At 52.0% G+C, this 41,519-nt stretch carries 39 protein-coding genes (1 of these 39 only partly in view); 29 read left to right on the top strand and 10 right to left on the bottom strand.

Annotated features, from left to right (window positions below; genetic code table 11):
* Nucleotides 1-166: 166 nt before the first annotated feature.
* A complete protein-coding gene (locus IE076_RS21990) occupies nt 167-1,309 on the bottom strand; it encodes a hypothetical protein (RefSeq protein WP_189438938.1) in 1,143 nt (380 codons plus the stop codon).
* 344 nt (nt 1,310-1,653) lie between these two features.
* Nucleotides 1,654-1,974 carry a hypothetical protein gene (locus IE076_RS21985; RefSeq protein WP_189438937.1) on the bottom strand — a complete coding sequence of 107 codons (321 nt, stop codon included), beginning with the start codon at nt 1,972-1,974 and terminating at the stop codon, nt 1,654-1,656.
* Between the two features lie 388 nt (nt 1,975-2,362).
* Here IE076_RS21985 and IE076_RS21980 point away from each other — a divergent pair, with 388 nt between their 5' ends.
* Genes IE076_RS21980 through IE076_RS21970 form a run of 3 tightly spaced genes read left to right on the top strand, consistent with a single transcriptional unit; the run spans nt 2,363 to nt 7,628 of the window.
* Nucleotides 2,363-3,559 carry an efflux RND transporter periplasmic adaptor subunit gene (locus IE076_RS21980; protein WP_189438936.1) on the top strand — a complete coding sequence of 399 codons (1,197 nt, stop codon included), beginning with the start codon at nt 2,363-2,365 and terminating at the stop codon, nt 3,557-3,559.
* Between the two features lie 20 nt (nt 3,560-3,579).
* The gene (locus IE076_RS21975; protein ID WP_189438935.1) at nt 3,580-6,669 is read left to right on the top strand and encodes an efflux RND transporter permease subunit; all 3,090 of its coding nucleotides are present in this window, start codon (nt 3,580-3,582) and stop codon (nt 6,667-6,669) included.
* Entirely contained in the window at nt 6,666-7,628 is a 963-nt protein-coding gene (locus IE076_RS21970; protein WP_189438934.1) for a glycosyltransferase family protein, read from the top strand. The genes IE076_RS21975 and IE076_RS21970 overlap by 4 nt, the downstream gene beginning before the upstream one ends.
* Before the next feature lie 267 nt (nt 7,629-7,895).
* On the opposite strand, the gene IE076_RS21965 is transcribed toward IE076_RS21970, so the two are convergent.
* Nucleotides 7,896-8,519 carry a sugar transferase gene (locus tag IE076_RS21965; protein WP_189438933.1) on the bottom strand — a complete coding sequence of 208 codons (624 nt, stop codon included), beginning with the start codon at nt 8,517-8,519 and terminating at the stop codon, nt 7,896-7,898.
* Between the two features lie 612 nt (nt 8,520-9,131).
* Here IE076_RS21965 and IE076_RS21960 point away from each other — a divergent pair.
* From IE076_RS21960 to IE076_RS21935, 6 genes are read left to right on the top strand one after another with little or no spacing between them, the layout of a single operon-like run.
* Nucleotides 9,132-9,707: a hypothetical protein gene (locus IE076_RS21960; protein WP_189438932.1), complete on the top strand. Its 576-nt coding sequence runs from the start codon at nt 9,132-9,134 to the stop codon at nt 9,705-9,707.
* Between the two features lie 47 nt (nt 9,708-9,754).
* Nucleotides 9,755-11,026, top strand: a complete 1,272-nt coding sequence (locus IE076_RS21955) for an outer membrane beta-barrel protein (protein WP_189438931.1) — start codon at nt 9,755-9,757, stop codon at nt 11,024-11,026.
* Nucleotides 11,027-11,034: 8 nt separating this feature from the next.
* Nucleotides 11,035-13,311 carry a GumC family protein gene (locus tag IE076_RS21950; protein WP_189438930.1) on the top strand — a complete coding sequence of 759 codons (2,277 nt, stop codon included), beginning with the start codon at nt 11,035-11,037 and terminating at the stop codon, nt 13,309-13,311.
* A 5-nt stretch (nt 13,312-13,316) separates the two neighbouring features.
* Nucleotides 13,317-14,081: a metallophosphoesterase family protein gene (locus IE076_RS21945; protein ID WP_189438929.1), complete on the top strand. Its 765-nt coding sequence runs from the start codon at nt 13,317-13,319 to the stop codon at nt 14,079-14,081.
* Between the two features lie 38 nt (nt 14,082-14,119).
* Nucleotides 14,120-15,526 carry an O-antigen ligase family protein gene (locus IE076_RS21940; protein WP_189438928.1) on the top strand — a complete coding sequence of 469 codons (1,407 nt, stop codon included), beginning with the start codon at nt 14,120-14,122 and terminating at the stop codon, nt 15,524-15,526.
* A gap of 34 nt (nt 15,527-15,560) precedes the next feature.
* Complete coding sequence (locus IE076_RS21935) at nt 15,561-16,145, top strand: polysaccharide biosynthesis/export family protein (protein WP_189438947.1); 585 nt, start codon at nt 15,561-15,563, stop codon at nt 16,143-16,145.
* A 179-nt stretch (nt 16,146-16,324) separates the two neighbouring features.
* On the opposite strand, the gene soxR is transcribed toward IE076_RS21935, so the two are convergent.
* On the bottom strand, nt 16,325-16,786 hold the full coding sequence (gene soxR, locus IE076_RS21930) for a redox-sensitive transcriptional activator SoxR (RefSeq protein ID WP_189438927.1): 462 nt from the start codon (nt 16,784-16,786) through the stop codon (nt 16,325-16,327).
* An 89-nt stretch (nt 16,787-16,875) separates the two neighbouring features.
* On the opposite strand from soxR, the gene IE076_RS21925 reads away from it, so the two are divergent.
* Nucleotides 16,876-17,259: a VOC family protein gene (locus tag IE076_RS21925; protein ID WP_189438926.1), complete on the top strand. Its 384-nt coding sequence runs from the start codon at nt 16,876-16,878 to the stop codon at nt 17,257-17,259.
* A gap of 57 nt (nt 17,260-17,316) precedes the next feature.
* Here IE076_RS21925 and IE076_RS21920 read toward each other — a convergent pair whose 3' ends face one another.
* Nucleotides 17,317-18,252 carry a phytanoyl-CoA dioxygenase family protein gene (locus IE076_RS21920; protein ID WP_189438925.1) on the bottom strand — a complete coding sequence of 312 codons (936 nt, stop codon included), beginning with the start codon at nt 18,250-18,252 and terminating at the stop codon, nt 17,317-17,319.
* A 117-nt stretch (nt 18,253-18,369) separates the two neighbouring features.
* Here IE076_RS21920 and IE076_RS21915 point away from each other — a divergent pair, with 117 nt between their 5' ends.
* Entirely contained in the window at nt 18,370-19,230 is an 861-nt protein-coding gene (locus tag IE076_RS21915; protein WP_189438924.1) for a helix-turn-helix domain-containing protein, read from the top strand.
* Nucleotides 19,231-19,259: 29 nt separating this feature from the next.
* Here IE076_RS21915 and IE076_RS21910 read toward each other — a convergent pair whose 3' ends face one another.
* Entirely contained in the window at nt 19,260-20,105 is an 846-nt protein-coding gene (locus IE076_RS21910; RefSeq protein ID WP_189438923.1) for an amidohydrolase family protein, read from the bottom strand.
* 322 nt (nt 20,106-20,427) lie between these two features.
* Between IE076_RS21910 and IE076_RS21905 the strand changes: the two genes are divergently transcribed.
* Both IE076_RS21905 and IE076_RS21900 read left to right on the top strand, forming a co-directional pair.
* Nucleotides 20,428-21,273 carry a fumarylacetoacetate hydrolase family protein gene (locus IE076_RS21905; protein ID WP_189438922.1) on the top strand — a complete coding sequence of 282 codons (846 nt, stop codon included), beginning with the start codon at nt 20,428-20,430 and terminating at the stop codon, nt 21,271-21,273.
* 108 nt (nt 21,274-21,381) lie between these two features.
* The gene (locus IE076_RS21900; protein WP_280514309.1) at nt 21,382-21,915 is read left to right on the top strand and encodes a methylated-DNA--[protein]-cysteine S-methyltransferase; all 534 of its coding nucleotides are present in this window, start codon (nt 21,382-21,384) and stop codon (nt 21,913-21,915) included.
* A gap of 48 nt (nt 21,916-21,963) precedes the next feature.
* Here IE076_RS21900 and IE076_RS21895 read toward each other — a convergent pair whose 3' ends face one another.
* Nucleotides 21,964-22,995, bottom strand: a complete 1,032-nt coding sequence (locus IE076_RS21895) for a Vgb family protein (RefSeq protein ID WP_189438921.1) — start codon at nt 22,993-22,995, stop codon at nt 21,964-21,966.
* A gap of 942 nt (nt 22,996-23,937) precedes the next feature.
* On the opposite strand from IE076_RS21895, the gene IE076_RS21890 reads away from it, so the two are divergent.
* The 9 genes from IE076_RS21890 (at nt 23,938) to IE076_RS21850 (ending at nt 33,246) form a co-directional block, all read left to right on the top strand.
* Nucleotides 23,938-25,035 carry an ABC transporter ATP-binding protein gene (locus tag IE076_RS21890; protein ID WP_189438920.1) on the top strand — a complete coding sequence of 366 codons (1,098 nt, stop codon included), beginning with the start codon at nt 23,938-23,940 and terminating at the stop codon, nt 25,033-25,035.
* Nucleotides 25,036-25,045: 10 nt separating this feature from the next.
* Nucleotides 25,046-26,125: an ABC transporter ATP-binding protein gene (locus IE076_RS21885; RefSeq protein ID WP_189438919.1), complete on the top strand. Its 1,080-nt coding sequence runs from the start codon at nt 25,046-25,048 to the stop codon at nt 26,123-26,125.
* Nucleotides 26,126-26,128: 3 nt separating this feature from the next.
* Nucleotides 26,129-27,016, top strand: coding sequence for a carbohydrate ABC transporter permease (locus IE076_RS21880; RefSeq protein WP_189438918.1), 888 nt, complete (start codon nt 26,129-26,131; stop codon nt 27,014-27,016).
* A gap of 5 nt (nt 27,017-27,021) precedes the next feature.
* Complete coding sequence (locus tag IE076_RS21875) at nt 27,022-27,918, top strand: carbohydrate ABC transporter permease (RefSeq protein ID WP_244649751.1); 897 nt, start codon at nt 27,022-27,024, stop codon at nt 27,916-27,918.
* 14 nt (nt 27,919-27,932) lie between these two features.
* The gene (locus tag IE076_RS21870; RefSeq protein ID WP_189438917.1) at nt 27,933-28,214 is read left to right on the top strand and encodes a DUF2160 domain-containing protein; all 282 of its coding nucleotides are present in this window, start codon (nt 27,933-27,935) and stop codon (nt 28,212-28,214) included.
* Nucleotides 28,215-28,287: 73 nt separating this feature from the next.
* Nucleotides 28,288-30,006, top strand: a complete 1,719-nt coding sequence (locus IE076_RS21865; protein ID WP_189438916.1) for an ABC transporter substrate-binding protein — start codon at nt 28,288-28,290, stop codon at nt 30,004-30,006.
* Between the two features lie 193 nt (nt 30,007-30,199).
* Nucleotides 30,200-30,586 (top strand): cupin domain-containing protein, encoded by a 387-nt coding sequence (locus tag IE076_RS21860; RefSeq protein WP_189438915.1) that lies wholly within the window; start codon nt 30,200-30,202, stop codon nt 30,584-30,586.
* Nucleotides 30,587-30,721: 135 nt separating this feature from the next.
* Nucleotides 30,722-32,875: a 3-hydroxyacyl-CoA dehydrogenase NAD-binding domain-containing protein gene (locus IE076_RS21855; protein ID WP_189438914.1), complete on the top strand. Its 2,154-nt coding sequence runs from the start codon at nt 30,722-30,724 to the stop codon at nt 32,873-32,875.
* Nucleotides 32,876-33,039: 164 nt separating this feature from the next.
* Nucleotides 33,040-33,246: a hypothetical protein gene (locus IE076_RS21850; protein WP_189438913.1), complete on the top strand. Its 207-nt coding sequence runs from the start codon at nt 33,040-33,042 to the stop codon at nt 33,244-33,246.
* On the opposite strand, the gene IE076_RS21845 is transcribed toward IE076_RS21850, so the two are convergent.
* Nucleotides 33,243-33,602: a winged helix-turn-helix transcriptional regulator gene (locus IE076_RS21845; RefSeq protein WP_189438912.1), complete on the bottom strand. Its 360-nt coding sequence runs from the start codon at nt 33,600-33,602 to the stop codon at nt 33,243-33,245. The two genes, IE076_RS21850 and IE076_RS21845, sit on opposite strands and share 4 nt — an antisense overlap.
* 109 nt (nt 33,603-33,711) lie before the next feature.
* Here IE076_RS21845 and IE076_RS21840 point away from each other — a divergent pair, with 109 nt between their 5' ends.
* Nucleotides 33,712-34,185 (top strand): ester cyclase, encoded by a 474-nt coding sequence (locus IE076_RS21840; RefSeq protein ID WP_189438911.1) that lies wholly within the window; start codon nt 33,712-33,714, stop codon nt 34,183-34,185.
* 67 nt (nt 34,186-34,252) lie between these two features.
* Here IE076_RS21840 and IE076_RS21835 read toward each other — a convergent pair whose 3' ends face one another.
* Nucleotides 34,253-35,011, bottom strand: a complete 759-nt coding sequence (locus IE076_RS21835) for a helix-turn-helix transcriptional regulator (protein WP_189438910.1) — start codon at nt 35,009-35,011, stop codon at nt 34,253-34,255.
* A 72-nt stretch (nt 35,012-35,083) separates the two neighbouring features.
* Here IE076_RS21835 and IE076_RS21830 point away from each other — a divergent pair, with 72 nt between their 5' ends.
* Both IE076_RS21830 and IE076_RS21825 read left to right on the top strand, forming a co-directional pair.
* Complete coding sequence (locus tag IE076_RS21830; protein WP_189438909.1) at nt 35,084-35,413, top strand: hypothetical protein; 330 nt, start codon at nt 35,084-35,086, stop codon at nt 35,411-35,413.
* On the top strand, nt 35,406-36,554 hold the full coding sequence (locus IE076_RS21825) for a DNA alkylation repair protein (protein WP_189438908.1): 1,149 nt from the start codon (nt 35,406-35,408) through the stop codon (nt 36,552-36,554). The genes IE076_RS21830 and IE076_RS21825 overlap by 8 nt, the downstream gene beginning before the upstream one ends.
* A 107-nt stretch (nt 36,555-36,661) precedes the next feature.
* Here IE076_RS21825 and IE076_RS21820 read toward each other — a convergent pair whose 3' ends face one another.
* Complete coding sequence (locus tag IE076_RS21820) at nt 36,662-37,321, bottom strand: Crp/Fnr family transcriptional regulator (protein ID WP_189438907.1); 660 nt, start codon at nt 37,319-37,321, stop codon at nt 36,662-36,664.
* Between the two features lie 382 nt (nt 37,322-37,703).
* On the opposite strand from IE076_RS21820, the gene IE076_RS21815 reads away from it, so the two are divergent.
* The 4 genes in view from IE076_RS21815 to IE076_RS21800 are tightly spaced (at most 12 nt apart) and all read left to right on the top strand, a layout consistent with a single transcriptional unit that may run on beyond the window.
* On the top strand, nt 37,704-38,777 hold the full coding sequence (locus IE076_RS21815; protein ID WP_189438906.1) for a cytochrome-c peroxidase: 1,074 nt from the start codon (nt 37,704-37,706) through the stop codon (nt 38,775-38,777).
* 12 nt (nt 38,778-38,789) lie between these two features.
* Entirely contained in the window at nt 38,790-39,932 is a 1,143-nt protein-coding gene (locus IE076_RS21810; RefSeq protein WP_189438905.1) for a cytochrome-c peroxidase, read from the top strand.
* Between the two features lie 12 nt (nt 39,933-39,944).
* Entirely contained in the window at nt 39,945-40,541 is a 597-nt protein-coding gene (locus IE076_RS21805; RefSeq protein WP_209009398.1) for an arsenate reductase (azurin) small subunit, read from the top strand.
* Between the two features lie 10 nt (nt 40,542-40,551).
* Nucleotides 40,552-41,519 carry the beginning of an arsenate reductase (azurin) large subunit gene (locus IE076_RS21800; protein ID WP_189438904.1) on the top strand. 1,708 nt of this gene lie beyond the right edge of the window, so 968 of the gene's 2,676 nt are visible here — the first part of the coding sequence; the start codon lies at nt 40,552-40,554; the stop codon falls past the right edge of the window.

The following is a 41,519-nucleotide window of genomic DNA, read 5'->3' as shown; positions in this document are numbered from 1 at the left end:
GCTCGTCAGGCTCATAACCTGAAGGTCGTAGGTTCAAATCCTACCCCCGCAACCAAATATCAAAACCCGCTAAGCTCTCGGCTTGGCGGGTTTTTTCGTGGTGCGGACTTGGCGTGCCCAGTGAGCTGAGGGAAGCAGATTCCAAATTGCATGCAATCACTGCTGGTTACCGACTCCCGAGTTTATCCAGCAGGTACTTCCGCGGATTCTGCTTCAGCTTTGCAAGGCTCTTGTTGAACTTGTATCTTGTCGAATGACGTGTGCTCAGATCAGTCGCATCTTCAAGCTTGGTTGCATCTGCCAGTTCGGAGTAGAGCGTCAATATGCGCTTTATCGCCTCATTCGCTCTGTTTTCATCCCAAAGATCCGTTCTGTGTTCTGGGTAGCTACTGAAATCCTCCCCAAAAAGTGAAGGATGGTCGGTGATCTGAAAACGGCGATTTAGTGTGATATTGCTTCCGCGGAAGTGGCTGTAATAGGTTTCTGCCTGCTTACGGTTGGGTAGCATTTTGTCTCCATAGTCGAGCGCTTTGGCAAGGTCCGACCTGACCCAATGATTTGTGATGGATAGTTCATTTAATAGATGGCCTATCTTTACAGCGGCAAAGGGTCTGGAGATATTGGACTCGACCACATGGTGGATTTTTGCTCCAACTACATGAAAGAAGTCTATGACCGCATCGCCGTCAATCAGGTGTTTTCTATCAAAGACGCGGATCTTAATATTTTTATCGCCAAAAACATCGGCCCAGTATCCAAGCCTCACGTTGTAATCAAGGTAGCGATCGTGGTGTTTCTGGTAGTCAGGAAGGGCAACTGGGTCTGATCCGAAGAACTTCAATCGAGACGGCAACGACATATTTTTTGAGTTTTGTTGCTGGTAGGAGATGGCTTGCTGATCCTGACGACGAATATAAGCGACAATTGATATGTCATCAAAATAGTAAGCGAGTGCATCTCTGAGTTCTTGCAGTTCTTCTATAGAGCAGCTCCAGGAAAAATTTTCAGCAGACACGATTGTATTGCGACCCGAACTTGCAACAGCTGCTGCGAATTTCTCTTTATCTGCGATGCAGCTCGATATGTCCCCCGGATAAGCGGGTTCCTTGAATACTAGCCAATTATTAGCATTCGTGGGAATTTTCCAGTTGTTGGAATTCGCATGCTCAAGCAACTTTTCATCTGATAGCTTATTAAAAGCACTGTACCCTTGATCACTTAGGTACTGTCTATTTCGATGGAGGCTCTCCTGTATAGAAGTCGTACCGGTCTTGTGGTTGCCGATATGTAGGAAAAGCTTTCGTGACATAGGCCTGTCTAACTTCAATGAGGAGATTAGTGTTGCGAGAGGCAATCACGTAGAAGAGTGGATCTGCCGGATATTAGCCCGAAACACGGGTCCTATCTTCACTCAATCCTAGCCCATAGATAAGCATAGATGCCTTAGGCGTAGCGGTTCAGCTTTGATCTGTCAGATTATTGTCGTCCGGCAGCGTCAATATTTTTGGTTGCAGGTTCTTATGGGGGCACCCGAGGACTGTTGCTCCTAATCCTGAAGCAGTGATTATCGGGACTCGGTTATAATCTGGGGGCGTACGCACAGATACATGGTGAGATGCGGTTCGGCTCCCGTGACCTTCTCAGTCACAGCGTTCAGTCGTTAAAGTTGAAGGCCTGGCCGGATTGTTTTAGGTCGTCGAAGGTTTTACCGGAGCAGCTGGGGATGCGGGTTTCCAGGGTTCCGTCGGAGTTTACGGAGAGCTGAACCGGGGTGTTGCCGAGAGGTTTGTAGAAGGGGGTGTCATCCTCGGTGCCATCGATGTAGAACACGACGTTTCCGCTTTGCCGCGTTGCGTTGCCCTCTAAAGGACATACCACGATATCGGGTGCGTCGCCGAAGATGCCGGCGTTGGCACTGAGTGACATGAAAAGGGCGCCGGCGAAGATTGCGGGGCCATATCGTTTCTCAGACATCAATCTCTCCGATTGTTTCTAACCGAGAATTTCTCCGGGAAACTATGCTGGCAATTGATCTCCCAATCGCTAATTGACTAAGGGAATTGCAACTTTGATTAATAATGCCCTAAGAGACGGAAAATAAAGTCAATAGCTTGTACTTGTGTGTGTTTTAGATTGCTTTAGGGCTTAGCTTGTTTTGCTTGTGAAGTTGTTGTCGTGGTGGTTTGTAGACATCTCTTGACTTACATGATTTAATCGAAATTGCGCTTCAGCTTGATGACAACTGCGCTTGCCTTATCGCAGTCAAAGCAAGAAATAACAAAGAAGCTGTAGCGCTATGAAAAGGCATAGATAGCAACCAAATCAATCGTGCTCCGTAACCCTCGATGACTGGTGTTCGCCGATGTTAAGACTTGGAGTCTATGCAGTTTCCGCAGGCGTGCTTCTTTTTGGGCTGACTTCATGTGGTGGAGAGCCTCAGACGGAAGCTCCCGAGGTCATCCGGCCAGTAAAAACCTTTGAAGTTCTAACGCCGGAAACCAGCGGAAAACGTTCTTTCCCTGCGCGAATTGAATCTCAACGACGCGCGGAAGTGTCCTTCCGTGTACCCGGTACAATTGTTGATTTGCCGGTGAAGGAAGGGGAGGCAATTGAGCAAGGGGAGGTGATTGCGCAGCTGGATCCTACAGATTTTAAGTTGGTTGTACAGGAACGAGAAGCAGAGCTTTTTCGAGCCAAACGGGATTTTGAGCGCATTAAACCTTTGGCGGAGCGAGGATTTTCTACGGTCAGAGAGAGGGACCGCAGGGAATATAATCTGAAGAGTGCGCAGGCATCGCTGGATTTGGCCATGCAAGATTTGGCTTACACAACGCTAACTGCGCCATTTAAAGGACGGATCGCTAGACGGCTTGTTGAGAACTTTGAAGAGGTTCAGGCGAAAGAGGTTATTGTTGAGCTTAGGGACCTAAAGGCGCTGGAGGTAAAATTCGATCTTCCCGAACAGGTGATGCTTTTGGTCAAAGAAGCCTCCGCAGAGCTGGAAGAAACAAGTATTGAGCCGGATGTCTTCGTGTTCTTTGATGCGGCACCCAAGAATGAATATGCGTTGGAATTTAAAGAGGTTGCCGCCAGTGCGGACCCTGCGACCCGTACATTCGAAGCGACCTATATTATGCCTACACCGGAAGACATCAACGTGTTGCCCGGCATGACAGCAAACGTTGTCATTGACCTCACAAAATACCTCCGTGCGGTCAACGTTACCTTCATTCCGTCCGAAGCCGTGGTGTCTACAAACGATCTCACACCGCATGTCTGGGTAGTGAATCCCGAGAGCCAATCATTGGAGAAACGTCACATTAAGGTTGGTGATCTTCGTGGCAGCCAGATTGCTGTGACGGAAGGCCTTGAGCCCGGTGATCGAATTGTGACCGCAGGTGTCCCGTTCTTGGTTGAGGGGATGAAGGTCAGTTTGATGAGGACGCCTGAGCAGGCTGTCGAGAGACCGGAGGATGTGAGCATTCGCAAGACTGCAGAACAGGACGCCCAATCCTCGCAAGCTCCTGCAGCAAGTGGTGAAGACGAGAAGCCAGACTAGAAGAGACCAAGGATACTCCTATGGATATTGGTGGTTACTCGGTAAAAAACAAAGTTGTTTCCTGGCTTCTGGTCATTGTTCTGGTGGGCGGCGGTATCCTTGGCTTTGACGAAATGGGGAAGCTGGAGGACCCTAACTTCACGATTAAGGAAGCAAAGATAATCACGACTTATCCGGGAGCGACTGCGCAGCAAACGCAAGAGGAAGTCACCTACCACATAGAAGAAGCAGTCCAGAAACTTCCTCAGCTCAAGCGCATCAAGATGTCGATTTCCCGGCCCGGGTACTCCGATATTCAGATCCAGTTTAAAGACAAATATACGACCGAAGAGTTTCCCAATATCTATGATGAACTGCGTCGGAAGATTGCCGATGTACGGCACAAGCTTCCTCCCGGAGTGGGGGAGCCGGTGATCGTGGATGACTTTGCGGATGTCTACGGTATCTATCTGGCTATCTCTGGGGTGGGTTATACCTATCGTGACCTGAAGGATGTAGCCGAAGCTCTGCAGCGGCAGCTGGTTCTGGTGCCCGGTGTGCGAAAGATCGTGATTGGGGGGGAGCAGCAGGAGGTGGTCTATATTGAGATCTCCCGCGCCCGCCTTGGGGAGCTTGGCCTTTCTGCTGAGCGGATGTCGGAGTTGCTCACCTCGCAGAACGTTGTTGCAGATGCGGGGAGCGTTAGGGTTGGAGATGAGTACATTCGCATCTCACCCACGGGGGAGTTTAATTCTGCCTCAGAGATCAGTGGGCTACTCATCAGTTCGGAGGATGAAGGGGCCGATAAAAAGGCAATCTATCTGGGTGATATCGCAACAATCACACGTGCCTATGAAGAGCAGCCGACCAAGATGGTCTACTTCAATGGGTTGCCCTCACTGACCCTTGGCATTTCGATGTTACCCGGGCAGAATGTGGTCAATACAGGCAAGGCGATCCAGCAGAGATTTGAGGAGCTGGTTGAAACGATACCTGTCGGTATTCAGGGTCATATTATCTACAACCAGCCAGAGGCGGTGGACCAGTCTGTCAGTGGCTTCATCATTAATGTGGCTGAGGCCATTATCATTGTGATTGTGGTTTTGCTTCTCTTTATGGGGTTGAGGACGGGCCTGATTATTGGCGCGGTGCTGCTGATTACGGTGGCTGGGACGCTGTGGTTCATGCAGTTGTTCGGGATTGAGCTTCAGAGGGTTTCGCTGGGAGCCTTGGTCATTGCTCTGGGCATGCTTGTCGATAATGCGATTGTTATTGCAGAGGGCATGCTCATTCGCATCAAGGCGGGGATGAAGGCGGCAAAAGCTGCCAGCGAGGTGGTCTCCAGTAATGCGATGGCTCTTTTGGGCGGTACGGTGATTGGCATTCTCGCGTTTTCCGCCATTGGCCTTTCTCAGACCAGTACCGGTGAGTTTGCCCGCTCCCTGTTCTACGTCATTCTCATCTCGCTTTCGCTGAGCTGGATCACTGCCGTCAGCACAACGCCATTGCTCTGTGCGCTGCTCTTAAAGCCTGACAAAAAGACCGATGACAGCGAAGCAGCAGATCCATACGACGGTAAGATCTACAGGGGGTACAGAAGCGCGCTGGAAACGGCCATACGGTTCCGCTGGATTACGGTTTCTGCGGCGGTCAGCTTGTTTGTGGCTGCGGTGTACGGGTTTGGCTACGTGCCACAGGCGTTCTTTCCCAACTCCAATACTCCGATGTTCTTTGTTGATATCTGGGAGGTAGAAGGAACCGATATTCGCAAGACCCGCGATGACACGCTCAAGGTCTCACAGTTCTTGCGAAGCCAGGACGGGGTGACACAAACCACGTCGCTGATTGGCGGTGGTGATGCGCGGTTCTCGCTGGTTTACGAGCCAAAGGAGAACAGTCCGGCCTATGCGCAGATCATTGTTCAGACTGAGACCCGTGATCAGATACCAGCGGTCTGGGAGGCTGTTCAGAAATACATGTATGAGGAAATGCCGCAGCTTGATCCGATCATCAAGCCGCTACGGATTGGTCCGGGACGGGATGGGAAAATCGAGGCGCGCTTCCACGGATCAGACCCTGTTGTGCTGCGTCAGCTCGCCGACAAGGCAATGAAGATCCTGAGGGCGGATGACGAATCCAAAGATGTGCGAACCGATTGGCGCCAACCACAGAAGCTGATCAGGCCCGTATTTAATGAGAAGGTTGCACGCCAGCTGGGTATTAACCGACAGGACCTGTCAACGGCGCTATTGCAGGCCTTTGAGGGAAGCCAGGTGGGTATCTACAGGGACGGAACGCGCCTGCTTCCAATTGTGGTTCGCCCACCGGAAGTAGAGCGCAAAGATGTTACCCACATTCAGGACATTGAAGTTTGGAGCCCGGTTCTGCAACGATCCGTCCCTGTGCAGCAGGTGGTTACGCACTTTGAAACCGTTTGGGAAGAAACCGTCATTCGCGGCAGAAACCGTATGCAGACCATCATTGCCTCCGCCAATCCAAAAGGGGAGCTGGCAACGCCGCTGTTCAACCGTATCCGAGGGGAGGTTGAAGCGATCGAATTGCCGCCGAGCTATTCGTTCAGTTGGGGTGGGGAGTATGAGGATTCCTCAGAAGCACAGGAGGGGATCTATGGCGCGCTGCCAGTTGGGTTTGTCCTGATGATTATTACATCAATCCTGCTATTTGGCTCTGTTCGACAGCCGCTCATCATCTGGCTGACTGTTCCTCTCGCGATCATAGGGATAACAGCTGGTCTGCTTGTTATGAAAGGCAGCTTTGACTTCATGTCGCTTCTGGGGGCACTCAGCCTGATTGGTTTGCTGATCAAGAACGCTATTGTGCTTATTGAGGAGATAGATCAGCAAGCGGAGAGGAAAGAACTTTACCTTGCTATTGTAGATTCTTGTGTCAGCAGAATGCGGCCCGTCGCAATGGCAGCTGCAACCACGGTCCTTGGTCTTATTCCGCTCTTACAGGATGCTTTCTTCGTCAACATGGCCATGACCATCATGGGCGGCCTGACCTTTGCAACAGTGCTCACACTGATCGTGGTGCCCGTTCTTTACGCAATCCTGTTCAATGTGAAAAGCCCGGCTCCGGAAACGCCTGAGCTTTCCGGAGCGAGCGTATGAGTAAGTTCAAAGTCAATTACTATTGGTGTGACATCGACAATTTCGGCGATGAGCTCAATGTGGCACTGATGCATGTTCTTTGTAAATGGAGGCTAAAGCATACGCCTCCGGCCATGGCTAGGGTGCTTGGTATCGGTTCAATTCTTGACAGAGCTGTTGCAACGCAGAACGATGATCTTCCTTTTTTGCTCACTAGGCCTCCGCTCCACGTCTTCACCTCCGGGATGCCGGGGGACCAATGGGGATCCTATCGCAGTGTCGCACCTTTCGAGCCACACAGCTTTCGTCGTGTATTGAAGCCCTGGGCGGTAAGAGGGTTCGGAACACGCAATATGCTTCAGGAGGTCATGGGACAGGATATGTCCCATGTGACTTTAGGTGATGGCGGATTGTTGGCCCACCATCTGCTGGAAGGGCGCACCATTGAGAAGAAGTACAAGGTCGGTATTGTTCCGCATTTTGCGGAAGCGCACTTATCTTTGTTTTCCGAGATGCAGCGCGAGATTCCGCAGAGCACTATCCTTGATATCACAAAAGGTGCCTTACCATTCCTTGAGGACCTTGCAAGGTGTGAAGCAGTCGTATCTACCGCCATGCATCCACTGATTGTGTGCGATGCGTTGGGCATTCCCAATCTGTGGGGCAGGATCAGCGAAGCACGAACAACGATCTTCAAGTTCCATGACTACTACTCCGCACTAGACACGCAGCAGGAACCGGTTCAGATCGAGAAGCAAGGGGTTACCTATGAGGATATTGTTGGCCGCTATTCTGTGGAATCGGCGAAAGTGAAGGTCGTGCAGGAAAAATTGCTCAAGACCCTCAGGAAGATGCAATCCGTAGTTGAAGCCCAAGTGACTCGTGAACCGGATTTTATCAGACATATCGCCAGACCACTCGCAAAATGCATGCCCTTGCAATCCCTCAAGGACAAGGTTCGCTCGCGTTATGTTTGGTAGGGTGACCCAGCCTTGTAGGGCTTCTGCGGTACGAGGATATTTGAGAGATTTGTGCGCTTGGGCGACGGGATCGCTTGATACGGAGGCTGAGGTCTGGTGGGGCTGAGCATGGCGGCGTTTTTTACTCATGATATCGATGATAACAATGGGAAGTGAGTTAGAACACATCCTGTTGGTCGGCCGTTACGACAGGTAATCTATCCACATACGCCGAGACTCGTTTGTATCTCAGTGTTTTCTGGTAGCATGGGTTGGTTGCAGGGGGTTTTAGGAAGCTGACTTTTGGATTGATAAAGGAGCGTTGTCAGATCCTTTAAACTCGGGCATCGTGGCATGACCCTTTGCGGAAATTCCTCTGCGTAGAAGGACTGTGATTACTGTCATGTAGATGATCTTGAGGTCCAGCCACAGACCTTTGTTATCTACATACCAAACATCAAGCTCGAACCGCTCTTCCCAGCTGATATTATTACGGCCGTTTACCTGCGCCCAACCAGTGATACCTGGCTTTACCTCGTGACGGCGTAGCTGACAGGGGGTGCACTTCTTCATGAACTCAACATCCTGTGGCCGCGGTCCCACGACGGACATGTCGCCTGTCAGAACGTTGAGAAAGCCAGGAATTTCGTCCAAGCTCCAGGTGCGTAAAAAACGACCAAAGCGGGTAAGGCGCCACTGATCCGGCAGTAGCTCACCATCGGCGTTTTTCTCATCGGTCATTGACCGAAATTTGTAAATGGTGAAGGTTCGACCATCTTTTCCCATCCGTGTTTGCTTGAAAAGAATAGGACTTCCCAGCTTAAAGCGGACAAGTATCGCTACAACCAATAAGATTGGGAGCATTGCAACCAGAATAGAGGCACTAAAAACGATATCGAAAAAACGCCGCATGAAACCCACCAGAAACTCAGAATTAATAGGTAATTTCTCGCCCGTAATTACCTATGGTAGTTAATTCCACCAACTCAATTTTGGAGCACTAACACAATTTGGAACCTGCTGGCAAATATTTACAGCGTTAGTTGTAGGGGCAAAGCATATATGATTATATAGCAGTGATATATTTATAAGTCTGCAGTAGATCAATATTCGGAGATCGTATATCTGACTGAGAATCATTGTATAACTAGCGATTTGGTCAATAATACCTCAGCTCATGTAGATTAAAGTGTGGATTTAAATTATTTGACTAAATTTTTATATAAATAGGAATGTGAATATTTTGATTCGTCGAATTTTATCATTGGATGTGCCATTTGTTTCTTGAGGGATGCCTCTTTCTCCATCAGTCACAATGTGTTTGTTAGGTGATTATCGATAAGAGTGCTCCTGTTTACCTAATTTTTTAAACCTATAGTTGTGAAAATGCACTTGCAAAGTGGCAAATTAAACGCATTTCTTGAAAAATATCTAAAAATTCCCCGTTCATTCTTGCTAGTGAAAAATCCCAGTGATAATTACAACCATAGATAAATGGTTTCTTCGAATTGAGCTGGGACAACTATGCGAAATTTTATTCTTGCGGCTGCCGTTAGTGGTGCAGCTCTTCTTGGTGCGTATCAACCTCTGGACGCTTTCGCGCAAACAGTATCTGTAGCGTCAATTGTTTCTCAGGTGGAGGCTGATCCGGTTGCAGCCGCAGCTGACTTGCTTGCTTTTGTTGCCGCAGCGTCTCCGCAGCAGCTGGCTGATCTCGGTGCAGCGCTGTCCTCATCTTCCTCGGCCCAGGCGCCCGCGTTTGCTCAGGCGATCTCTGCTGCAGTTGCCCAGCAGCCTCAATTGGCTCAGTCAGTTGCAGCTTTGGCAAAGGTCTCAACCCCAGCAGTTGTGGCGCAGTTGGGTACTGGTCTGCAAATGGCAGCAAGTTCCCTCGCTCAAAGTGGAAATGAAGCGGCGGTAACCGCTGTGCAGAAGGCTGCAATGTCAAGCTCTCAGTTGCAGGTTGCCTATAACACCGCTGATGCTGCGAGTAATCAATCCGGCCTTGCTGGAAGCGGTGTTTCCGCTGGCGTTCGTTCCGCGCAAGCGCCTTCGACAACCTCCGGTGGTGGTGCGGGTAGCCTTCCGAGCCCGAACTAAACGCCTTCCCGTTAGTGTATAGAATTTATTTGTAGGAAATGTCGAAGATGCGACTTGTAAAGCATTTGGCAGTCACCTGTTTTGCTGCTGTTAGTGTCGATGTAGCAGTTGTGAATAGTGTCTCCGCTCAGGAATTGGTAGATAATGGTACCGGCGTGACGGAAGAGTACCGGGTGCGTTACAGGTCGCGTCCTGAGTATGATGCTCAAGGTATTCGGCGTGGAAGCTGGCTCTATCTGCCGTCTGTCACCTCTGAGCTGGAATTTGACAGCAATGTCAATAAGGCGGAGAAAGGCGGCAAAGACAGCTTTGTTGCGCTCTTGAAGCCGGAGCTGTCGATCCTCTCAGATTTTTCACGGCATAGCCTGAATTTCAATTTTTCTGGTCGTGAGCGGTTTGTATTTGATGATGAAGATGCATCTACGTTCACTGGTCATGCTTTGGTAGATGGTCAGGTTGATGTTCTGCGGGATCTTGCACTTACATTCGGTGCTGGTTTTGATGCTAATCAGGACGAGCTAGGCGATTCCACAACACCTTCTAGCGCGAAGGAAGGTGTTCGTTCGAACGTGTATAAAGCCAATGCAGGTATCTCCAAGGCATTCAACCGCGTTAATGTTTACGCCACTGGTTCAGTTGAGAATTACGACTACTTCTCCGTTGAAACAGTTAATGGTGGGTCGCTAAGTCAGAGCTTCAGAGATGGAACACGCTACAACGTTCTTTCTAAAGTTTCTTACGCGTACTCCCCTGGTCTCTTCGCTTTTGTGAGTGCTGAGCTGAACAAGCGCGACTGGAACGGATCAGGCGCTGCTAATCGTGACTCAGATGGTTACGAGCTGCTTACTGGCCTTGAGTTTGATATGCGCGGTACCCTTCACGGTTCCGTAAGTCTGGGTTATCTGGAGCAGAATTACGATCTTGCTTCCTTCGATGATATCTCCAGTTTCTCCTATGGTATGGATCTGGAGTGGACACCAACATCGCTCCTGACTGTAAATCTTAATGGTCGCCAGTTGGTTGAAGAAAGCTCAACTGCAGGCTCCTCTGGTATTTTGACTTCCAATGTAGGCCTTTCCGCAGATTATGAATTCCGCAGAAACTGGCTGGTTACACCGAGCGTCGGATACCTGCGTGAAGAGTTCAAGGGTACAGACCGGGTTGACGATACCATTAAAGCGGGTTTGCGCACAGACTATATGGTGAACCGGAACCTTGCACTTCAGGCATCTTACGGTTATGAGAACCGTGATTCAAATGAGGTGGGCAGTAGCTATGATCGCCACATCGGCGGCGTAAGCTTTGTGGTGAAGTACTAGCATAATCTATGAAAAATAATCAGGTGTTGGAGCAGGGTGAAGACCTAATTGACCTGCGTAAGGTTGTTCAGTTTCTGCAGCGTTATTACAGGTTGATACTTAGTGTCACTTTCTTTGTAACCATATTAGGTGGCGTTCTTTCGTTTGTTGTTGCCCCGAAATATACGGCAACAACATCGATCCTAATTGAGACACGAGCCAACAATGTGGTGGATGTTGAAGCCGTTCTCGGCGGGTTAGGAAGTGATGATAAGGTTCTGCAGAGCCAAATAGAAATCATGGGCTCCAATGCTGTTGCGAGCCGTGTGATCGAGAAGTTGAATTTGGCAGATGCGCCCGAATTCCTCTCTACCACGTCCTTGATTTCTGGGATTTTGGCCAGTGTCCTTCCTGCACCTGATGAAAAAATAGACACGCTAGAAAGTGACTCCGCCGATGGATTGAACCGGCGGGTTCTCGGAGGCCTTTCTGTGAAGCTTCGGCCGCGAACAACCGTGGTCGACGTTTCCTATGAGGCAAGCTCTCCGCATATGGCTGCGCGGGTAGCTAATGGTTTTGCCGACTCCTATCTCGTTGATCAGTTAGAAACCAAGTACGATGCGACCCGCCGGGCAAATGACTGGCTCAGTACGCGTCTGACTGAGCTGCGTGAGCAGGTTCGTGCCTCTGAACAGGCCGTTGAGATCTACCGGCGTCAGAACAATCTCCAGGTTGCTGAGGGAAATACGATCAATGAAGGTCAGCTTGTAAGTTTGAACGAGCGCTTGGTCGCAGCCAAAGCCGAGACTGCGGCTGCCAAGGCTAAAGTCGACCAGATCGAAAAGGTCAGGAAAGAAGGCGGATCAGCTGCTGCCTTTGCGGATGCTGCACAGTCGAGCGTTATCACCCAGCTTCGTAGTAAGGCATCCGACGTGGCGCGGCAGGAAGCTGAACTGTCGACCCGGTATGGTGGGCGGCACCCTCAGGTTATCGCGGTACGTTCGCAGTTGGCTGACTTCAACAGACAGATTTCTGAGGAATTGCAGCGCATTGTGAACACTGCGGAGAATGCTCTTGCAGTTGCACAAAGCCGTGAACAATCTATTGCTGCAGATCTTGAGCAATTGCGTAGCGTGACCTCTACTGAGAACCAGGCTCAGGTTTACCTGCGAGAGCTGATGCGCGAAGCGTCTGCGAACCGGGCTTTGTATGAATCGTTCTTGACCCGCTTTAAAGAAACTCAAGCTGCTGAAAACATCAATGGCGTTGACAGTCGAATTCTGAATAAGGCCGTCACGCCGGCATCTGCTAGCTTCCCAAACAAGAAGTTGTTCGTTGCCTTATCTCTTGTACTTGGCGTTATGCTCGGTACCGGAATCAGCTTGCTTCTGGAGTTATTTGACAACACATTGAAGTCGCAAAATGATGTTGAAGACCGTTTGGGTGTTCCATTATATTCGATGATCCCGACCATCCCGGAGCATGCGAACAAGATTGGCTCCAGAGCGGGGTTTTCTTCGGTATTTCAGAACATCAAAACGAGGTTTGGCCTAAAGAACAAATCTGCTGATGAAACGAAGAAGATCAGGTCGCTTCCGAAAGGGATCGGGTCTTATGCTGCCGATAATCCACTGCATCAATACGCAGAAGCTATCCGTACACTGCGGTCGCGTATTCGATTTGCAGGTGTTGATAAGCCAGTGAAGACGATTTTGGTGACCTCCTCCATTCCTGGGGAGGGTAAGTCAACTGTATCACTGAACTTGGCACAGTACGCAGCAAAAGCGGGCGAGAAAGTACTGCTGATTGATGCGGACCTTCGGCACCCGGTTTCCTCAGATGCCTTAACTAAGGGCAAAACCGAAAGCATCATTGATGTAATATCAGGTCAGGCGAAGCTGGTAGATGTTCTCGTTAATGAGCCCGGTTCAAATTTCTACTTTTTACCTGCGCCACAAGGTAAGAGTATGTGGAACACCGCTGAGGTTCTTTCATCCGACGTCATGAAGAAGTTGATTGAGAGCGTGGCGAACTCGTTTGATCTTGTGATTATCGATAGCTCGCCAGTTCTGCCGGTGATTGATAGCCGGGTACTTTGTAAGGACGTTGACGGTGTTGTTATGGTGTCTGCATGGGATCGCACTGACCGCGTCGTCGTTGAGCAGGCTAAAGACCTAATCGACAATGCAGGTGGACGCGTGATGGGAATGGTCTTAAATAGCTATGATGCCAACCGTGCAAAGCGCTATCGCTATGAAGCCCAGTACGGTTATGGATACTATAAGTATGAGGCGTACTCCGCTTAGGGCCCATGTTCGATCGTATCAAGTCTCTCTTCATCGGAAGAGCTGAAGAAGTTTCTAGCACGCGAGTGTTTTCGGTTCCCGAAAACACTCGCGTGTATGCTGTTGGCGATATCCATGGCCGGTATGACTTGTTGCTTGACTGCCTGGAGAAGATCGATCGAGATGCTTCTACGTTTGAGGGCGACGTTTTTGAGGTTTTCCTCGGAGACTACGTTGACCGCGGGCCACAGAGCGCGGAGGTCGTAAAAACCTTATGCGGTGGACCGAGTGGTTCAAGAACCCGGATTTGCCTGAAGGGTAATCATGAGGAAATGCTGATGCAGTGTCTTCGTGATCCCCACTCTCTGTCAGAGTGGTTGAACTATGGCGGGCGCGAGACTCTTGCATCTTACGGCATCAACGTTGGTGGTGGCGATCTAAGTCGGGACCTCGAAAACATTCGCTCCCAACTAGTGGATGCGGTGGCTGGGGCACCACGCGCCTTCTTTGAAAGGCTTGAAAGCAGTTTTGAGCTGGGCGATTACTATTTTGTCCATGCGGGCATTAAACCAAAACGAAAGCTGAGTGAGCAAACGGACAGCGATCGGCTTTGGATTAGGGATGAATTCCTGCAGTACAGCGGTTCTCACCCAAAACGAGTGGTCCACGGACATACCCCAATTGCTGAGCCTGAGGTTCTGCCCAACCGGATAAATCTTGATACTGGCGCATACGCGACGAACACTCTTGCGGTTTTGGTGTTGGAAGGCAGTTCAGAACGCTTCTTATAAGATAATAATAATAGTGATATCAACGGAATACATAGATTATGACTGCCAAGTGGTTTGACCGATTAGCTATTTTTTCCATTGTACTATTGTTAGCTTGGGCACCATTAGTTTTAGGAAGTAACCGTCTGCTTCCCTGGATCATTAACGCCTCAATTATCTCTTTTGGATTTGTCTGCTGGTGCCTTGCTAAGGCGTGTGGTGGGCGTTCTATGTTGAAGTTCAGCAAGGTAGCGATCCCCTTGGTCTCGGTGGGTTTTGTGTTGACCTGGGGCGTAATTCAATGGTTGCCGCTGGATTTGGGGGGGCTGTCCAACCCCATTTGGTCATACGCTGAGCAGACGCTTCAACAGTCTATCGATGGTCGCATTACGGCAAATGCTGCGCTTACAGAACTCTCCCTGGTACGCTTGACATCCTATCTGATATTCGCGTGGTTGGTTCTGTATTACGGTCAAGATGCCGAGAATGCCGAACTATTTCTGAAAACGGTCATATATTCCGCGTTTGGCTATGCGTTTTACGGTGCATGGGCGCTGAGCACTGGCGCGACCGACATTCTTTGGTTTGGAGAGCGTCCTTCGAAGGTTGATCTTTCTTCTACCTTTGTCAACCGAAATAGTGCCGCCACATACTTTGGCATGTGCGCGCTCGCGGCGACGGCTTATTGCTACTCGGAGCTACGTAAGAAGCTGCGAAGGAGCGGTGGTTCTTATGGGATGTCATATTTTGTCGAGAGTATTTTCTCGCGGCAGGTGGGGCTGTTCTTTGTTATTAGTATTATGTTGTGGGGAGCTTTGTTGCTCACGCATTCGCGTGCGGGGATACTGAGTAGCCTCGCAGGCTTGCTAGTCTTTGTGTTTCTGGTTCTGGGGCCATTTTCGATCAGAGATGAACGAGCTAATGGGTCTAAGACATTCTCGATGATCGGTGTTGCCGGAACGGCTCTGTGCGGGATTGTCGCAATCCTATTTGCATCGGGTCAAGGTTTAGGCAGCAGACTATACCGCCAAGGTTTTGGGGATAGCTACCGGTTAGAGGTATACGAAATTGCTTCCAATATGATTTCGGATTATCCCTTAACTGGGATAGGGCTTGGGGCGTTTCCGACAATGATGCCGTTCTATCCTTCAAGTGATCTGCCAGTGAACCTCGTTTGGGATAAAATACACAACAGCTATCTTGAGCTGATCGTAGGATTAGGAATACCTGCAGCTGCTATCGTTCTTGCTGTCTTTGGATGGGCATTTTACAGGTGCGTTAAAGGAACTTATGCACGTAAGAAGTCCAAGAAATTTCCAGTCATCGGTATCTGCTCGATCGTCATTTTGGGTATTCATTCCCTGGTAGATTTTAGTATAGAGATACAAGCTGTGGCGCTCGTGTTTATCTGTTTGCTGAGTTTGGGCGTTTCTCAGTCGTTTACTACGCGCGAGCTAAGAAAATAGCAGGGGCTTCAGGGGTTATAGTGCTGTGAAAAATATGGTTTGGTTTAAGCTTCCATTACTAATTTTGGTCGCTGTTTTACAAGGGTGCGTGGCTCCTGGTCCGCAGGCTCCAGTTGCTTCTGTTAGTACGGAGAGCTCAGCTGCTGTTTCCCAGCCTACTGCATACAAGTTGGGCTCCGGGGACAAGCTGAGAGTGATTGTCTACGGTGAAGACGAACTGTCAGGTGAGTTTGTTATCGACGATCAGGGCAACTTGAATATGCCTCTCATCGGTAAAGTTTCAGCTCAGGATAAAAGCCTGAGTGAGGTTGAAGAGTCTGTCGTCGCAAATTTGCGTAATGGTTACCTAAGAGACCCAAAGGTTAGTCTTGAAGTCTTGAACTATCGTCCGTTCTTTATTCAAGGTGAAATCAAGGAGCCCGGAGAATACCCGTACAAGACCGGATTGACCCTTCAGGATGCAGTGGCAATTGCTGGGGGCTACTCTTATCGTGCAAATGATAAAGCGGTCTATATCCGCAAGGTAGGGACCGACCGTGAAGTGTCCGTTGCGCTTACCGGAACTCGCGTTCATATCCAACCAGGTGATAGCATCCGGATTCCAGAACGGTTCTTCTGATCTGAACTATGTTTAAGTGATTGTGCCTGTCCATTATCGGATAATGATGGACAGGCACAGCGACACAGTTGTAGTCCAACGATTTTGATTTCAACTACGGGCTCGGTGCGCAAATAGTAATTTCTTGCGTACGATTGACTGATGTCCCAAGAGTTAGGCGAACTGACGGACCAGCCCGATTAATCATCCTCAGCAAATGATTTGTCGCCGTAGATGAAGCGGGGGCCGCGGCCGTAGATGGTGGCGGCGTCGCCGGCGTTGTAGAGGTTGCATTCTGTCAGAGAGAGGCAGCCACAGCCCATGCAGCCATCGAGAGTGGACCTGAGGCGTTCCATGCGGGCGATGCGTTCGTCCAAGTGAAGTTTGAACTGTTGGCTCAGGCGTTGCCAGTCAGCCTTGTTGGGCGCGCGGCCCGGCGGCAGGGTCGCGAGTTGGTCGGAAATCTCTTTGATGGTGAAGCCGAATTCCTGCGCGATCAAGGCAAAGGATAGGCGGCGGATGTCGGCTCGCATGAAGCGGCGCTGACCGCCGGCATTGCGGCTGGCAGTGACGATCCCCTTTGTCTCATAAAAACGAATGGCGGATGTGGTGAGACCGGTGCGGTCAGCGAGTTCACCTATTGTCAGGACAGTCGCAGGCATTACAAATTTCTCAAAATTAGTTCTTGACTTAAACCTAACTTGAAGTCCTACACAGGGTGTCATCAGAAGTCAAAAGAAAGGCTATTGCGATGACAAAGAGTTTTTTGGAGCACGTCAATATCACTGTATCTGACCCCATTGCAACCGCGAGCCGTCTTTCTGATTGGTTCGGCTGGCAGGTGCGTTGGCAGGGCGCAGCACGTGCAGGTGGGACTACTGTTCATGTTGGAACGGATGACAGTTACATCGCCGTTTATTCTCTGGGCAACACGAATGAGAGCAAGGAAGATAACTACGTCACTCATGGCAGCCTGAACCATGTTGGTGTGGTTGTTGGTGATCTGGATGCCGTTGAGAAGAAGGTGCTGGCGGGTGGTTATAAAACCCGAAACCACGCTGATTATGAGCCGGGGCGCCGGTTCTACTTCGATGATGATGATGGAATTGAGTTTGAGGTGGTAAGCTACATGTAGCGCAAATAAATCCGGTGCAAGAGCGTTTCCCCAAGAGGGGAAGCGCTCTTTTTTGTTTTACCAGAGGTTCAAGCCCAATAGCTTCTTTCCGAGGTCAGTGAGCTCGGCGGTTTTGCTGTTCTTCTTTTCCCACTCGCGTGGATCGCCGGGGAAGGATGCGCGTTTGGGTGGCTCCATGTCGCGCCATTGATGGATGCGGTCCTGTCTTAGAGCGTCCTTATCCTGTTCCGCGGGGAACATGGAGATGTATTGGGCGATGCGGACTTTGTCTCTGGAATTGTTTGGCCGGATGCCGTGGGCGAGGAGGGCGTTGAAGATCATTAGGTCGCCCGCTTCCATTTCGATCTTTTCGATCTCGTAGCCTGCGTAGTCCGGATGCTTTGGATCACGGTCTTCCGGCTGCGTTTTGACCCACTCCTCGAACTCCTCAAAGAGTTTCGGGATACATTGGAAGCCACCGGTTTCCTCATCCTGTTTGACCAGCGAGAGAACGCCCTGAACGCTGATTGGTAGGGGGCGCAGGGATGTGTCTACGTCCCAATGGATGAAGCCGGGTTTGCCGTCGCGGTTCTTCTTGGGTGGGTTGAGGTTGGCGCGGTCGATGCTGACCCAGAGGTCCTCTCTGTCCCAGATGTCGACGAAGGCGTCGTAAACGCGTTGTTGCATGCGGTTGTCCCACAGGTACTGGTGGTTATAGATTTCCAGCATGCCAGCGTTGTTGAGTTCCTGCATTTTGTGGGCACGGCGTTGTGGGGTGTGCCATGTGGTCGGATCGTTGGGATCTTTTTCATCAAATTCCCAAAGCAGGTCGACCAGTCGTTTCACGTTTTCCTGCGGCACGGCCTGACGAACGATGACGTAGCCACGGGTGATCCAGTGTTGCCAGTCTTCTTCGGACAAGACGCGCAGGGGCAGTGTCTTCTTGATGTCCTTCAGCTGGGTGTCGGTTGAGGTAGAGCCCCAGTGGTCGTCTGTAAGCAGTTCAGCGTCCATGTGTTCCTCCCGGATCTTGTGATGAGATTGAAAGTGTAGCGCTTCCAGTACTTCAGAGTTGTTCTAAACCAGCTGATACTGGTACTATTCTGGCGTTTTCTAGTTTCAGAGGGTGAAATGCGGTCATATCTGGAGAAATTGCCAGACACTGAAGACGGTTCATTCAAGATTATGAACCGGTGCCTTGAGGAGGGCATTCCTTTTTCATGGCATCACCATCCTGAGTATGAATTGACACTGACGTTGAATTCTACTGGACAGCGTTATGTGGGTGATCATGTGGCAGAGTATGGAGACGCTGACCTTGTGTTGCTTGGGCCCAACCTTCCGCATACGTGGGCGTCCAGCGGCAAGCTTGATGAGCGTGCACCATATGTGGTGCTGGTAATCTGGTTTGAGCCGGATTGGATTGAGCGGATCACCTTTGGGATGCCGGAGCTGGCTGGCGTCCGGAAACTGTTTCAGCGGTCGCTGGCAGGGCTGAGTTTTAGTGAGGAAGCACGATATCGGGTGGTACCGAAGATCAGAAGCTTCTTTGAAGAAAGTTCTCTGGAGCGACTGTTTATTGTTCTCAGAGTATTGGCGGAGCTCTCCGAAGATGAACAGGCGGTGCAACTTGCCCATGATCCGGTGGTGCTTTCCAGCGCTGATGGGGGGAACGAGCGGATCGACAGGGTGTTGACGCTGATACACTCGGAGTATTCTCGCGTGTTACCGCTGGAAGAGCTAGCAGAGACTGCGGCGCTGAGTGTTTCTGGTGTGCACCGGCTGTTTCAGCGTCATACGGGGCAGACGGTCTCGGAGTATCTGAAGCGTATTCGGATTGGTGATGCGTGCGCGCAGCTATCCGGTGGGGAGGCGCCGATTGCCGTGATTGCTCACAATGTGGGCTATTCGGCGCTTGCAAACTTCAACAGGCAGTTTCGCGCGGTGAAAGGCATGACACCTCGTGAATACCGGGCCCAGTTTCGTCGGTAGAAGGAAGGCAATATAAAGTCGCCGGTGTGTCAGGGGAGCTCCCTTGCTTTGGCGAGGTAGAACCGTGCGGCGGTGCCTCCAAAGATTTCGCTTTGGTCGGCTTGAGCCAGATCTGCTGTGAGTTGTTCCACCATACCCACCCAGTTTTGATAGGTGTTTGCGAGGAGGAGGACTGGCCAATCGCTGCCGAACATGACGCGTTGCGGGCTGAAGCAGTTTAGGATGTGAAAGGCGTAGGGTGCGATGTCTTCGAAGCCTGCGTGTTCAGGAGCTTCGGTGAGAAGGCCGGAGAGCTTGCAGAAGACTGAGGACGTGCCTGCGATCTCTGAGAGGTGATCAGCCCAATCTTCGAATGCGTTCCTGCGGATATCCGGTTTGGCGCAATGGTTGATGGCTGCGCGTAGCTCTGGATAGCGGTTGAGGAAAATCTTGAGGTGCGGCAGGTGCCTTGGTCGCACCAGTAGGTCGAGCGTCAGGCTGTTGTCTATTAGGGCATGAATGGCGGGGCGCAGGCTCTCCTGTAGCATCCATTCATCATCCGCAATGTCATGGATCATGGGACGAATGCCGACGAGTTTTGGGTTCTGGGCAAGCTCGCCGATGACGGATGGGGCGTTAGTAGCTTCCATATTTACCCAGCCGACAATGCCTAGGATCCAGTCGTGTTCTGTGGCCATTTGCAGGAGGAACCGGGTTTCTTCAATGGTGTCTGCTGCTTGAACGAGGATGGTGCCGTCCATGTTGGCTTGGCTGAGTAAAGGCTGGAGGTCGCTAGGGTGGAAGTCTTTGTAAATGGCCTTCAGGTCTGGTGTCAGCCAGCGGTAGTCACTACGGGAAAGTTTCCAGAAATGTTGGTGGGCATCGATCCTAAGCATGCTTCACCTCTTGTTTGGAAAACACGTTAACAGTGAGGGCAGGGGTGTTGACGGTAAGGAGATCTCTTTCCTTCTTTTGCACTTTGTTCAGAATGGCATGAAATTTTTAGAGGCTCATCTCCGGTTTTTAGAAGGTGTGTTTGCGGTGCTACCGGTAAGGGGATAGTGCTGTGAGATCTGGTGCTTTGCAGCGCTTGCTCATCAAACAACGGGACGTCTGTCCGGTTTGATGGTGTATCTGGATTGTAATGAAAGATTATTTACAACCGGACGAACACAGGCCATTGATGGTAGCTGGGCCACTTAATAGTGAGGGTAGGACATGAAGCTTGTTAGATTTGGTGAGGTGAACGCGGAGGCACCGGGTATTCTGGATGCGGATGGGAACATTCGTGATCTTTCTGGCGTGGTTGATGATATCGCCGGGGATGCTTTGAGCGACGAGGTGCTTGCGAAGATTGCGGCGCTCGACCTGTCCAGCCTGCCAGTGGTGCAAGGTGATCCGCGCATTGGTGCGTGTGTTGGTAATGTGGGCAAGTTTGTTTGCGTTGGCCTTAACTACTCCGATCATGCAGCGGAAGCTGGCATGCCGGTGCCGAAGGAGCCTGTGATTTTCATGAAGGCGACCTCGGCCATCTGTGGCCCGAACGATGGTATCGAGATACCGCGCGGTTCTGTGACGACCGACTGGGAAGTTGAGCTTGGTGTGGTGATTGGGAAACACGCGAAGTATGTGAGTGAAGAAGACGCGCTGACTTATGTGGCCGGGTACTGCGTGGTCAACGACGTGTCAGAGCGTGATTCTCAGCTGCACCGCAGCGGTCAGTGGGTGAAGGGTAAATCGGCTGACACATTTGGGCCTATCGGGCCATGGCTCGTGACACGCGAAGAAGTGGAAGATCCGCAGAACCTCTCCCTATATCTGGAAGTGAATGGTCATCGTTATCAAGATGGTTCAACCAAAACCATGGTGTTTGGTGTGGCGCAGGTGATCTCGCATCTCTCCCAGTTCATGAGTTTACAGCCGGGTGATGTGATCTCTACAGGGACGCCCTCCGGTGTTGGTATGGGGCAGAAGCCACAAGTTTATCTGAAGCCGGGTGACAAGATCGAGCTAGGCGTGGAAGGTCTTGGGGTTCAAAAGCAGGTAACTTATGCTGCTGGTTGATGGTCCTGCACTTGCGGAGCTTAGGCTCCTTCACTAAGCTTTTCAGAACTCTCCGCTGCTGAATGTGGCGGAGAGTTTTTTCATGCACTTCCGGAGTAGGGGATGGCCATGACCAGCGATGCAGAGATAATCACCTATTGCAGTTATGAGAGCCCGGTGGGGTCTTTGCTGATTGGTGGGCAGGGCGGTGCGCTTGAGTTTCTTCATTTTCCCGAGAGTGCACGCCGGCGGTTCGTTGAAGAGGGTTGGGTGGAAGATGCCACGCCTTATGGAGCGTTGATTGCGCAGCTGGATGCTTACTTTGCGCGCGAGCTTGAAGAGTTCTCTCTCGACTGGCGGCTGATTGGGACTGATTTTCAGAAGAGTGTCTGGGAGCAGCTGGCCGCCATTCCGTTTGGAGAAACGCGCAGTTACGGTGATATCGCAACGGCGCTGGGCAATCCGGGAGCGAGCCGTGCGGTGGGGCTGGCGAACAACGCGAATCCACTGCCGATCGTCATTCCCTGCCATCGGGTGATTGGGGCAAACGGGGCGCTGGTTGGTTTTGGTGGCGGGCTGGAGACCAAGGTCTGGCTGCTGGAGCACGAGGGCATTGCGTTTGGGCCGGGTGCGAGCAAAGACCAGATGGCGTTTTCTTTCTGACAGTAATAGCGCAGTGGGGGCACTGCGCTTCTTCCGTTGGTTTCTTTATCAGGCAGGTGTTCCAGCGGTTTCGTCGAACTGGATACGAACGAGCCTGCCAGTTCCCGATTCACCGCCCCAAACTTCGCCAGTTCGTCCTGCCATGTGGCGGACGTCGGAGTGGGCCTGATCGCTTCTGAAGCTGGTGAAGTCTTCTGTATCGGGATCAAAGAAGACGACAGAGTCGGTGTCAAAGTCTGTCAGCCAAACCTTATCGTTCTCGTCTACATAAACAGAGTAGGGCAGTGGGGATTCGCCGGGGAGTCTCCAAGCGCGCCAAGTGTCTTCCTGAGGATCGTATAGACTAACGTGTCCGGAAAGCCATTCGCTGACCCAGAGCTTGCCTTCTGAGTTGGACCAGATGCGGCGAGGACCCTGATCCTCTGCAGGAGGTGTTACGACGCGTACATCGCCTGTGGCTCTGTCGATGTTGGCAATGTGGTTCCCGGCGAGAGAGGCGTACCAGACGTCACCTTGTGGCGTGACTGTGATGCCATACGGACCGGGGCCTTCCGGGCTTGGCCAAACCTGAATTTCCTGAGTGGCAGGATCGACGCGTCCGTAGACGCCGTTTTGTCCGGTGAACCAGTAAATGCCGTCGTGATCGAAGATACCGGTGTTGAGGTTTGCGTCTTCAAACTCAATCGGTAGCGGAATAAGTGTGACTTCATCTGTTCCCGTATCAACGCGGGCGATGGCATTCTGACCGCCTTCTGTCACCCACATTGCGTTGTCCGGGCCAAGCACCACGCCATGTGGGGCTGCGTTCTCTCCCAAGGAAACCGGATGAAGGTCTCCGGTGGCAGGGTCAAGACGTGTGAGAGTTCCATCTCCTTGTCCGCAATACCAGACCATCCCATCGGCATCAAAGGCCACATCTCTTGGCCGTGCGCCTGCGGTCGCGTCAAAGTACGTGACTTTTGCGTTGCTGATGGCGCTTGATTTGTCTTCTTGGGCGATGACTGGTCCAGCAACGATGCCGATGTAGTAGGCGCTTGAAATCGCTATGGCAGATGCTCCGAGAAACTCTCGTCTGTTCATCCAACCTCTCCCTTGTGCCGTCTCTTTTCTGTGCGCGAGACTTAGGTCTTAGCGCAAGACTTTATGCCTTAAGGCACAGGCTAGGCGTGTCTATGGCAAACGCCCTCCGCGCCCTCAGGCATTTTAAGTGAGGTTAAGGAATGGTCAGCAAAGCGGAGAAAATTGCTTGGGTTGTCGTGTTCAAGAATATGGATTCCGTTGCGGCATTTCTGCAGAAGGGCGGTTCGAATCTCGCTTCATGGAACGGTACCGCAGTTGGTTTTGACCCCGAGACCGTTAGCAACGGGTTCGCCTTCCGAGGTCTGTATCGGAACTGATGTTTGAGCAAGAAAATCTCATGAATTGATCACACCCGGTGGAGAACGGTTGACCGTCTGATGCGACCTCAAATCAGGGTGCTGCAAGACTAATGGTGAGTTTCCTTCCTGGGATTTTACGTGAAGAATACAATCTTTTCAGGGTGTTAATCCCGTGGGATGTTGCGTGTGGGAATAGCTGAGTTTGCTTGTTCTGGTCTGCACGTGATGCGCTCTCATCCTAATGGATAACAACCATGGGTTTGCTTTTGTCGATTTTCGAATTGACGCTTAAGTGGTTTCGATTATATTTCGAAATTACGCGAATGTGCGCGTTATTGGCAATAAACGAAAATTGACGCATAGGTCAGGACGTAGTTTAATTTCGGTCCTCAGGGGCACTTTATGGGGTGGCGCTGCACAAGCAAGCGGACCTTAGACGTGCATCGGGAGGTTTAAGCGAAATTGATAGGTAAGTCGCGCTGAGAGGCGCTGAAGTTTTAAAAAGGTCAGAACCTTTAGTTTGGAATTCAGCTCAGTTTTCGAGCTGTTTTGGGAATGACAGTCAGGAATTTACAGGTACCGCGGTGCAAGCAGCGTGTACCACAGAAAGCAGTTGGGCGGCTTTCTGTTCCGGGAGGGCAACATGCTTGAATTAAGGGGCGTCAGCAAAACTGTTGACGGCATGGACCATATTCGTGGCGTTTCACTGCGTCTAGAAAGCGGTTCATTGAACGTATTGTTGGGGCCAACGCTGTCGGGCAAAACAACGCTGATGCGTTTGATGGCAGGGTTGGACACGCCAACAGCAGGGCAAGTGCTCGTCAATGGACAGGACATGACCGGCGTTTCCGTGCGCAAGCGCGATGTCGCCATGGTCTATCAGCAGTTCATCAATTACCCGGCTCTCACGGTTTACGAAAACATCGCGAGCCCGCTGCGCGTTGCGGGGTTGAAGCGGGATGAGATCGACAAGCAGGTGCGCAAGGCCGCAGATCTGATGAAGCTTACGCCTTATCTGGAGAGAACGCCGCTGAACCTTTCTGGTGGCCAGCAGCAGCGCACGGCGATTGCGCGGGCGCTTGTTAAGGGCGCGCATTTGGTGCTGATGGATGAGCCGTTGGCTAACCTTGACTATAAACTGCGCGAAGAACTGCGTGACGAGCTGCCGAAGATCTTCTCTGAAAGCGGTGCTGTGTTTGTTTATGCAACAACGGAGCCAACCGAGGCGCTGTTGCTTGGTGGGAGAACGGCCACCTTGCACGAGGGGCGGGTTTCGCAGTTCGGTGACACTATTGATGTTTACAGAAACCCTCAGGACATAGTCACTGCGCAAACCTTCTCTGATCCGCCGCTGAACCTGCTGGGTCTGACAAAAAGCGGGGGTGAGTTCCGCACGTCCAACGGTACAGTTATTCCGGCATCTGAGGAAGAAAAGCGTTTGCCTGACGGGCATTACAAAGTAGGTTTCCGGCCCCATCACCTCTACCTGCAACGGCCGAGTGAAGATGCTGTGTGTCTTCCGGCTGTGGTGGATGTTTCGGAGATCACCGGTTCTGAGAGCTTCATCCACCTGACATGTCTGAATCACCGCTGGGTGGCGTTGGAGCATGGCATTCATAACGTGGATGTGGACGCGAACATTGATGTCTATGTGGATGCGAAGAACTTCATGATCTTTGATGATGACGGTCGCTCCGTGGCATCATTGATGAACGCCTCTCACATGGCTGAAACTGCGTAAGGAGGCGAGCATGGCACGTATTGATCTCGACCACATTCGCCACTCTTATCTGCCGAACCCAAAGAGCCCGAGCGACTACGCTTTGAAGGAAGTTAATCTGACCTTTGAAGACGGCGGTGCTTATGCGCTTCTTGGGTCTTCCGGCTGCGGTAAGACAACGCTTTTGAACATTATTTCCGGCCTGCTGACACCCTCTGAAGGCGAGCTGTTGTTTGATGGGAAGCCGGTGACGGAGCTGTCGACTGAGGCGCGTAATATTGCGCAGGTGTTCCAATTTCCGGTCGTTTACGACACCATGTCTGTTTACGACAATCTGGCGTTTCCTCTGCGAAATCGCGGAGTTCCCGCTGCTGAGGTTGATCAGAAGGTCAACGAGATTCTGCGGATTATTGATTTGGAGAGCAAGGCCAAGCGTAAGGCGCAAGGTCTGACGGCTGATGAGAAGCAGAAGATTTCTCTGGGCCGTGGGCTGGTGCGCTCTGACACCAACGCGATCCTATTTGATGAGCCGCTCACCGTGATTGATCCGCATATGAAGTGGGTTCTGCGCTCGCAGCTGAAGCACCTGCATAAGCAGTTTGGGTTTACCATGGTGTACGTGACCCACGACCAGACCGAGGCTTTGACCTTCGCGGATAAAGTTGTGGTGATGTATGGCGGTGAAGTGGTGCAGATTGGAACACCGGATGAGCTTTTCCGTAAGCCTCAGCATACGTTTGTTGGTTACTTCATCGGGTCTCCGGGCATGAATGTTCTGCCTTGTGAGGTGGATGGAACCACGGCGCGCATCGGTGAGCATAGTGTTCCGCTGGCGTGCGGTCTTGATCCGATGAAGACTGCCCAGAAAACCGAGGTTGGTATTCGTCCTGAGTTTGTGAAGCTGGGCGAGGCCGGTGAAGGTTTGCCGCTCAAGGTCAACGCTGTCGAGGACATTGGCCGCTATCGCATTTTGCGCGGTGAGATGAATGGGGCTGCGCTGAATGCGATTGTTGGTGAAGGCGAGAGTATTCCGGAGAGCCCGACGGCGCTGTTCGATCCGGCTCAGACGAACCTTTATGCCGACAGCTGGCTTGTGAGTGAGGGGGCCTGATCCATGGAAAAGACCGTAAATAACAAAGCCTGGTTCATGGTTCTGCCGGTTCTGCTGCTGGTGGCCTTTACCGCTGTTATTCCGCTGATGACTGTTGTGAACTACGCGTTTCAGGACAGTTTTGGGAACAATCAGTTCTTCTGGGTTGGGATTGAATGGTTTCAGGAGCTTCTTGCTTCTGAGCGCTTTCATGATGCGCTGGTTCGTAACCTGATTTTCTCTTTCTCCATTCTTGCAATCGAGATTCCGCTGGGTATTGGCATTGCGCTGTGTATGCCGAAGAAGGGCTGGGGTGTGCCGGTTTGTCTAGTGCTGATGGCTTTGCCGCTGCTGGTGCCGTGGAACGTGGTTGGCACCATCTGGCAGGTGTTTGGCCGCGCGGATATTGGTCTGCTGGGGTACTTCCTGAACTTGATTGGCATCAACTACAACTACACTCAGGACCCTATTGCAGCTTGGGCCACAGTGATTGTTATGGATGTGTGGCATTGGACCAGCCTTGTTGTGCTGCTGTGTTATGCGGGTCTGGTTTCTATTCCAGAGGCTTACTATCAGGCAGCGCGTATTGATGGTGCTTCGCGCTGGGCGGTGTTCCGCTACATCCAGCTGCCGAAGATGCACAGTGTATTGCTGATTGCTGTGCTGCTGCGCTTTATGGACAGCTTCATGATCTATACTGAGCCGTTTGTTGTGACTGGCGGCGGACCGGGTAACTCCACGACCTTCCTGAGTATTGACCTTGTGAAGATGGCGATTGGTCAGTTTGACCTTGGTCCAGCTGCTGCGATGTCGCTCGTCTACTTCCTCATCATCCTGCTGTTCTCGTGGGTGTTCTACACCGTGATGAACAATGCCGGGGCTGAGAAGAAACACTACGCAGGGGAGGAGTGAGCGCCATGTCTACGACAACTGGAACAGCTACAATTGAGACTGGTGTTGCTGCCGGTGGACAGGCTCCACGCAGCCGGGCCCGTGCGAGGGCGCAACGAACAGGGAGCCGGTATGCCTTCCTCGTGCCAACCGTGTACATCACGTTCTTGATGCTGCCGATCTACTGGCTCTTTAACATGAGCCTGAAGACCAATCAGGAGATCCTGAGTAAGTTCACCCTGTGGCCGGATGAGCCGACACTTGCTAACTACATGGTGATCTTCACGGACCCGAGCTGGTACAACGGTTACATCAACTCCATCACCTACGTGGTGCTCAACACGGTGATCTCCGTGGCGGTTGCGTTGCCAGCGGCCTATGCGTTCTCGCGCTATAAGTTTCTGGGTGACAAGCACTTGTTCTTCTGGCTGCTGACCAACCGTATGGCGCCACCGGCGGTGTTTGCGCTGCCGTTCTTCCAGCTTTATTCCGCGTTTGGTTTGATCGACACGCACCTTGCGGTGGCTCTGGCACACTGTCTGTTCAATGTGCCGCTGGCTGTGTGGATTTTGGAAGGCTTCATGTCCGGCGTTCCGAAAGAAATTGACGAGACTGCGTATATTGATGGCTACTCGTTTCCGAAATTCTTCGGCAAGATCTTCATGCCTTTGATTGCAAGCGGTATCGGTGTGGCGGCGTTCTTCTGCTTCATGTTCTCATGGGTTGAGCTGCTGATTGCCCGTACGCTGACGACCACTGCGGCCAAGCCGATTGCGGCGACTATGACCCGTACGGTTTCGGCCTCCGGTATGGACTGGGGTGTGTTGGCGGCAGCAGGGGTGTTGACCATCGTGCCAGGTGCGCTCGTGATCTACTTCGTACGTAACTACATCGCTAAGGGCTTTGCCCTGGGCCGCGTTTAACAGGGGAGCGAGACATGGATTTTTCTTGGATGGCCTGGACGCAGCCGACAGCGATCTTTTTCATCACGATTGGCCTGCTGATTTCCGGTATGGCGGTATGGGAGTGGTTTGTGCCGGGGGGAAGCCCGCGGCATGGGATTTTGCGGTTTGAGACAACACGTGGTGACCGCCTGTTTGTCTCATTGTTGGGCAGTGCATTTATCTGCCTGTTTTGGCTTGGGTTTGTGAGCACAAACCTCTGGTTGGCTCTGATGGTCTGTGTGGCATATGCGTTTTGCGTGTTCCGCTGGGTTTAGGCCTGAGCTTTTTTCTTGGCACTGATGTTTCCGGGAACTGTTGGTGCAAAAAATATTTTCGGGAGGAATATATATGAGACGTCAGCTTTTAGCGTCTGTTGGCTTCGCGGCCATGATTTGTGCTTCCAGTGCTGCTTTTGCAGATATGGAAGCTGCCAAGAAGTGGGTGAATGACGAGTTTCAGCCTTCTACTCTTTCCAAGGAAGAGCAGCTGAGCGAGATGGATTGGTTCATCAAAGCTGCTGAGCCGTTCAAGGGTATGGAAATCAAAGTGGTTTCCGAGACCATTGCGACCCATGAATACGAAGCCAAAGTGCTTGCTAAGGCCTTTACCGAGATCACCGGCATTAAAGTGACCCATGACCTGATTGGTGAAGGGGATGTTGTTGAGAAGCTTCAGACCCAGATGCAGTCTGGCGAGAACATCTATGATGCGTACATCAACGACTCCGACCTGATCGGCACTCACGCGCGTTACCAGCAGGTGCGTAACCTGACCGACTGGATGGCGGAGGAAGGTAAAGACGTTACTCTGCCAACGCTGGACATTGAAGACTTCATTGGCAAGTCCTTCACCACTGGTCCAGATGGCAAGCTGTACCAGCTTCCTGACCAGCAGTTCGCGAACCTTTACTGGTTCCGTTATGACTGGTTCACCAACCCTGAGATCAAAGCTCAGTTTAAAGAGAAGTATGGCTACGATCTGGGTGTTCCGGTCAACTGGTCTGCTTATGAAGACATTGCCGAGTTCTTCACCAATGACGTGAAAGAAATCAACGGCGAGAAAGTCTATGGCCACATGGACTACGGTAAGAAAGACCCATCACTGGGTTGGCGTTTTACCGATGCGTGGCTCTCCATGGCTGGTGCGGGCGACAAGGGTATCCCGAACGGTCTGCCAGTTGATGAGTGGGGTATTCGTGTGAACGGCTGTTCGCCAGCTGGTTCTTCCGTAGAGCGCGGTGGTGCAGCTGATGGTCCTGCAGCGGTTTACTCCGTCACCAAGTACATTGACTGGCTGAAGAAGTATGCTCCGGCTGAAGCGCCTGGCATGGTGTTCTCTGAAGCAGGTCCTGTTCCTGCACAGGGCAACGTTGCTCAGCAGATCTTCTGGTACACCACATTCACCGCCGACATGGTGAAAGATGGTATCCCGGTTGTGAATGCAGACGGCACTCCGAAATGGCGTATGGCTCCTTCTCCAAAGGGTGCTTACTGGGAAGAAGGCATGAAGCTGGGTTATCAGGACGCTGGTTCCTGGACACTGATGAAGTCTACCCCGGAAGACCGCGCAAAAGCTGCATGGCTCTACGCTCAGTTCACCGTGGCGAAGACAACTTCCCTGAAGAAGTCTCACGTTGGTTTGACTTTCATTCGTGACAGTGACGTTCGTGATGTTTCCTTCACCGAGCGTGCACCTAAGTTGGGTGGTTTGGTTGAGTTCTACCGTTCATCCGCACGCGTTCAGTGGACTCCAACCGGCACCAACGTTCCTGACTATCCAAAGTTGGCTCAGCTGTGGTGGCAGAACATTGGTGATGCATCCTCCGGCGCGAAAACTCCTCAGGAAGCTATGACTGCTCTTGCTGCTGCTCAGGACAAAGTTCTGAAGCGTCTGGAGCGTGCTGGTGTTCAGGGCGAGTGTGGTCCTAAGCTCAATGAAGTTAAGGATCGTAACTACTGGCTGAATCAGCCGGGCGCACCTAAAGCCAAACTGGCGAACGAGAAGCCAACTCCTATCACCGTTGACTACGACGAGCTGATCAAGAGCTGGGAAGATGCTGCCAAGTAAGTGGTGCTTTAAAAGTGTTCATCATCGGGAACCGAGGCCGTTTCCGGTGATGCGCTTCCAAGACTAAACGAGAAAGCCGGGGCATCTGCTCCGGCTTTTTTGTTTGGGCAGGGCACTTTCAACCATGGCGGTCGTTTCGCTATGAGTGTGGTGCGTGATAATTGAATGATGTGGTTTGGGGGAGACTGCGATAATGAAGTGCCTACGTATCTATGCGACACCGGATGGGGAGTCGCACTTTGATGAGGTTGAGGTGCCGACCCAGAAAGTGTCGGTGCATCCTGACGCCACGCCGTTTGATGTTTCCGCCAGTTATCCAGCATCTCGCATCCGCTTTTCCCGTATTCCGGCGGGGATGCGGCAGGTGGAGTGGCATACGGTGCCGGATCGGGTGCTGACCGTGCGGCTGGATGGCTCTGTGGAATACGAGACCAGCGATGGTGACCTGCGAACCGTTGGGGCAGGGGAGTTCGTGCTTATCGAAGATACGCATGGAAAAGGCCATCTTTCCCGCCACTCTCCAGATGCTCAAACGGTTCTTTGGATCTCGTTGCCAAACGGGTTGGATGAACCGCTCTGACCGACGAAACTCATTCTAATTCTGCATGTTGGAATTAGATTTTACTGCTGGAATTCCGGTATTGCGCTGTTAAACTACGTGGAATTGCGAATGATAGCGCGGCGGTGAACTGCGCTTTGCCTCAGGGAGTTTCTAGTGTCTTCTTCATTTAAGTCATCCGGTCAGGTTTCCTATGAATTGCGCGGTGATGTTGCGGTGATGACCGTGAGCAATCCGCCTGTGAATGCGTTGTCTTTGGCGATCCGGCAGGATCTGGTGGCGCGTATCAAACAGTTTGAAGAAGACGATACGGCGAAGGCTGCGGTGATCGTTGGAGCTGGCAAAGTGTTTATTGCCGGTGCGGATATCCGCGAGTTCAAGCTTCCTGCCACCGAGCCTCATCTGCCTGATGTGATTGACCAAATCGAAGCGTGCTCCAAGCCTGTGATTGCGGCCATTCATGGTGTTGCGCTGGGCGGCGGGCTTGAGGTTGCTCTTGGGTGCCACTTCCGCGTTGGGGTGAAGGGTGCCAAGGTTGGACTGCCAGAGGTGCATCTGGGCATTATTCCGGGTGCTGGCGGAACGCAGCGCTTGCCGCGTCTGGCTGGCTACCAGAAGGCGCTGGAGATGATCCCGAGCGGCGCACCTATCAGCGCTGCGGATGCTAAGGCAGCGGGTATTCTGGATGAGGTGAGCGAGGAAGCGGATGCAGTTGCTGCCGGGCTCTCGTTTGCGCGGTCTGTGATCGACAATGGTACGCCGATGCGCCGTTGTTCCGAATTGGTTGCGCCTGCTGTTGATCCTCAGATGTTTGCAGAGGCCAAAGCTGCGGTTGCCAAGCGGGCACGTGGTCAAAAATCTCCGGTGGTGTGTGTTGAAGCCGTTGAGGTTGCCAGCAAGACTAGCTTTGCTGACGGCATGGAGAAAGAGCGTGAGATGTTTATGGAGTTGAAGAACTCAGCTCAGCATCGGGCTCTGGCCCATGCGTTCTTTGCTGATCGTGCGCTTGGTAAGCTTCCGGAAATTGAGGGCGTTGCTCCTCGGCAGATCAAGGCTATCGGTGTGATTGGTGGCGGTACCATGGGGGCTGGCATTGCGACTGGCGCGTTGATGAACGGGCTTTCTGTTACGCTCATTGAGCGAGATGCGGAGGCTCTTGGTCGTGCCAAGGCGACCATTGCCGGGAATATTGCCGGTGCTGTTAAGAAGGGTAAGCTTTCTGCTGAGCAGGAGCAGCGCATCTTTGCAGAGGCGCTGTCTTTAAGCACGGATTACGCCTCACTTTCTGAGGTTGATCTGGTGATTGAGGCGGTGTTTGAAGACATCGACGTGAAAAAGCAGGTGTTCCAGAAGCTGGATGAGGTTTGTAAGGATGGTGCCGTTCTGGCAACCAACACCTCGTATCTGGATGTGAATGCGATTGCAGCGACGACCAAGCGTCCGCAAGATGTGATTGGCCTGCATTTCTTCTCACCTGCACACATCATGAAGTTGCTGGAGGTGGTTGTTGCGGACAAGACTGCGCCAGACGTGATTGCCACCGGTTTCCAGCTTGGCAAGATCATGCGCAAGGTTGCGGTTCGTGCTGGCGTTTGTGACGGCTTCATCGGCAACCGCATTCTGGCAACCTATCGCACGGCGGCTGATGCGATCGTGATGGATGGTTCCACTCCTTATGAGGTGGATAAGGTGATGCTGGAGTTCGGCTTCCCGATGGGGCCGTATGCGGTGGCTGATCTGGCTGGTCTTGATATCGGCTGGGCGACACGCAAACGGAAGGCACCAACGCTTGATCCACGCGCGCGCTATTTCACCTTCCCGGATCGCATTTGTGAGCAAGGCTGGTTTGGGCAGAAAACCGGTAAGGGTTTTTATGTTTATGAAGCGGGTGCGCGGAAGGGGACGCCGAACCCTGCTGTACTTGAAATTCTGACAGAAGAACGCAAAGAAAAACAAATCAACGCACAAACCATCTCAAAAGAACAGATCCTTGATCGGTACATGGCGGCGATGGTGAATGAGGCTGCCAAGGTGGTTGAGGAAGGCATCGCTCTGCGGCCACTGGACGTGGATATGACGCTGATCTACGGCTATGGCTTCCCGCGCTGGCGTGGTGGCCCGATGCAGTATGCGGATGAAGTTGGACTGGAGACAATCCTCAATAATATCAAGCGGTACGCACAGGAAGACGCCTACTTCTGGCTGCCTGCCAAACTGCTTGAGGAGCTGGTTGCATCTGGCCGAACCTTTGCGGATCTGAATGCGGAGAGCGGGGATAAGCTGGCGGGACAAAAGCGGGAGACCGCTTGATTATCTTCAGTTGCATTGCCATCTTTTGGTAGTGTACCCTACGGAACGCTTAGGGCTTGTTGCGTCGCTATTGATTTGCGCAACAAGCCCTCGTTTCTGGTCCGAGCGCATCTCAGGTGTTGGTTCATCCGAGAACCAACACAGTGCGTTCCATGGAGATGGTGATGATGAAGTATCTGGAGTACCTGACCGGACGCATGATTGCATTGCTGTTCGCAATGGCTTTGCTGGCGTTTATCCTGCTTGTGATAGGGATGGCCTCCGGCCTGATGCTGGCTATCATTGCCATCACAGTTCCCCTTGTGATTCTGAAGATTCTGTTTGGCAAAGATAAGCCGAAAATCACCTATCACTACGAGCGTAAGGATTAGGAGATCGGGTAGTTTTTGATCTCGTTCTCGCCCCATATCTCCATCGCTTGAAGGACCGGGTGCAGGGATCTACCTTTCTCTGAAAGGGAGTATTCCACATGCGGTGGGACGACTTCCATCACTTTGCGATCTACGATTCCATCGGCTTCGAGAGCTCTGAGCTGCGCAGTCAGAAGGCGTTGGGAGACGCCGGGTAGCCTTCGTTTTAGCTCATTAAAACGGCAAGGTCCGGGTAAAAGCTCGTATATTATCAATGGTTTCCACTTACCGTTCAAAATGGAAAGTGTTCGCCGTACCGGGCAGGTCTTATAGCCGATGAAGGCTCCGCCGGGTGTGTCGGTGTCTTCTGCGCTCATTGTGTGCAGTACCCTTATGTATACTAGGCGCTAAAATAGTGCGTACTAGACCTTTTGCTTCCAGAGTTTCATATGGGGCCTGACTTATGAAATCAAGGGAAACACTCCAATGAACAGACTGAAGATTGCTGCGGCTGCAGCAGCTCTTGCTCTTTCAACCGTTGTTGCCGGTGCGACCGAAGCAACTGATCTTCTGAGTAAATTCTACGAGGTTGCAGATACCCGTCCGTTTGACCCAGCCAAGCTGGCCGAGTTCTACGCGGATGATATGGTGGATCACAATGGCCGCCCGGGCCAGAACGCCAAGCAGGCTGCAGTTGGTACGTTTACGGCGCTGGCAGCAGGTGCGCCGGACTCCCGTCATGAGCTTGGAATGGTTGAGCCAATCGGTGACGACAAGGTGCTGATCTACTGGCGTTATAAAGGCACCAACACAGATGGTCTGTTCGGTGCTGACGCGAACGGCAATGCCTTTGATATTGCTGGTTTTGAGGTTTACCGCGTTGAAGACGGCAAGATCCAGGAGTTCTGGCACGTTGAAGAGCTTGCTGCCCTTGGCGCTCAGCTCGCGGCGACGAAGTAAGTGAAGAAAGCCCGGCGGTGTGTTCTGCCGGGCTTTTGTTTTCTCTTTTATCGCATAGGGTTAGCTCTTAAGGTGTTGAGGGCTCTATGCCGTCGATGGCATCTATGAAGGGCTGCTTTGGTTTGACGGCAAAGCTTTTTTCCAGTGTTTGGGCGTGTCTGATACGGTCGAGGCGGAATGTGCGGACAGCGTTACGCAGGTGATCCCAGGCCATGATGTACCAAACGGGATAGCTCAGAAAGAGATAGTGCGGCTCTATGGTTCGGCTGGAGAGGTTGTTGTTTTGGTCGCTGTATTCGATCTGAATACACTTGTTCATCAAGAATGCTTCGTTGATCGGGCTCATGGCCTCACTGTCGATGTCTTCAAATGAGCCGTAGACGGAAAGAGAGGCAGTTTCTCCAATCCAGATGCGGGATTTCAGCGTGTCGACCCGTGATCGAAGCTCAGGTGAAAACGAGGCGATAAGCTTTCTGCGGATGGGCTTGAGGTTGGCCAGCAGGAGCGGGGAGCGCATGTTTTCTGCGATGGCGAGGCTGATGAGCAGATCAATTGCCTCTTTGTATTCCAGCTTGAGCCGGCCAACACCCCAGCGGGACTGAAGGCGCATGCCGCCGCCGCGGCCTTTGTCCGCTTCGATGGGAAGACCACGCTCGCGCAGCAATTCCAGATCACGGAACAGAGTGCGCTGGGAAATCCCGAGCTCGGCCGCCAGATCGTGCGTTGTCGGGCAGTCGCCAGATTTCAGCAGAGCTTCAATTTGCTCCAGCCGGTCAAGGCGTTTCAGCGCTGTTGCTCTGGTTGTTCCGCTTCTTTGTAGGTTCATTGAAGAAATATGTCATTAAGTGACATAGTTGTCCATACAAATAGGTCGTCCAAACATTTCGGGAAAATAAAGATGACCAATCAAGTTATTGAATTTGCACCATTTCACCTGTCTCCCAATAAAACAGAAGCAGACCTTTTGGAGGCTTCTGAGCGGTTTCAGAATGAGTTTCTGGACGGGTTTGAGGGGTTTGTGCGGCGCTCTCTGGTAAAGCATGCGGATGGTGCTTATGCTGATATTGTGGTGTGGGCGAACGACAGTGCCAGCAAGAAAGCTGTTGCTGCGGCAGGGGATCATGCAGCGGGGCAGGCTTATTTTTCTCTGCTAGACAGCGCCCGCGAGCACCAGCCGCGTAAAGCGGGGGCGATGGAATTCTTCCAAGTGGTGGGAACGTATGGCTGAACCTTTCAAAGAGTTATTTAATCAAGCCGCGATTGAACGGATGGCCTCTGCGTTAGCAGAGGTTCATTCCGGTTTTGATGCAGCTGGCTTCATTGTTGACGCGATGGATGGCTTGAGTGATCTGGAGCTGAAGGAGCGGTCGTTCCATCTGGCTCGGTGTTTGCGGCGGCATCTGCCTGAGGACTATAGCGTAGCCCTGAGGATTATGCTGGCTACGCTTTCGGCGCCGCTGGCTATGGATGATGAGCCGCTGTGGGATAGTCGGTCCAGTGGGCTTTCCGGCTTCATCACCATGCCGTTTACGGACTACGTGCTGCTTTATGGTTTGGAGGACTTTGAGCTTTCTATGTCCGCCATGAAGGAGATGACCTGCCGGTTTTCAGCCGAGTTTGCTATTCGGCCTTTCATTGAGCGATACGAGGCGGAAGCCATGACTCTACTGACTGAATGGGCCGAGGATGAGAGCGCGCATGTGCGGCGACTTGTTTCCGAAGGAACGCGGCCGCGACTGCCCTGGGGGCTTCGACTGAAAGGTTTCATTGAGGCGCCGGAGAAGTGTCTGCCGTTATTAGAGAAGCTCAAGGACGATGAGACGGAATATGTGCGCCGCTCTGTTGCTAATCACCTCAACGATATTTCCAAGGATCATCCGGATTTGGTCGCGGAGGTTTGTGGGAGGTGGCTTGAAAAGCCTTCTGTGCAGACAGAGCGGCTGGTGCGTCATGCGCTGCGGAGCAATGTGAAGGCAGCGCATTTACCGAGCCTTGCGGTGTTGGGGTATGACCCGGAGCATGTGAAGGTGGTTTCGGGGACCTTGAGAGATAATCGGGTAGAGTTTGGATCGAAGCTGGGGTTCTCAGTGGAGATTGAGAACTCATCAGATAAGGCGACCTCCTACATGCTGGACTTCATATTGTACCACCGCAAAGCCAACGGTAAGCTGGCGCCCAAGGTTTTTAAGCTGAAGCGCGGGACGTTGAAAGCCGGCCAGACTCTCAGTGTTGTGGGGCAGCATAACATCAGGCCAATTACGACACGCCGGTATTATGAGGGTGAGCACAGGCTGGCCGTGCTGCTCAATGGCGTTGAGACTCCACTGGGCTCTTTTGAACTGGTTGGCGTTGAAGAGATGGCGGTGTGATCCTACGCCCGATTTGGCGAGGGCGCTGTGCCCGATGATACCGTGGAAGGTGAGGAGAGCTTGGAAGAGCTGGTGTGGTTTCCAGCTCTTAGCGCTGCAAGGATTGATCAGCGGTGATTGGACAGGCGTGGGCGGGAGCCGTTCGCGATCATGCGCAGGCCTTTGAAATCGAGAATCGCGATCTTGTGTTTGCCGATCAGCTTGACGGCGCCTTCTTTTTCCAGACCCTTGAGAACACGGCTTACGGTCTCTGCGCGCAGGCCAAGATAATCCGCGATGGACTGCCTTGAGATTGGGAGTGTGAACTCCTCTACAAAGCGCGGGATGCTCATGCGGTTGCGGAGCTCGAAGATAAAGGAGGCCATGCGTTCTGTCGGGGTCTTTTTGCCCAGATCAGAGGAATGGTCGAACTGTTGGTGCATGATGTCGGTTGCGCGACGCCAGTAGATGCGGCGCAGATTGGAATCCTTCAGAAGCAACTCTTCAAAGATGCTGAGCGGAACAAGCTTCACACTTGTTGGCGCGAGCGCGACCACTTCACCTGAGGCGTGCCGATCCGCCCGGTTCATGTCCAGATATTCGCCCGGGAAGCGGAGCGTGAGAAGAGAGCGGCGGCCATCACTCAGGTGGCTCTCGATAGCGATTACACCATTGAGAACTGCAAAGACGACAGGCTCGGGAAAATCTTCCGGCGCGAGCTGGTCCCCTTCGTTCAATTCGATGGTTCTGGCGGAGCGTAATTCAGCTTTGTCAAAATGGAGATGCATCGGGCGACAAATGCACTCTTCGCCCTCAAATCCGCAGGACTCCTGAACACACTCAAAAGAAAGTTGGTCAGGTGATGACACTATCTTTGGAGGGGTTGTCCCCGACATGCGTTAAGCTCCCCGCTTTTTGCGTGATTTGGCGTAAAGTCCCCAGTTCTCGTGGACATTGATATAAATCAATATTCTACGGATTACTTTTATTCAATGTTTTCTTACCCGAACAAGCGAGAAAAATTTCGTTGTTTGGAACTCTTGTACCTAACTCCTGATTGTAATCAATGAAAGCAGTCCAACCCCATGCAGAAATGGCGGGTATTAGCGGATCGATGCTGTCCTGATATTGAGTCTCGCCGGCGTCATCCTAGGCAAATTGGGGGTAACAATGCGCCTTCTCGTCAGTATATCGATTGCTTTGATGACGAGCACTGCGGCATTTGCAACAGATTTGGGGCCTGTTGCAAAGATTGAGCAGAATCCTGCTCTCGTGGAACTTGGAAAACGTTTATTTTTTGATAGCCGCTTATCTGGTGACACCAACCTTAGCTGTTCAACATGTCATGAACCAGCTAAGGCGTTCACGGATGGCGAACAGCTCTCTACCGCATATTCTGGGACAGAGGGTTTCCGTAACACGCCAACACTGGCGAATGTCGGGCTCCGGGAAGCCTGGATGCATGATGGTCGTTTGGGAACAAACCTAAACGATGTGTCTCGTGGCATGATCACCGAGACCTACATCATGAACATGGATATGCGGATCATGCAGGAGCGTCTGAAGCAGGATCCGGTTTACGTTAAAATGTTTGAAGCTGCGGGTAAGGGAGAACCATCCAATGGTGGTGCTCGCAGTGCATTAGAAGCTTTTCTTAAATCCATTAGATCAAAAGGTTCCGGGTTTGACCGTGGCGAGCTGACTGTTTCGGAAAGACGCGGTTATGAGCTGTTTATGGGCAAAGCAGGATGTTCTTCCTGTCACTCCGGCAACCGCTTCACAGATGATCAACCGCACAATATCGGTGTTCCAAACAACCCTGAGATCTGGTCGGACCCGCTACGTCACATCACCTATGTGACCTACGCGAAGTTCATGGGGGTGAACAACTACATGAACCTACGCGAGGATCAGGGGGCGTTCATCCGGGATCATAAGGAAGAGGCCAAACGGTCCTTCCTGACGCCTACTCTTCGTGAGCTGACTTATACCGCGCCCTACATGCACAACGGCATGCTGGTGACCCTTGAAGAGGTTGTAGAGTTTTACAACCAAGGCGGCGGTGATGATGTCAACAAAGATGCACGTCTGAAGCCACTCAATTTGAAGAACAGCGAGAAGGCCAATCTGGTTGCGTTCCTGAAGGCCTTGTCTGGCGACAGCTTCGACACTCCTGAATACGTTTGGGCAGCCGACGACTACTCTTACGAGTTGATCGAAGACTGGCGGAACAAGAAGAATTAGGGGGCTGCTAAGATGACAATATTCAAAAGAACCGTTGGTGTGATTGCACTTGCTGGTATTTCTATTGTTGCAGTTGCAGCTGGTGTTCAAGCTGCAGAACAACGCCCTGCGGAATTGGCTCCTTTGGGAGAGCCGCCTTCTCCACCAGATAACCCGATGACACCTGAAAAGGTTGAGCTGGGTAAGCTGCTGTTCTTTGATCCACGCCTGTCCGGTAACGGTTCCATGCCATGCTCGGCATGTCACCTACCAGAACTTGGCTGGGACTTCCCAGACAAGATCTCTCTGGGCTACCCGGGTACAGTTCACTGGCGTAACTCGCCCACCATCGTGAACACCGCTTATTACGGTAACCTGTTCTGGACTGGTATTTCCAAGTCTTTGGAAGCTGAAGCCCGCACCGCTGCGCGTGGTGGTGTTGCTGGTAACGGTGAAGACGACATGATGGAAGCGCGCCTTGCGTTTATTCCTGAGTATCGTGAGCGCTTTAACGATGTGTTCGGCACCGAATATCCTTTGATGCGTGACGCTTATATGGCGATTGCTGCGTTTGAGCGGTCTATCGTTCAGCGTGATACTCCGTTTGATCTCTATATGCTGGGTGATGATGATGCTCTGAGTGATCAGCAGAAGCGGGGCATGGAGCTTTTCACCGGTAAGGCTGGCTGTTCCACCTGTCACGATGGTGCTTTGATCTCCAACCAGAAGTACTACAACCTCGGCGTTCCAGCTTATGACGGCTGGGAAACAGACGAGCTTGCGCAGATCACCTTCCGGTTTGAGCTTTTAGCAAAGGGGTCCACGGAAGAGAAATACCGCAAGTGGAAGGATGATCCGGGCCTTTACTTCGTGACAAAGCAAGAAGCCGATCTGGGCAAGTTCCGTGTGCCGTCTCTGCGTTACACCAAATACACCGCTCCTTACATGCACAACGGCATGCTGGAGACTCTTGAAGATGTGGTCGAGTTCTACAATCAGGGTGGTGGCACCAATGACTGGGCAGCAACAAAAACTGACCTGATTAAGCCTCTTGGTCTGACCGACGATGAGAAAGCTGATCTGGTTGCTTTCGTAGAGAGCTTCTCTGGCGAGCGTCTTACCATGGAGACACCTGATCTTCCTGAGTATGAGCCACTTCCGGCTGTAACGAATTAAGAGGAGATGGAGATGACACATCAACCTAAGTCCGTCTCTCCTGAGATGGTTGAGGTCGTTAACGGCCCAGAGGAAATCGCAAAAACCGGCAAGCGCTGTGTGATGACACGCCGTCAGTTTCTGCTGACTTCCGGTATTTCTACCTTCACCGTTATGGTGGCTCTCAAGTCTGGTCCTTCCTCCGCGAAGATGCCTGCCATGGTCTCCACGTATGAGCGCAAGTTCATTTGTAAGCTTTCTGATCTGAAAGAGGATGAGCCGCTCGACTTCAACTATCCGGACGAAGGCGCTTATTGCGAGTCCATGATTGTGAAGCTGGGCAGGGAAGCTGGCGGCGGTATTGGGGCTGACAAGGACATTGTGGCGTTCAACTACACCTGTACGCATCAGGGTGGTCCGCTTCAGGGGACTTATCAAAAAGGTGATAAGGCGCTGGGCCCATGCCCCCTTCACCTGACCACCTTTGACCTAACCCGCCACGGTATCTTTATTTCCGGTCAGGCTTACCAGAGCCTACCTCAGGTCCTTCTCGAGCTGGATGGTGATGATGTTTATGCCGTCGGTATGTTCGGGCTGATCTATGGCCGCTACGACAATCTCAAAGGGTGAGGAGTAAATCATGTCAACTCCCTACTACATTCCTGGGACAAACATTCCGCTGCCTCCGGTAGATGCTGATGTTCTTTCCACTGCATGTGATTATTGTATCGTAGCGTGTGGTTACAAGATCTATCGCTGGCCTGTGAAGGGCGGCAAGGTGGGCGGCGAGAAAGCTGCTGAAAATGCCTTTGGCGTCGACTTCCCGGTTGATCCGCTGGGTCCATGGGTTGCTCCTAACCAGTACAACGTTGTGCTGCACAAGGGTGAACCTCACCATGTAATCATCATTCCGGATAAAGATACCAAGCATGTAAACATCAATGGTAATTCTTCTATCCGTGGTGGTGCGCTGGCGAAGAAGGTTTACAACCCGCAGACCCCAACCCGCGATCGCCTGAAGTCACCGATGATCCGCATGTTCGGCACTTTGATGCCCGTCACTTGGGATCTGGCTCTGGAGATTGCTGCGGAAGTTGGTAAGCACGTCATCAAGAAGCACGGTGAGAATGCTTTCTGCGTGAAGACATTCTCCTACGGCTACATGGAAAACACCTACGCGATTTCCAAGTATGCTCTGCGCTCTGTCAGCACCGCGAACTTCACATTCCACGACACGCCGTCTGATGTGACGTCCACGCCGGGCTTTAGGGACGCCGGGTTCGACAACTTCGGTCCGTCCTATCAGGACTGGAAGGATGCCGAGACGCTGCTGGTGTGCGGTACGGACCCTTACGAGTCCAAAACCATCCTGTTCACTGACTGGATGATGCCTGCAATCCAGAATGGTCAGAAGACCATCTTCATGATCCCGCGTAAGACCGCTGGTGTGGCGTATGCCGAGAAGAATGGTGGTTTGTGGCTGGACATTCAGCCGGGAACCGACCTTCTTGTTGTGAATGCGATTGCTCGTGTGATCATCGAGAATGGCTGGCAGGACGCTGAATGGATCCGTGATTGGGTCAACAACAAGTGGGAAAGCTCTTCAGG

The organism is Pseudovibrio japonicus, assembly GCF_014651595.1.
GTDB classification, from domain to species: domain Bacteria; phylum Pseudomonadota; class Alphaproteobacteria; order Rhizobiales; family Stappiaceae; genus Pseudovibrio; species Pseudovibrio japonicus.
Note: the sequence above shows the minus strand (reverse complement) of the source record. Positions and strands in the feature narration are given on the sequence as shown.

Bases quoted from the DNA above. Each gene is read 5' to 3' on its own strand.
- IE076_RS21990 (WP_189438938.1), bottom strand. From the start codon at position 1,309: ATGTCACGAAAGCTTTTCCTACATATCGGCAACCACAAGACCGGTACG.
- IE076_RS21985 (WP_189438937.1), bottom strand. From the start codon at position 1,974: ATGTCTGAGAAACGATATGGCCCCGCAATCTTCGCCGGCGCCCTTTTC.
- IE076_RS21980 (WP_189438936.1), top strand. From the start codon at position 2,363: ATGTTAAGACTTGGAGTCTATGCAGTTTCCGCAGGCGTGCTTCTTTTT.
- IE076_RS21975 (WP_189438935.1), top strand. From the start codon at position 3,580: ATGGATATTGGTGGTTACTCGGTAAAAAACAAAGTTGTTTCCTGGCTT.
- IE076_RS21970 (WP_189438934.1), top strand. From the start codon at position 6,666: ATGAGTAAGTTCAAAGTCAATTACTATTGGTGTGACATCGACAATTTC.
- IE076_RS21965 (WP_189438933.1), bottom strand. From the start codon at position 8,519: ATGCGGCGTTTTTTCGATATCGTTTTTAGTGCCTCTATTCTGGTTGCA.
- IE076_RS21960 (WP_189438932.1), top strand. From the start codon at position 9,132: ATGCGAAATTTTATTCTTGCGGCTGCCGTTAGTGGTGCAGCTCTTCTT.
- IE076_RS21955 (WP_189438931.1), top strand. From the start codon at position 9,755: ATGCGACTTGTAAAGCATTTGGCAGTCACCTGTTTTGCTGCTGTTAGT.
- IE076_RS21950 (WP_189438930.1), top strand. From the start codon at position 11,035: ATGAAAAATAATCAGGTGTTGGAGCAGGGTGAAGACCTAATTGACCTG.
- IE076_RS21945 (WP_189438929.1), top strand. From the start codon at position 13,317: ATGTTCGATCGTATCAAGTCTCTCTTCATCGGAAGAGCTGAAGAAGTT.
- IE076_RS21940 (WP_189438928.1), top strand. From the start codon at position 14,120: ATGACTGCCAAGTGGTTTGACCGATTAGCTATTTTTTCCATTGTACTA.
- IE076_RS21935 (WP_189438947.1), top strand. From the start codon at position 15,561: ATGGTTTGGTTTAAGCTTCCATTACTAATTTTGGTCGCTGTTTTACAA.
- soxR (WP_189438927.1), bottom strand. From the start codon at position 16,786: ATGCCTGCGACTGTCCTGACAATAGGTGAACTCGCTGACCGCACCGGT.
- IE076_RS21925 (WP_189438926.1), top strand. From the start codon at position 16,876: ATGACAAAGAGTTTTTTGGAGCACGTCAATATCACTGTATCTGACCCC.
- IE076_RS21920 (WP_189438925.1), bottom strand. From the start codon at position 18,252: ATGGACGCTGAACTGCTTACAGACGACCACTGGGGCTCTACCTCAACC.
- IE076_RS21915 (WP_189438924.1), top strand. From the start codon at position 18,370: ATGCGGTCATATCTGGAGAAATTGCCAGACACTGAAGACGGTTCATTC.
- IE076_RS21910 (WP_189438923.1), bottom strand. From the start codon at position 20,105: ATGCTTAGGATCGATGCCCACCAACATTTCTGGAAACTTTCCCGTAGT.
- IE076_RS21905 (WP_189438922.1), top strand. From the start codon at position 20,428: ATGAAGCTTGTTAGATTTGGTGAGGTGAACGCGGAGGCACCGGGTATT.
- IE076_RS21900 (WP_280514309.1), top strand. From the start codon at position 21,382: ATGACCAGCGATGCAGAGATAATCACCTATTGCAGTTATGAGAGCCCG.
- IE076_RS21895 (WP_189438921.1), bottom strand. From the start codon at position 22,995: ATGAACAGACGAGAGTTTCTCGGAGCATCTGCCATAGCGATTTCAAGC.
- IE076_RS21890 (WP_189438920.1), top strand. From the start codon at position 23,938: ATGCTTGAATTAAGGGGCGTCAGCAAAACTGTTGACGGCATGGACCAT.
- IE076_RS21885 (WP_189438919.1), top strand. From the start codon at position 25,046: ATGGCACGTATTGATCTCGACCACATTCGCCACTCTTATCTGCCGAAC.
- IE076_RS21880 (WP_189438918.1), top strand. From the start codon at position 26,129: ATGGAAAAGACCGTAAATAACAAAGCCTGGTTCATGGTTCTGCCGGTT.
- IE076_RS21875 (WP_244649751.1), top strand. From the start codon at position 27,022: ATGTCTACGACAACTGGAACAGCTACAATTGAGACTGGTGTTGCTGCC.
- IE076_RS21870 (WP_189438917.1), top strand. From the start codon at position 27,933: ATGGATTTTTCTTGGATGGCCTGGACGCAGCCGACAGCGATCTTTTTC.
- IE076_RS21865 (WP_189438916.1), top strand. From the start codon at position 28,288: ATGAGACGTCAGCTTTTAGCGTCTGTTGGCTTCGCGGCCATGATTTGT.
- IE076_RS21860 (WP_189438915.1), top strand. From the start codon at position 30,200: ATGAAGTGCCTACGTATCTATGCGACACCGGATGGGGAGTCGCACTTT.
- IE076_RS21850 (WP_189438913.1), top strand. From the start codon at position 33,040: ATGATGAAGTATCTGGAGTACCTGACCGGACGCATGATTGCATTGCTG.
- IE076_RS21845 (WP_189438912.1), bottom strand. From the start codon at position 33,602: ATGAGCGCAGAAGACACCGACACACCCGGCGGAGCCTTCATCGGCTAT.
- IE076_RS21840 (WP_189438911.1), top strand. From the start codon at position 33,712: ATGAACAGACTGAAGATTGCTGCGGCTGCAGCAGCTCTTGCTCTTTCA.
- IE076_RS21835 (WP_189438910.1), bottom strand. From the start codon at position 35,011: ATGAACCTACAAAGAAGCGGAACAACCAGAGCAACAGCGCTGAAACGC.
- IE076_RS21830 (WP_189438909.1), top strand. From the start codon at position 35,084: ATGACCAATCAAGTTATTGAATTTGCACCATTTCACCTGTCTCCCAAT.
- IE076_RS21825 (WP_189438908.1), top strand. From the start codon at position 35,406: ATGGCTGAACCTTTCAAAGAGTTATTTAATCAAGCCGCGATTGAACGG.
- IE076_RS21820 (WP_189438907.1), bottom strand. From the start codon at position 37,321: ATGCATCTCCATTTTGACAAAGCTGAATTACGCTCCGCCAGAACCATC.
- IE076_RS21815 (WP_189438906.1), top strand. From the start codon at position 37,704: ATGCGCCTTCTCGTCAGTATATCGATTGCTTTGATGACGAGCACTGCG.
- IE076_RS21810 (WP_189438905.1), top strand. From the start codon at position 38,790: ATGACAATATTCAAAAGAACCGTTGGTGTGATTGCACTTGCTGGTATT.
- IE076_RS21805 (WP_209009398.1), top strand. From the start codon at position 39,945: ATGACACATCAACCTAAGTCCGTCTCTCCTGAGATGGTTGAGGTCGTT.